Annotated in this window: 59 protein-coding genes (2 of these 59 only partly in view); 33 read left to right on the top strand and 26 right to left on the bottom strand. The window is 73.9% G+C overall.

The genetic code is table 11. From position 1 onward, the window contains the following. The 3 genes in view from CHC11_RS26415 to CHC11_RS26405 are tightly spaced (at most 14 nt apart) and all read left to right on the top strand, a layout consistent with a single transcriptional unit that may run on beyond the window. Positions 1-284, top strand: partial view of a hypothetical protein gene (locus tag CHC11_RS26415; RefSeq protein WP_089314494.1) — the 3' portion only. It extends 136 nt beyond the left edge of the window; only the last 284 of its 420 coding nucleotides appear in the window; its start codon lies beyond the left edge, outside the window; the stop codon is at positions 282-284. Beyond that, a complete protein-coding gene (locus tag CHC11_RS26410) occupies positions 281-709 on the top strand; it encodes an SRPBCC family protein (RefSeq protein ID WP_089314493.1) in 429 nt (142 codons plus the stop codon). Before CHC11_RS26415 ends, CHC11_RS26410 begins: the two co-directional genes overlap by 4 nt. 14 nt (positions 710-723) lie before the next feature. Further along, entirely contained in the window at positions 724-1,323 is a 600-nt protein-coding gene (locus tag CHC11_RS26405) for a DNA-3-methyladenine glycosylase I (RefSeq protein WP_089314492.1), read from the top strand. Positions 1,324-1,485: 162 nt separating this feature from the next. Here the strand turns inward: CHC11_RS26405 and CHC11_RS26400 are convergent, their stop codons facing one another. The 3 genes from CHC11_RS26400 to CHC11_RS26390 all read right to left on the bottom strand — a co-directional run bounded on the left by CHC11_RS26400 (position 1,486) and on the right by CHC11_RS26390 (position 5,710). After that, complete coding sequence (locus CHC11_RS26400) at positions 1,486-4,053, bottom strand: FtsX-like permease family protein (RefSeq protein ID WP_089314491.1); 2,568 nt, start codon at positions 4,051-4,053, stop codon at positions 1,486-1,488. A gap of 5 nt (positions 4,054-4,058) precedes the next feature. Next, positions 4,059-4,823: an ABC transporter ATP-binding protein gene (locus CHC11_RS26395; protein ID WP_089314490.1), complete on the bottom strand. Its 765-nt coding sequence runs from the start codon at positions 4,821-4,823 to the stop codon at positions 4,059-4,061. A gap of 101 nt (positions 4,824-4,924) precedes the next feature. Continuing rightward, positions 4,925-5,710, bottom strand: a complete 786-nt coding sequence (locus tag CHC11_RS26390; protein ID WP_089314489.1) for an enoyl-CoA hydratase-related protein — start codon at positions 5,708-5,710, stop codon at positions 4,925-4,927. A gap of 313 nt (positions 5,711-6,023) precedes the next feature. Between CHC11_RS26390 and CHC11_RS26385 the strand changes: the two genes are divergently transcribed. Both CHC11_RS26385 and CHC11_RS26380 read left to right on the top strand, forming a co-directional pair. Beyond that, a complete protein-coding gene (locus CHC11_RS26385) occupies positions 6,024-6,191 on the top strand; it encodes a DUF3117 domain-containing protein (RefSeq protein ID WP_089314488.1) in 168 nt (55 codons plus the stop codon). Between the two features lie 101 nt (positions 6,192-6,292). Continuing rightward, positions 6,293-7,762: a leucyl aminopeptidase family protein gene (locus CHC11_RS26380; RefSeq protein WP_089314487.1), complete on the top strand. Its 1,470-nt coding sequence runs from the start codon at positions 6,293-6,295 to the stop codon at positions 7,760-7,762. A gap of 25 nt (positions 7,763-7,787) precedes the next feature. On the opposite strand, the gene CHC11_RS26375 is transcribed toward CHC11_RS26380, so the two are convergent. Next, positions 7,788-8,408 carry a hypothetical protein gene (locus CHC11_RS26375; RefSeq protein WP_245919787.1) on the bottom strand — a complete coding sequence of 207 codons (621 nt, stop codon included), beginning with the start codon at positions 8,406-8,408 and terminating at the stop codon, positions 7,788-7,790. After that, entirely contained in the window at positions 8,401-9,060 is a 660-nt protein-coding gene (locus CHC11_RS26370) for an O-methyltransferase (protein ID WP_089314486.1), read from the bottom strand. Before CHC11_RS26370 ends, CHC11_RS26375 begins: the two co-directional genes overlap by 8 nt. A 169-nt stretch (positions 9,061-9,229) precedes the next feature. Here CHC11_RS26370 and sigE point away from each other — a divergent pair, with 169 nt between their 5' ends. From sigE to CHC11_RS26345, 5 genes are all read left to right on the top strand, one after another. After that, positions 9,230-9,964 carry an RNA polymerase sigma factor SigE gene (gene sigE / locus CHC11_RS26365; protein WP_245919785.1) on the top strand — a complete coding sequence of 245 codons (735 nt, stop codon included), beginning with the start codon at positions 9,230-9,232 and terminating at the stop codon, positions 9,962-9,964. Between the two features lie 62 nt (positions 9,965-10,026). Continuing rightward, positions 10,027-10,677, top strand: a complete 651-nt coding sequence (locus CHC11_RS26360) for an anti-sigma factor family protein (RefSeq protein ID WP_143227328.1) — start codon at positions 10,027-10,029, stop codon at positions 10,675-10,677. After that, the gene (locus tag CHC11_RS26355) at positions 10,674-11,792 is read left to right on the top strand and encodes a MucB/RseB C-terminal domain-containing protein (protein ID WP_089314484.1); all 1,119 of its coding nucleotides are present in this window, start codon (positions 10,674-10,676) and stop codon (positions 11,790-11,792) included. Before CHC11_RS26360 ends, CHC11_RS26355 begins: the two co-directional genes overlap by 4 nt. A gap of 102 nt (positions 11,793-11,894) precedes the next feature. Then, positions 11,895-13,700: a trypsin-like peptidase domain-containing protein gene (locus CHC11_RS26350; protein ID WP_089314483.1), complete on the top strand. Its 1,806-nt coding sequence runs from the start codon at positions 11,895-11,897 to the stop codon at positions 13,698-13,700. A 131-nt stretch (positions 13,701-13,831) separates the two neighbouring features. Further along, a complete protein-coding gene (locus CHC11_RS26345) occupies positions 13,832-14,185 on the top strand; it encodes a sec-independent translocase (protein WP_089314482.1) in 354 nt (117 codons plus the stop codon). 102 nt (positions 14,186-14,287) lie between these two features. On the opposite strand, the gene CHC11_RS26340 is transcribed toward CHC11_RS26345, so the two are convergent. After that, positions 14,288-15,427 (bottom strand): Mrp/NBP35 family ATP-binding protein, encoded by a 1,140-nt coding sequence (locus tag CHC11_RS26340; RefSeq protein ID WP_089314481.1) that lies wholly within the window; start codon positions 15,425-15,427, stop codon positions 14,288-14,290. Positions 15,428-15,547: 120 nt separating this feature from the next. On the opposite strand from CHC11_RS26340, the gene CHC11_RS26335 reads away from it, so the two are divergent. Next, positions 15,548-16,000, top strand: a complete 453-nt coding sequence (locus tag CHC11_RS26335; RefSeq protein WP_245919783.1) for a MarR family winged helix-turn-helix transcriptional regulator — start codon at positions 15,548-15,550, stop codon at positions 15,998-16,000. Here CHC11_RS26335 and CHC11_RS26330 read toward each other — a convergent pair. Further along, a complete protein-coding gene (locus CHC11_RS26330) occupies positions 15,997-16,497 on the bottom strand; it encodes a DUF1003 domain-containing protein (protein ID WP_089314480.1) in 501 nt (166 codons plus the stop codon). The genes CHC11_RS26335 and CHC11_RS26330 overlap by 4 nt on opposite strands. Beyond that, on the bottom strand, positions 16,494-17,792 hold the full coding sequence (locus CHC11_RS26325; protein WP_089314479.1) for a magnesium transporter MgtE N-terminal domain-containing protein: 1,299 nt from the start codon (positions 17,790-17,792) through the stop codon (positions 16,494-16,496). Before CHC11_RS26325 ends, CHC11_RS26330 begins: the two co-directional genes overlap by 4 nt. Before the next feature lie 105 nt (positions 17,793-17,897). On the opposite strand from CHC11_RS26325, the gene CHC11_RS26320 reads away from it, so the two are divergent. Then, positions 17,898-18,797: an RNA polymerase sigma-70 factor gene (locus CHC11_RS26320; protein ID WP_089314478.1), complete on the top strand. Its 900-nt coding sequence runs from the start codon at positions 17,898-17,900 to the stop codon at positions 18,795-18,797. A gap of 8 nt (positions 18,798-18,805) precedes the next feature. Here the strand turns inward: CHC11_RS26320 and CHC11_RS26315 are convergent, their stop codons facing one another. Further along, on the bottom strand, positions 18,806-19,306 hold the full coding sequence (locus CHC11_RS26315) for a hypothetical protein (RefSeq protein ID WP_089314477.1): 501 nt from the start codon (positions 19,304-19,306) through the stop codon (positions 18,806-18,808). 39 nt (positions 19,307-19,345) lie between these two features. On the opposite strand from CHC11_RS26315, the gene CHC11_RS26310 reads away from it, so the two are divergent. Both CHC11_RS26310 and CHC11_RS26300 read left to right on the top strand, forming a co-directional pair. Then, positions 19,346-20,284 carry an HpcH/HpaI aldolase/citrate lyase family protein gene (locus tag CHC11_RS26310; RefSeq protein WP_089314476.1) on the top strand — a complete coding sequence of 313 codons (939 nt, stop codon included), beginning with the start codon at positions 19,346-19,348 and terminating at the stop codon, positions 20,282-20,284. A gap of 53 nt (positions 20,285-20,337) precedes the next feature. Further along, positions 20,338-21,759, top strand: coding sequence for a CPBP family intramembrane glutamic endopeptidase (locus tag CHC11_RS26300; RefSeq protein WP_143227327.1), 1,422 nt, complete (start codon positions 20,338-20,340; stop codon positions 21,757-21,759). Here the strand turns inward: CHC11_RS26300 and CHC11_RS26295 are convergent. Further along, the gene (locus CHC11_RS26295; protein ID WP_089314473.1) at positions 21,754-22,143 is read right to left on the bottom strand and encodes an NUDIX hydrolase; all 390 of its coding nucleotides are present in this window, start codon (positions 22,141-22,143) and stop codon (positions 21,754-21,756) included. The genes CHC11_RS26300 and CHC11_RS26295 overlap by 6 nt on opposite strands. 84 nt (positions 22,144-22,227) lie before the next feature. On the opposite strand from CHC11_RS26295, the gene CHC11_RS26290 reads away from it, so the two are divergent. From CHC11_RS26290 to CHC11_RS26275, 4 genes are read left to right on the top strand one after another with little or no spacing between them, the layout of a single operon-like run. Continuing rightward, entirely contained in the window at positions 22,228-22,872 is a 645-nt protein-coding gene (locus CHC11_RS26290; RefSeq protein WP_089314472.1) for a DUF6758 family protein, read from the top strand. Positions 22,873-22,899: 27 nt separating this feature from the next. After that, on the top strand, positions 22,900-23,766 hold the full coding sequence (locus CHC11_RS26285; protein WP_089314471.1) for a PHP domain-containing protein: 867 nt from the start codon (positions 22,900-22,902) through the stop codon (positions 23,764-23,766). Positions 23,767-23,776: 10 nt separating this feature from the next. Then, positions 23,777-24,484 (top strand): MBL fold metallo-hydrolase, encoded by a 708-nt coding sequence (locus CHC11_RS26280; protein ID WP_089314470.1) that lies wholly within the window; start codon positions 23,777-23,779, stop codon positions 24,482-24,484. A 32-nt stretch (positions 24,485-24,516) separates the two neighbouring features. Beyond that, positions 24,517-25,383 (top strand): RecB family exonuclease, encoded by an 867-nt coding sequence (locus CHC11_RS26275; protein ID WP_089314469.1) that lies wholly within the window; start codon positions 24,517-24,519, stop codon positions 25,381-25,383. 6 nt (positions 25,384-25,389) lie between these two features. Here the strand turns inward: CHC11_RS26275 and CHC11_RS26270 are convergent, their stop codons facing one another. From CHC11_RS26270 to CHC11_RS26260, 3 genes are all read right to left on the bottom strand, one after another. Further along, positions 25,390-26,298, bottom strand: coding sequence for an oxygenase MpaB family protein (locus CHC11_RS26270; protein WP_089314542.1), 909 nt, complete (start codon positions 26,296-26,298; stop codon positions 25,390-25,392). A 120-nt stretch (positions 26,299-26,418) separates the two neighbouring features. Next, on the bottom strand, positions 26,419-26,715 hold the full coding sequence (locus CHC11_RS26265) for a hypothetical protein (protein WP_089314468.1): 297 nt from the start codon (positions 26,713-26,715) through the stop codon (positions 26,419-26,421). Positions 26,716-26,720: 5 nt separating this feature from the next. After that, the gene (locus CHC11_RS26260; RefSeq protein WP_089314467.1) at positions 26,721-26,915 is read right to left on the bottom strand and encodes a DUF1059 domain-containing protein; all 195 of its coding nucleotides are present in this window, start codon (positions 26,913-26,915) and stop codon (positions 26,721-26,723) included. A gap of 188 nt (positions 26,916-27,103) precedes the next feature. Here CHC11_RS26260 and CHC11_RS26255 point away from each other — a divergent pair, with 188 nt between their 5' ends. Then, complete coding sequence (locus CHC11_RS26255) at positions 27,104-27,598, top strand: Imm21 family immunity protein (protein ID WP_089314466.1); 495 nt, start codon at positions 27,104-27,106, stop codon at positions 27,596-27,598. Here CHC11_RS26255 and CHC11_RS26250 read toward each other — a convergent pair. Beyond that, complete coding sequence (locus tag CHC11_RS26250) at positions 27,595-28,542, bottom strand: helix-turn-helix transcriptional regulator (RefSeq protein WP_089314541.1); 948 nt, start codon at positions 28,540-28,542, stop codon at positions 27,595-27,597. The two genes, CHC11_RS26255 and CHC11_RS26250, sit on opposite strands and share 4 nt — an antisense overlap. Before the next feature lie 67 nt (positions 28,543-28,609). Between CHC11_RS26250 and CHC11_RS26245 the strand changes: the two genes are divergently transcribed. Then, complete coding sequence (locus CHC11_RS26245) at positions 28,610-29,185, top strand: DinB family protein (protein WP_089314465.1); 576 nt, start codon at positions 28,610-28,612, stop codon at positions 29,183-29,185. A gap of 1 nt (position 29,186) precedes the next feature. Further along, positions 29,187-29,624 (top strand): VOC family protein, encoded by a 438-nt coding sequence (locus CHC11_RS26240; protein WP_089314464.1) that lies wholly within the window; start codon positions 29,187-29,189, stop codon positions 29,622-29,624. A 172-nt stretch (positions 29,625-29,796) separates the two neighbouring features. Here CHC11_RS26240 and CHC11_RS26235 read toward each other — a convergent pair whose 3' ends face one another. After that, entirely contained in the window at positions 29,797-30,672 is an 876-nt protein-coding gene (locus tag CHC11_RS26235) for an alpha/beta fold hydrolase (protein WP_089314463.1), read from the bottom strand. Positions 30,673-30,749: 77 nt separating this feature from the next. Here CHC11_RS26235 and CHC11_RS26230 point away from each other — a divergent pair, with 77 nt between their 5' ends. Continuing rightward, entirely contained in the window at positions 30,750-31,451 is a 702-nt protein-coding gene (locus CHC11_RS26230) for a glycerophosphodiester phosphodiesterase (protein ID WP_245919781.1), read from the top strand. Between the two features lie 33 nt (positions 31,452-31,484). On the opposite strand, the gene CHC11_RS26225 is transcribed toward CHC11_RS26230, so the two are convergent. The 8 genes from CHC11_RS26225 to ligD (CHC11_RS26190) form a co-directional block, all read right to left on the bottom strand. After that, positions 31,485-32,933 carry a DEAD/DEAH box helicase gene (locus CHC11_RS26225; RefSeq protein WP_089314461.1) on the bottom strand — a complete coding sequence of 483 codons (1,449 nt, stop codon included), beginning with the start codon at positions 32,931-32,933 and terminating at the stop codon, positions 31,485-31,487. A 497-nt stretch (positions 32,934-33,430) separates the two neighbouring features. Further along, the gene (locus CHC11_RS26220; RefSeq protein WP_089314540.1) at positions 33,431-33,712 is read right to left on the bottom strand and encodes a GlsB/YeaQ/YmgE family stress response membrane protein; all 282 of its coding nucleotides are present in this window, start codon (positions 33,710-33,712) and stop codon (positions 33,431-33,433) included. 161 nt (positions 33,713-33,873) lie between these two features. Next, the gene (locus CHC11_RS26215; protein WP_089314460.1) at positions 33,874-34,107 is read right to left on the bottom strand and encodes a DUF3107 domain-containing protein; all 234 of its coding nucleotides are present in this window, start codon (positions 34,105-34,107) and stop codon (positions 33,874-33,876) included. A gap of 223 nt (positions 34,108-34,330) precedes the next feature. Next, entirely contained in the window at positions 34,331-34,960 is a 630-nt protein-coding gene (locus CHC11_RS26210; RefSeq protein WP_089314459.1) for a TetR/AcrR family transcriptional regulator, read from the bottom strand. A gap of 230 nt (positions 34,961-35,190) precedes the next feature. After that, positions 35,191-35,379, bottom strand: coding sequence for a hypothetical protein (locus CHC11_RS26205; protein ID WP_089314458.1), 189 nt, complete (start codon positions 35,377-35,379; stop codon positions 35,191-35,193). Between the two features lie 19 nt (positions 35,380-35,398). Beyond that, on the bottom strand, positions 35,399-36,724 hold the full coding sequence (locus CHC11_RS26200) for a dihydrolipoyl dehydrogenase family protein (protein WP_245919779.1): 1,326 nt from the start codon (positions 36,722-36,724) through the stop codon (positions 35,399-35,401). 107 nt (positions 36,725-36,831) lie between these two features. Beyond that, positions 36,832-37,740, bottom strand: coding sequence for a non-homologous end-joining DNA ligase (ligD, locus tag CHC11_RS26195; protein ID WP_089314457.1), 909 nt, complete (start codon positions 37,738-37,740; stop codon positions 36,832-36,834). After that, positions 37,730-38,704 (bottom strand): non-homologous end-joining DNA ligase, encoded by a 975-nt coding sequence (gene ligD, locus CHC11_RS26190; protein ID WP_089314456.1) that lies wholly within the window; start codon positions 38,702-38,704, stop codon positions 37,730-37,732. Before ligD (CHC11_RS26190) ends, ligD (CHC11_RS26195) begins: the two co-directional genes overlap by 11 nt. 113 nt (positions 38,705-38,817) lie before the next feature. On the opposite strand from ligD (CHC11_RS26190), the gene ku reads away from it, so the two are divergent. Then, positions 38,818-39,723: a non-homologous end joining protein Ku gene (ku, locus tag CHC11_RS26185; RefSeq protein WP_089314455.1), complete on the top strand. Its 906-nt coding sequence runs from the start codon at positions 38,818-38,820 to the stop codon at positions 39,721-39,723. Positions 39,724-39,804: 81 nt separating this feature from the next. On the opposite strand, the gene CHC11_RS26180 is transcribed toward ku, so the two are convergent. Together CHC11_RS26180 and CHC11_RS26175 are read right to left on the bottom strand one after the other, a co-directional pair. Next, positions 39,805-40,107, bottom strand: a complete 303-nt coding sequence (locus CHC11_RS26180) for a hypothetical protein (protein ID WP_089314454.1) — start codon at positions 40,105-40,107, stop codon at positions 39,805-39,807. A gap of 188 nt (positions 40,108-40,295) precedes the next feature. Beyond that, a complete protein-coding gene (locus tag CHC11_RS26175) occupies positions 40,296-42,458 on the bottom strand; it encodes an MMPL family transporter (protein ID WP_089314453.1) in 2,163 nt (720 codons plus the stop codon). A 166-nt stretch (positions 42,459-42,624) separates the two neighbouring features. On the opposite strand from CHC11_RS26175, the gene CHC11_RS26170 reads away from it, so the two are divergent. After that, positions 42,625-43,341, top strand: coding sequence for a TetR/AcrR family transcriptional regulator (locus tag CHC11_RS26170; protein ID WP_089314452.1), 717 nt, complete (start codon positions 42,625-42,627; stop codon positions 43,339-43,341). 91 nt (positions 43,342-43,432) lie between these two features. Here the strand turns inward: CHC11_RS26170 and moeZ are convergent, their stop codons facing one another. Next, positions 43,433-44,614, bottom strand: coding sequence for an adenylyltransferase/sulfurtransferase MoeZ (gene moeZ / locus CHC11_RS26165; protein ID WP_089314451.1), 1,182 nt, complete (start codon positions 44,612-44,614; stop codon positions 43,433-43,435). A gap of 228 nt (positions 44,615-44,842) precedes the next feature. Here moeZ and CHC11_RS26160 point away from each other — a divergent pair, with 228 nt between their 5' ends. From CHC11_RS26160 to CHC11_RS42895, 9 genes are all read left to right on the top strand, one after another. Continuing rightward, positions 44,843-45,025, top strand: coding sequence for a hypothetical protein (locus CHC11_RS26160; protein WP_089314538.1), 183 nt, complete (start codon positions 44,843-44,845; stop codon positions 45,023-45,025). Between the two features lie 56 nt (positions 45,026-45,081). Then, the gene (locus CHC11_RS26155; RefSeq protein WP_089314450.1) at positions 45,082-45,273 is read left to right on the top strand and encodes a CsbD family protein; all 192 of its coding nucleotides are present in this window, start codon (positions 45,082-45,084) and stop codon (positions 45,271-45,273) included. 141 nt (positions 45,274-45,414) lie between these two features. After that, positions 45,415-46,338: a hypothetical protein gene (locus CHC11_RS26150; protein WP_143227325.1), complete on the top strand. Its 924-nt coding sequence runs from the start codon at positions 45,415-45,417 to the stop codon at positions 46,336-46,338. 11 nt (positions 46,339-46,349) lie between these two features. Next, complete coding sequence (locus CHC11_RS26145) at positions 46,350-47,570, top strand: S8 family serine peptidase (RefSeq protein WP_245919792.1); 1,221 nt, start codon at positions 46,350-46,352, stop codon at positions 47,568-47,570. Between the two features lie 24 nt (positions 47,571-47,594). Then, a complete protein-coding gene (locus CHC11_RS26140; protein ID WP_143227324.1) occupies positions 47,595-48,347 on the top strand; it encodes a hypothetical protein in 753 nt (250 codons plus the stop codon). Next, positions 48,341-49,606, top strand: a complete 1,266-nt coding sequence (locus CHC11_RS26135; RefSeq protein WP_089314447.1) for a S8 family serine peptidase — start codon at positions 48,341-48,343, stop codon at positions 49,604-49,606. Before CHC11_RS26140 ends, CHC11_RS26135 begins: the two co-directional genes overlap by 7 nt. Positions 49,607-49,610: 4 nt before the next feature. Next, a complete protein-coding gene (locus CHC11_RS26130) occupies positions 49,611-49,913 on the top strand; it encodes an MGMT family protein (RefSeq protein WP_089314446.1) in 303 nt (100 codons plus the stop codon). Between the two features lie 208 nt (positions 49,914-50,121). Further along, positions 50,122-53,235, top strand: coding sequence for an ATP-dependent helicase (locus tag CHC11_RS26125; RefSeq protein ID WP_179278999.1), 3,114 nt, complete (start codon positions 50,122-50,124; stop codon positions 53,233-53,235). A gap of 19 nt (positions 53,236-53,254) precedes the next feature. Next, positions 53,255-54,765, top strand: the 5' portion of a protein-coding gene (locus CHC11_RS42895; protein ID WP_245919777.1) for an ATP-dependent helicase. The gene runs 2,077 nt beyond the window's last position; the window shows 1,511 of its 3,588 coding nt (coding positions 1-1,511); it begins with the start codon at positions 53,255-53,257; its stop codon lies off the right edge, out of view.

Raw genomic sequence — 54,765 nt, 5'->3', positions numbered from 1 at the left:
GGCCCGTCGCCGGCTGGGACGGCTCCCACCTCCGGTTCCCCCGGACTCTGTGGGGGTATCAGCCGCACGTGACGGACGACGCGTTCCACCTCCTCACCGAGGCCCTGTACGAGCGCGACGCCCGCGTGGCGGAACTGGAACGGCAGCTCCACGACGCCCGCAAGCGCGCCGGCGACGCCGAACCGGCCGGCCCGGTCGGGACGCTGCACGGCATTGAGGAGCCCGGCGCCCGGGTGCCGCTCCGCAAGGAGTCCTTCGAGCCGGACGGGGAGGAGAGCCGATGAGCGCGGTCGCGGTCCACGCGGAGGCGGTCTCGGCGGCGCCGCCCGAGCGGCTCTTCGACGTCCTCACCGACTGGCCGCGGCACGCCGAGTGGATGCCGTTCACCCGCGCGGAGGGCGGCGACAAGGTCGGCGACGAGCTGCGGGCGTGGACGGGCGCCGGCCCGGTCGGCTTCCTCGACACCATGGTGATCACCGACTGGCGCGCCGGCCGCCGCGTCGCGGTCCGGCACACCGGCCGGGTGGTGCGCGGCGAGGCGTTCTTCAGCATCGTCCCCGAGGGCTCCGGCAGCCGCATCGTCTGGGCGGAGCGCGTCGACCTGCCGCTCGGCCCCCTCGGCCGCGCCGCCTGGCTGGTCGCGGGGCCGGTCGTGAAGGCGTTCATGACGGTCGGGCTGCGCCGCCTTGCCGTTCTGTCGCACCCATGAGGTAGAACAGGCGCGTGAGCACCGCGATTCTGGGCGAGGACGGGCTGGCGCGCTGCCCGTGGGGGCTGTCGACGCCCGACTACGTCGCCTACCACGATGAGGAATGGGGCCGTCCGGTCCGTGACGACCAGGGCCTTTACGAGCGGCTGTGCCTGGAGGCGTTCCAGTCCGGCCTGTCGTGGCTGACGATCCTGCGCAAGCGCGAGGGCTTCCGCGCCGCGTTCTGCGGCTTCGACCCCGAGAAGGTCGCCGCGTTCGGGCCGGACGACGTCGAGCGCCTGATGGCCGACGCCGCCATCGTCCGCAACCGTGCCAAGATCGAAGCCACGATCGCCAACGCCCGCGCGGCCCTCGACCTGCCCGGCGGCCTCGCCGCCACCGCCTGGCGCCACGCCGACCCCGACTCCCCGTCCTATACCGACATGTCCGACGTTCCCGCCTACACCGACGCCTCGAAGGCCCTCGCCAAGGAGCTGAAGAAGCACGGCTTCCGCTTCGTGGGCCCCACCACCGCCTACGCCCTCATGCAGGCCTGCGGCCTGGTGAACGACCACCTCACCGGCTGCTTTGTTTTTGATGCCGTGTCGGGGTCAGAGGGCCTGCAGGCCCTCTGACCCCGACACGGCCGCCGGCATCGCTCCGGCTCGCCTTGCGGCTCGCTGCGCGATCAGTTCCTCGCAGGCTCGAAACTGGCTTCGCACGCGATCGCGCACCCTGAGGTCGTTGACGGCTGAGGCGATGGCTGAGACGCGTGCGCGCTCGATAGAGCCGAATCCCTAGGTGGGAGACGCAATGGCGACGGCTCTTCTGGCGGGGAGGGCTGAGACCGCGAGGGTGACGGCGGCGGCGCCGATGATGACCGTGGCGAACAGCCACCAGGGGGCGTGCGGGACCAGGAACGAGCTTCCCGTGGCGACGTGCAGCACGGTCACCGTGCCGAGTGCCGTGCCGAGGCCGAGGAGGGTTCCGAGCAGGACGACCGTCGCCGCCTCCCAGCGGACGATCGAGCGGATCTGCGCCGCCGTCGCGCCGACGGCGCCCAGCAGGCCGAACTCGCGGGTCCGCTCGCCGACGTTCATCGACACGGTGGTCGCCATGCCGAACAGGGCGAGGACGAGCGCCATGAGGATGAACCCGTAGATGACGCTCATCCCCTTGGTCATCGCGTCGGACGCCGCCTTCACGTAGCCGGCGCCGTCGACGACCTTGAGGGCCGGCGCGTCCGCGAACGCGCGGGACAGGGCCCGCTCGCCGCCCCCGCGGACGAGCACCACCTGCGCGGCCGCGTCCGGGTCGAGCCGGTCCATCGTCGCGTCGGAGACGAGGGCCTGGTCGGCGAACAGGTGGGACGGGTCGTGGTAGACGGCGGCGACGGTGAGCGCGACCCTGCCGCGGGCGCCGCGCACCACGATCCGCTGCCCCTTCCTGATCTTCTGGCCCTTCATGACCGTGGAGGTGAGGGCGATCTGGCCGTCACCGAGGCGCGGGAGGTGCCCGCCGAGTCTCAGCACCGACGGCATCGCCTCCTGGTCGGCGCCCGTGACGGTGAGGTAGACCGGCTCCGGGGCCTCCTCGGGCGACGGCCGCCGGGGCGGGGGAGAGACGAGCTTGACCTCCGACATCGTGAGCGCCGCCGCGGCGGACACGCCGGGCACGGCGGCGGCCTTGCGGGCCGCGTCGCGGGGGAGGGGCGCCTGCCCGTTCGAGGTCATCCCGGTCCCGGTGATCGCGTGGTCGGCCCGCAGCACCTCCCGCCCCGCCGTGTCGAACCGCGCGTCCACCGACAGGACGATCAGCGCCGTCGAGGCGACCAGCGCCACGCCGAGCATGAGGGAGGACGCCGCCGACGACACCCGGCGCGGGCTGCGGGTGATGGTGGCGCGGGCGAGCCGCCCGGCCTCACCGCTCACGGCCGTCCCGATGCGGCCGACCAGGCCGCCGAGGGGGCCGACGAAGAACGGGGCGAGGACGGCGAGCGCCGCCACCGTCGTCATGGAGCCCAGCAGGACCATCACGCAGGTGCCGACGGTGCGTTCGGGGCCGGGGGGCTCCTCGGAGCGGATCCCGAAGACGGCCCCGAAGAAGATCCAGGCGCAGGCGAACACCGCCAGGGCGCCGAGGAGGCGCGGCCAGCGGCGGCCCGCCGTCTCGGTGCTCGCGGTCCGCAGCGCCTGCATCGGGGAGATCTTCGCGGCGCGCCGCGCGGCGCGCCGGGCCGCGAGCTGGGTGACGAGCACGCCGGCCGCGGCGGGGAAGGTGAGCGCGGCCCAGCCGTACTGGGCGTCGGCGGCGGAGATGTCGAAGCCGTCCTTGGCGAACAGGTGGGTGAGCAGGGCCGACACCGGGAAGCCGACCGCCACGCCGCCCGCGGAGGCGACGAGGCCGAGGGCGAGGGCCTCGAACCGGATCAGCCGCCTGATCTGCCGGGGCGTCGCGCCGATCGCGCTGAGCAGCGCCAGCTGCCGCGTCCGCTGCCGGACGAGCGTGCCGAACGTGTTGGCGACGACGAACAGCCCCACGAACACCGCGACGGACGAGAGCATGCCGATGGCGCCGCCGATCGCCGCCCCGGCGCCCTGCAGGTCGGCCGACTGCGCGTGCCGGACCTCCGCCGCCGTCCGGACGGTGACGCCCTTCCCGAGGTCGCGCGCGAGGGCCGCGCGGAGCCCGGACACCGATCCGCCCGACGCCTTGACCCAGACGCTCTGCCATGTGCCCGCCGGAAGGCCCGCCGCCTGCGCGACGGTGCCGGGGGGCGCCAGCAGCAGATCGCCGCTCGCGACGGCGCCGTGCCCCTGCACGGTGACGATGCCGACGATCTTCATGTCCCGGCCCTGCCTCGGCAGCAGCACCTTCAGGGTGTCGCCGACGTCGAGCCCGCCCGCGCGGGCGACGTGCCGGGTGACGGCGACCTCGCCGTCGGCGGCGGGCGCGCGGCCCGACTCCAGGCGGTAGGGGTTGAGGCGGCCGTCGGGCGTCCACGGCCGCAGCGCCGTCCCCGCCCCGGCGGGCGGCAGGATCGGCTCGCCGTCCGAACCGCTCGCGGTCACCGGGACCGTCGCGTCGCCCGCGACCGCCGCGACGCCGGGACGTCCCGCCACGGCGCCGAGCGCGACCCGGCCCTCCGGCGGGGAGTACGGGTCGTCGGGGTCGGCGGAACCGCCCTGGACGAGCACGTCGGCGGAGGAGTACTCGCTGGCGTCGGTGCCCGACACCGCTTCCTGCGCCCGCAGCGTGAACTGCAGGGCGCCCGCGATCAGTCCGATGGAGAACACCGCCGCCAGCAGCGTGGCGGCCAGCCGCGTCCAGCTTTCGGCGAAGGATCGGCGCGCGATGAGCCACATGGCGGTCAGCCCTCCATCCGGCGCATGACGGCGTGGACGCCGTCGATCGTCGGCGCGGGCAGCTCGTGCACGATCACCCCGTCGGCCAGGAACAGCACCCGGTCGGCGTGCGCGGCGGCCGCCGGATCGTGCGTCACCATGATCACCGTCTGCCGGTAGGCGTCCACCGCGCGGCGCAGGAAGCCCAGCACCTCGGCGCCCGACCGGGAGTCGAGGTTGCCGGTGGGCTCGTCGGCGAACAGCACCTCCGGCCGGGTCAGCAGGGCCCGCGCCACCGCGACCCGCTGCTGCTGCCCGCCCGACAGCTCGCTCGGCCGGTGCGTCAGCCGCTCCCGCAGCCCGAGCGCGTCCACGATCGTGTCGAACCACTCCCGGTCGGCGCGCCGGTTCCCCAGGCGCCCGGTCAGCCGGATGTTCTCCTCCGCCGTCAGCATCGGCAGCAGGTTGAACGACTGGAACACGAACCCGAGCCGGTCGCGGCGCAGCTTCGTCAGCCGGGTCCGCGACAGCCGGGTGATGTCCACGTCGCCGATCATGATCGAGCCGGACGTCACGGTGTCGAGCCCGGCCATGCAGTGCAGGAAGGTCGACTTGCCCGAGCCGGACGGCCCCATGATCGCGGTGAACCGGCCCCGGGGGAAGGCCGCCGAGACGCCGCGCAGCGCGGTCACCTCGTTCTCACCCGCCCCGAAGGACCTGACGATGTCGCGCGCGACGGCGACATGGTCGTGGACCTGCCCGGCGAGTGATGCGGCGGCTGTCTGCGTCATGCCGTCCAGCTAACCGCCGGGCGCCCACCGCCCGCATTGACGCGGGCTCCCCACTTCGTACGGGGGAAGCCCCTACCTCCGCCCCCGGGGGAGCCCGAGGGCTAACCGCCCTGGAAGACGGGCTGCCGCTTGTTCAGGAACGCCTCGGTCGCGTTGCGGTGGTCGCTCGTCTTCTCGCACTCGTCCTGGAGCTCGGCCTCGCGTTCGAGCGCGGACGCCAGGTCGTGCGTCGCCGCGTGGTCGAGCGCCGCCTTCACCGCGCCGTAGGAGACCGTCGGGCCGGACGCGAGGCGGCGTGCCAGCTCCACCGACGCCGGGGCCAGCTCGTCGGTCGGGACGACCCGCGTCACCAGCCCCATCTCCAGAGCCTCCGGGGCCTTCACCGGCTCGCCCAGCAGCAGCAGTTCGGCGGCCTTGGCGCGGCCGACGAGGCGCTGCAGCGTCCAGGACATGCCGCTGTCGGGGGCCAGGCCGATCCCGGTGAACGCGGTCGCGAACCGGGCCTTGTCGGACGCGACGACCAGGTCGCACGCGAACGCCAGCGACGCGCCCGCTCCCGCCGCCACGCCGTTCACCGCCGCCACGACCGGCTTGCGCATGCCCGCGATCGCCAGCACGATCGGGTTGTAGTGCCTGCGGACGGTGCCGTCCAGGCCGCGGCCCGCGGCGAGGTTGTCGGCGTGCTCGCGCAGGTCCTGGCCCGCGCAGAACGCCCGTCCCGCGCCCGTCAGGACGACCGCGCGGACGGCCGGGTCGGCGGCGGCCCGCACCACCGCCGCGCGCAGGGCCTCCTTCATCTCGACGGTCAGCGAGTTCATCCCGTCGGGACGGTTGAGTGTGATTGTCCCCACTGCTTCGGTGACGTCGTAAAGCACGGTCTCAGACATCGTCGTCCTCTCGGTCGTCGGTAGATCTTCCCAGGCAACCTTCGGCGAACACCGCCGCCCCGGGCAAGGGAGGTCCCGCCCGGTGCGGCGGTCCGGGGCCGGGGGACGGGCGTTCCGCCCCGCCGATCCGGCCGCCCGGCGCGGCCCGCGACCTGCGTCCACGGGCCCCGGCTGCCGATCTGGAGGCTGATCGTTACCACTTCGCGCCCGGAAGACGAGATAATGGACCACTACTGATGACGCGGATGCGACACGCGGCCACGCGGCCAGAGGTGTGCGAGGCCGCGGCCCTACTTAGGAAGGGGATGCACGCATGGCGGCGATGAAGCCGCGGACGGGAGACGGTCCGCTCGAAGTGACCAAGGAGGGACGCGGGATCGTCATGCGAGTCCCCCTCGAAGGCGGCGGCCGCCTCGTGGTCGAGCTCTCCGCCGACGAGGCCAAGGAGCTCGGCGAGGCCATCAAGGGCGTCGTGGGCTGACGGCCCCGGCCCTCCCGGGCCTGCTGGTGACGGTCCCGGCGACGACGCCGGGGCCCTTGCCATTTCCGGAACCGCTCAGCCGATCAGGGGGAACCACCGCCATGCCCATCGAGACCCGCATCCACGGCGCCGGCGGCACCGTGTCGCAGACCGCGGTCGACCTCGGGGCCGAGGTGGTGGCGGTGCCCGTCCGGTCCGGTCCCGCCGCCCCGGCGGCGGAGGTGGCGGCATCCCTCCCCTTCACGCTGGACGAGCTGCTCGCTCTGCACCAGGCCAAGGGCGAGCCCGGAGAGATCGTCGCCACGCAGGTCCGCGTCGGCGACCGGGTCCGGGAACTGCTGCTCTACGGCGTGGGCGAGGCGGCCCCGGCCGACCTGCGCAGGGCCGGCGCCGCGCTGGCCCGCCGCAGCAGGGGGCGCACGGCGCTCGTCGCGGGCGTCCCGGACGGCGACCTCGCCGCCTTCGTCGAGGGCGCGCTGCTCGCCTCCTACGCGTTCAGGATCGGCGCCGCCCCGCCGAAGAAGGCGCTCGGCACCCTCGCCGTGCTGACCGAGGCCGGCCCCGAGTCCGACGCCCCCGCGATCGAGCTCGGCACCGCCCGGGCCCGGGCCACCGCGCTCGCCCGCGACCTCGCCAACACCCCGTCCCGCGAGAAGGACCCGTCCTGGCTCGCCGCCCAGGCCGAGCGCGTCGCCGGCGAGTCCGGCCTCACCGTCCGCGTGCGCGGCGAGAAGGAGCTGGTCGACGAGGGGTTCGGCGGCCTGGTGGCCGTCGGGGGCGGCTCGGCCCGCCCGCCCCGGCTGATCGAGCTCTCCTACGACCCCGGAGACGCCGGCGGGTCCTCTCCTCGCCATGTCGTCCTGGTCGGCAAGGGCATCACGTTCGACAGCGGCGGCCTGTCGCTGAAGCCCAACGAGGGCATGAAGACGATGAAGACCGACATGGCGGGCGGCGGCGTCGTCATCGCCGTGATGAGCGCGCTGCGGTCCCTCGGCGTCCGCGCCCGCGTCACCGGTCTGGTCGCCGCGGCGGAGAACATGCCGTCCGGGTCGGCGATGCGCCCCGGCGACGTGATCACCCACTACGGCGGGACGACGTCGGAGGTGCTGAACACCGACGCCGAGGGACGGCTCGTCCTCGCCGACGCGCTCGCCTACGCCGACGCCCGGCTCGCCCCCGACGCGGTGGTGGACCTCGCCACGCTGACCGGCGCCGCCAAGGTCGCGCTCGGCCTCAAGCACGCCGCCCTGTTCGCCAACGACGACGCCCTCGCCGGGGAGCTCACCCGGGCCGGGGCGGCCGCGGGCGAGCCCGTGTGGCGGCTCCCGCTCGTGGAGGACTACCGCGCCGCGATCGACTCCGACGTCGCCGACATCAACAACATCGGCCGCGGCGGCTACGGCGGCGGCTCGATCACGGCGGCGCTGTTCCTGCGCGAGTTCGTCGGCGAGCGGCCCTGGGCGCACCTCGACATCGCCGGACCCGGCCGCTCCACCTCCGAGGACGCCGAGATCACCCGTGGCGCCACCGGCTACGGCGCCCGCCTCCTGCTGGACTGGCTGACGGCCTGACCGGGCCGCCCGGTCCCGCGGCCGGTCACTTGTTCCGGCGGTCGATCACCGGGACGCGGCGGTGCCGCCTGGCCTGCTTGACGATCTCCGGGAGCGTCGCGTCCCAGCCCGGCTCGACCGCGAAGCACCACGGGACGGCCGCCGCCGTGGCGGGCACGTCCCGCATCGTGAGCGCCACCAGCGGCGCCCGCTCGGACGTGCGCGCCATCTCCGCCAGTTCCGGGGTCGGCAGGAAGACCAGGTAGTCCTGTTCGCCGCGGCGGGTGCCGCCGACGCCGCGCCGCAGCGCCGTGATCGCGGCCACCTCGTCCCAGGGCAGCGTCCGCCCGGACCGGCGCGGCAGCGGCCATCGCGCGGGGCGCCGCACCCCGCCGCCGTCGAACTCCAGCACGGGCCGCCGCGACAGCATGGCCCCGGCCGACGCCAGCAGGCCCGCCCCGAACAGGCCGAGCCCCACGACCCCGAGCACCATGACCACGGCGCTGCCGGCGCCCGCGCCGCGCATCACGCCGCCCGCGAGGAACGCCACCGACGCCATCAGGAGGATCACGAACGCGGCCAGCCGCCACACCCCGCGCCACGTGACCCGCACCCGGACCGCGAACGCCTCCGGGGCGGCCCGGTCGCGCTCGACGTCCTCAGTCACGCCTGACGGCGCAGAGCAGGCCGTCGCCCACCGGGATCAGCAGCGGGACGAGCCGGTCGTCCTCGCGGATCATGCGGTGCACCTCGCGGATCGCCTCGGTGTCGGGGTCGCGCCGGTCGGGGTCGGCGACCCGGTCGTGCCAGAGGGCGTTGTCGAACGCGACGACGCCGCCCGGCCGCAGCAGGCGCAGCGCGTCCACCAGGTACTCGGGGTACTCCCGCTTCGCCGCGTCGCAGAACACCATGTCGTAGGCGCCGTCGGTCAGGCGCGGCAGCACCTCCAGCGCCGGGCCGATGATCATCCGGGTGCGGAAGCCGGACAGGCCCGCCTCCCGGTACGCCTGCTTGGCCAGCCGCTGGTGCTCCGGCTCGATGTCGACGCTGGTCAGCACCGCGTCCTTCGGCATGCCGCGCATCAGGTAGACGCCGGACACGCCGCAGCCCGAGCCGACCTCCACGACCGTCCGCGCGCCGATCAGCGTGGTGATGAAGCGCAGCGCCGCGCCCCCGGCCGGGCCGATCGGCACGGCGCCGACCTCCTGGCCGCGACGCCTGGCGTTCTGGAGCGGCTCGTCCTCGGGGAGGAAATCCTCCACATAGGCCCGGGTGGCCTCAATGGCGTCGATGGCTGCCTCCTCGTGGGACCCCCGCATGGCTCATGCTGGGAAGACCATATCGTTGCAGGGGAACCAACTGGCGTTTCAGTGCGTTGTCACCAACACAGGCAAGCACCGAGCCGGTAACAGAACCGCCCCAGCCCAGGCGAGACCGTGCCGTTCCAAGGCGAGACCTTGGCTCACAAGAGAGGAACAGCCCGGCACCATGGGAGTCGCAGCACTCAGTTTCAGAAGCGCTGTTGGGGTCGGCGCCCGGCAGGGTCTGGGAAACGCCGCTCGCACCCGCGAGAACGCACCCGAGGCAGAATGGGCGCCGCCGTCCTGGGACGAGGTCGTCCGCGAGCACTCCGCCCGCGTCTATCGGCTGGCCTACCGCCTGACCGGCAACCAGCACGACGCCGAGGACCTCACGCAGGAGGTCTTCGTCCGCGTGTTCCGCTCGCTGTCGAACTACACGCCGGGCACGTTCGAGGGCTGGCTGCACCGGATCACCACGAACCTGTTCCTCGACATGGCCCGGCGCCGCCAGCGCATCCGCTTCGAGGGACTCGCCGACGACGCCGCGGAACGCCTCCAGGGCCGTGAGCCGACCCCGGCGCAGGCGTTCGACGACAACAACTTCGACGCCGACGTCCAGGCCGCGCTCGACGCGCTGGCCCCCGACTACCGCGCCGCCGTCGTGCTGTGCGACATCGAGGGGCTGTCCTACGAGGAGATCTCCGCGACTCTCGGCGTCAAGCTCGGCACCGTGCGCAGCCGCATCCACCGGGGGCGGGCACAGTTGCGTACGGCGCTGGAGCACCGCGCGCCCACCCGGCGCCGGCCCGGGACCAGGAACGACTACCAGGCCGCCTTCGCGGGCGATGACGCCGCCTTCGCGGGCGAGCCCGGGGGAGCGCACGCGGCGAGCGGTGTCCGACCGCTGCCGGAGGGCGTGTAAAGCTGTGCACCGCGCGCGGGGCGGGACCGCGCGCCTGACCGAACGGAATCGACGGAGGCGGCGTGAGTTGTCTGGGGGAGCGTCTGACCGCGCTGGTCGACGGTGAGCTGGGAGACGAGGAGCGCGAGCGCGCCCACGCCCATCTCGCGGGATGCGCCGGCTGCCGGGAAGAGGCCGACCAGCTGCGCAGACTCAAGGGACGGCTGCGGGGCCTGTCGGAGCTGCCGGCGACCGACGGCACCGGCGACCTTCCGTCTCCCGACTTCCTGAGCCGGCTGCGCACCCTGCCCGGCGTCTCCGGCCTCCCCGACGCGCCCGCGGACCCTGACGCGACATCCGTTCCCGGCGTCTCGCCGAGATCCGCCGTTCCGCACGCGGGCTCGCGTCCCCGGCACACCTCCCGGCCCTTTCGATCATCGGCCCGCCCCGTCAGGCCGCCGCACGCCGCCCGCCCGCGCGACAACCGCCCGGCCGGGCACACCGCCGCGATCCGCGTCCAGCCGCGGCGCCGCTACCTCGTGGTCGGCGCCGCCACCCTCTTCCTCGGCCTCGGTACCGCCTCCTACGTGGCGGGCGGGCGCCAGGACACCCCCGCCGTGACGCCCGCCTTCGACCGGTTCGCGGTCGAGCACGCGCTCACGTCCGGCGACGCGCCGATGACCGACCCGCTCACCGACCCGGTCAACCAGGTCCAGGTCTCCCCGGGGCCGTGAGGCGGGCGGCCCAGACGGGGCGGTGCCGACGCCACGCCGTCCTGGCCGGCGGGCTCGCGGGCGCCCTCGCGCTGGCCGGGGCGCTCACCGGTGATCCCGCGCCCGTACGCCGTGCCCGCACCGACCCGGACGCCCTCGGGCTGCTGCGCGCCGCCGCCGACGCCGCCCGCCGCGTCCCCTACGAGGGCCGGCGGTACCTCACCACGCGCGGCGGCGGCCGGGCCGCCACCTCCCGCGTCGTCGTGTCGCACACGCCGGGCGCGGGCATCCGGTACCGGTCCGGGCCGACCGGTGAGGGGTACCGGTCCGAGTCCTCCGCGGGGGACACCACCGGCTTCACGCCCGCGACGCTGGCGCTGCTGACCCGCAACTACGCGGTGGTGCGCGCCGCGGACGCGTCGATCTGCGGCCGCCCCGCCCGCGTGGTCGAGGCGCGCCGCGCCGACGGCAGCCCCGCCGGGCGCTTCTGGATCGACCGGGACACCGGCCTGATGCTGCACCGCGAGTTGATCGACGCCGTCGGCCGTCCCGTGGTCAGCACCGGCTTCACCGAGATCAGCTTCACCGCCTCGCCCGTCGAGTCCTCGCCCCTCAGCCGCCCGCTCGGCGGCCCGTCGCGCTTCCCTGGGGCGAGCGCGGGCAGCCCCGTGGAGTCCACCGGCGCCCGCGCCGCCGCGGGCGCGTGGGGCGGGAAGCTGGACCGCGCCGACCTCGCCGGCCTGCGCGGCAGCGGCTGGCCCGTCCCCCAGGACCTGCCGGGACGGCTCACCCTCTACGAGGCCCGCCGCGAGCGCGGCGGCGGTGCCCTGCACCTCAGCTACTCCGACGGCCTCGCGGCGGTCTCGGTGTTCGTGCAGCGCGGCGGCCTCGACGAACGCGGCATGGCGGGCTGGCAGAAGACCGTCCGCCGGGGCCGGACGGTGTACCGCCGCGAATCCCTGAGGCGGTGGGCGGTGTCCGGAGGGAACGGCTACGTCTACACCGTCGTGACGGACGCTCCGCAGAGCACGGCCACGGCGGTGGCGCTGAACATGCCGCGCGACTCCGCGCCGGTCTGGACGCGCCTCTCCCGCGGCGCCCGCCGCCTGGCCTCGGCGGCGAATCCGTTCGATTGACCCGAGATGTGGGTATTGGCGGCGAGTCTTATGCTCGCCACATGCCGTGCCGGGCAGCATGAGCACCGATAACGAGGACCATGCTCGGTAGGAGAGATGGGGATGACGGAAGACAACCGCGGCCCGGTCAGGGCGCCGTCGGAGGACGACGACGTCGTCCCCGGTCAGGAGCCTGAGCGGCAGGAGGCGGCGGCTCCTCCCGAGACGGTGACCGACCAGGGGATCCCCGTGGAGCAGCCGGCGGACGAGCCCGAGGACGATCCCGAGCCCGGATCCGCCCGCGCCGAGAACGGCGCCGCACCAGAGCCCGAGGACGGGCGCGACGCCGGCGAGGAGGGCGACCGCCTGGTGGCCGGGGGGTTCGCGCCGCCGGACTCGCTCGGCGGACCGCCCGACACCAGCGAGGACGTGCTCTCCCGGGCCGCCGCGGACATTCCGCAGGAGGTGCCGCTGCAGGACGTCCCGCCGCGCGACATGCCGCAGCCCCCGCCGCCCGTCCCGCTCGACAAGCCGCCCGTGGAGGCGCCCGACGACCGGATGCGGCCCGGGTTCGTCCCGCACCACCAGGACCCGAGGGCCGCGCAGGCAGGCCCGTACGGGGGCTGGCCGCAGCACTCCCACCAGGGCCCGCCGCCGCCCGCCCCCGGCCGCCCGCCGATGGGCCCGCCGCCCGCGCCGCCCGGACCGCCGCCGCCCGGCGGACCGGGGCCGCGCCCGATGGCCGGGTACGGGATGCCGCCCGGCGGCACCGGGCCCAACTGGGCGCCCGTCCCGGCGCCCCCCTCGTCGTCGCGCGGCGGGCCGGGCCTCGGGCTCCTCGCCGTCGTCGCGCTGATCGTCGCGCTGGTGGCCGGGGCCGTCGGCGCCGGGATCGGCGTGATCGCCACCGGCGGCGACGACGACGGCGGCTCGGTGAGCCTCGGCGGCAGCAACAGCAGCGACACCAAGGTGCAGAGCCGCCCGCCGGACTCGGTCGCGGGCGTCGCGCAGCGGGCGCTGCCGAGCGTCGTGATGATCCGCGTGCAGTCCGGGCAGGGCGAGATCGGCGGCACCGGCTTCATCGTCAACGGCGGCTACGTCATCACCAACAACCACGTCGCCTCCGGCGGGGGCGGCGGCGGTGGCGGCCAGATCCAGATCGTCTTCAACGACAAGAAGACGCTGCCCGCCACGATCAAGGGCGCCGACCCGAGCTCGGACGTCGCGGTGCTGAAGCCCGAGGGCCAGCACTCGCTGCCCCCGCTGCCGGTCGGCGACTCCAGCGCCATCGCCGTCGGCGACCCGGTGATCGCGATCGGCTCGCCGCTCGGCCTGCAGGGCTCGGTCACCACCGGCATCGTCAGCTCGCTCAACCGCGCCGTGCCCACGCAGGGCGAGGGCGGCGCCGACGCGTCCTACCTCAACGCCATCCAGACCGACGCCGCGATCAACCCGGGCAACTCGGGCGGGCCGCTGGTGGACGCCAAGGGCCGCGTGATCGGCATCAACACCGCGATCGCGACGCTCGGCGGCCAGTCGCTCGGCGGGGAGCAGCAGAGCGGCAGCATCGGGCTCGGCTTCGCGATCCCGATCAACCAGGGCAAGCGGATCGCCGAAGAGATCATCCGCTCCGGCACCGTCAAGCAGGCCAAGCTCGGCGTGCTGCCCGACCCCCGCTACCAGGAGGGCGGCGCCCGGATCATGCCGCAGCCGGTCAACGGGCAGGACCCGGTGACCAAGGGCGGCCCGGCGGACAAGGCGGGCCTCAAGCCCGGCGACGTGATCACCAAGGTCGACGACAAGCCGATCGAGGACGCCACCGACCTGATCGCGCAGATCCGCAGCCGGGCGCCGGGCGACCGCGTCACCCTCACCTACCAGCGGGGCGGCAAGGAGACCACCGCCCAGGTGACCCTGGGCTCCGACTAGGGCAGTGATGTCCAAGTCCGGTTCATCCGGGCTGGGGATACGCTGGGGGGACCGGCCCGTCTCTGGGCCGGTCCCCTTCGGGTTGCGTGCAGCCGGCCGCGCGAGCGGCCGGCCGTGGTGTGGAGGACGGGTTGTTCGACGTCGGACTCGGTGAGATGGCGGTACTCGTCGTCCTCGCCCTGGTCATCTTCGGCGACAAGCTGCCGCAGGTCGCCGGGCAGGCCGGCCGGATGCTGCGGCAGTTCCGCGAGATGGCCAACAGCGCCAAGGCCGACCTCCAGGAAGGTCTCGGCCCCGAGTTCCAGGACTTCGACCTCAACGACCTCAACCCGAAGACGTTCGTCCGCAAGCACCTGTTCGAGGACGACGACACCTACCTGAAGAACGACGCGGGCCTCTTCGACGACGAGCCCTCGTACGCGACGGCGGGCGCCACCGGCCTCGACCCGAGCGAGAAGCCGCCCTTCGACAGCGAGGCGACCTGAGCCTCCGCCGCGCCGCCCGTCGGGGCCGCGGCGGCCTCGCGGCGCCTCCACCGGCCGCACCGGTCGGAGCGCCCGCCCGGGGAGGCCCCGGGCGGGCGGCGGTCAGCGGCCCTTGGGGCTGATGCCGAGGGACATGCCGGCGAGGCCGCGGCTGCGACCCGCGATCTTGTCGGCGATGGTGCGCAGCTCCTTGGCGGCCCCGGAGTCGGGGTCGGAGAGCACCAGCGGGACGCCGTTGTCGCCGCCCTCGCGCAGGCGCGGGTCGATCTGCACCTGGCCGAGCATGGGGACGCGGGTCCCGAGCGTCTTCGTCAGCGCCTCCGCGACCGTCCGGCCGCCGCCCTCGCCGAAGATGTGCTGCTGCTCACCGCAGTGCGGGCACGACAGGTAGGACATGTTCTCGATCACACCGACGACCTGCTGGTGGGTCTGCGCGGCGATCGCGCCCGCCCGCTCGGCCACCTCGGCGGCGGCCTGCTGCGGGGTGGTGACGACGAGGATCTCCGCGGACGGCAGCAGCTGCGCGACGGAGATCGCGATGTCGCCGGTGCCGGGCGGCAGGTCCATCAGCAGGATGTCGAGGTCGCCCCAGTACACGTCCGCGAGGAACTGCTGCAGGGCGCGGTGCAGCATCGGCCCCCGCCACACCACCGGCTGGTTCCCGGCGGTGAACATGCCGACCGAGATCACCTTCACGTCGTGCGCGGTCGGCGGCATGATCATGTCTTCGACCTTGGTGGGCGGGGTGTCCACGCCCAGCATCCGCGGCACCGAGTGGCCGTAGATGTCGGCGTCCACGACCCCGACCTTGCGGCCCTGGGCGGCCAGCGCGGCCGCGAGGTTCACCGTCACCGACGACTTGCCGACGCCGCCCTTGCCGCTCGCCACCGCGTAGACCTTGGTCAGCGAGTTCGGCTGGGCGAACGGGATCTCCTTGGCGGCCTGCCCGCCGCGCAGCTTGGTCTGCAGGTCCTTGCGCTGCTCCTCGCTCATCACGTCGAGGTCGACGCGCACCGAGGACACCCCGTCGAGCTGGGACACGGCCTCCGTGACGTTCCTGGTGATGGTGTCCTTCATCGGACACCCGGACACGGTCAGGTAGACGCCGACGCGGACGGCGCCGTCCGCGTCGATGTCGATGCTCTTGACCATGTCGAGCTCGGTGATGGGCTTGCGGATCTCGGGATCGAGCACCGTGGCGAGAGCCGCGTTCACCCGCTCGGTCGTCAGAAGGGAGGCCATGCGTCCATGGTATGAACCGACGCGCCAACCTGCTAATCAGGGTGTCGGTCCTCACACGCGCCGTACACGCGGCCTGCCCCGTCCATCGCGCGGGCGGCCCGCCCGTCCTACCATCGGTCCGTGACCACCGACCTCGCCTCGGCCGCCGCCGAGCTGATCGTGTGGCGGACCATGCTGCGCGCCCAGGCGCAGATCTCCCGCCGGCTGCAGGCCGACCTGACGGCCCGCCACGACCTCGCGCTCGGCTCCTACGAGGTGCTCGTGCACCTCGGCGAGGCGCCGGACGGGCGGCTGCGGATGAACGACCTCGCCGACCGCGTGCTGCTGTCGCGCAGCGGCCTGACGCGGCTGGTCGACCGGCTGCAGGGGGACGGGCTGGTGGACAGGCAGTCCTGCGCGAGCGACGCGCGCGGGCTTTTCGCCGTCCTGACCGCCGCGGGCCGGGCCCGGCTCGCCGAGGCCGCCCCCACCTACCGGCAGGGCGTCCGCGACCACATCCTGAGCCGCCTGGACGAGCCGGACCTGCGCACCCTCGGCCACATCCTGAACAAGCTCGCCGACGAGGGGGCCTAGGGGACGGGCTTCTTGGCGTCCATGTCCCTGAGCATCTGCTGGAGCTCCGAGCGCACGAAGTCGCGGGTGGCGACCTCGCTCAGCGCGACCCGCAGCCCCGCGATCTCGCGGGTGAGGTACTCGGTGTCGGCGATGCTGCGGTCGTTGCGCGACCGGTCCTGCTCGTACTGGACGCGGTCCCGGTCGTCCTGCCGGTTCTGAGCGAGCAGGATCAGCGGCGCCGCGTAGGACGCCTGCAGCGACAGCATCAGCGTCAGGAAGATGAACGGGTACGGGTCGAACCGCAGTGATACCGGCGCCGCCACGTTCCACACGAGCCACACCGCGACGAACACGGTCATGTAGACGATGAAGCGGGCCGTCCCCAGGAACCGCGCGATCTGCTCCGACACCCGCCCGAACGACTCGGGGTCGTAGTAGAGGCGGCGCGGCAGCAGCGTCCGGCGCAGCTCCCTCGGCTGGTCGAGGCGCGCGGTGATCTCGCGTGTCGTCGTCATGTGGTCCCCCGCAGAGCCTCTTCCTCGGGATCGGCGGACTCCTCGGAGGCCGCGTCCATCGCGGCCTCCCGCCAGTCCTCGGGCAGCAGATGGTCGAGGACGTCGTCGATCGTCACCGAGCCCAGCAGGTGCCCGTTCTCGTCCACGACGGCGCCCGCGACCAGGTTGTAGGTGGCCAGGAACATCGCGACCGTCTCCAGCGACATGGTGGGGCGCAGCGGGTCCAGCGCCGAGTCGACGATCCCGCTGACCAGCGTCGGCGGCGGCTCGCGCAGCAGCTTCTGGAAGTGCACCGTGCCGAGGTAGCGGCCGGTCGGCGTCATCGCCGGCGGGCGGCACACGTACACCTGCGCGGCCAGCGCCGGGTTCAGGTCGGGGCGGCGGATCAGCGCGAGCGCCTCGGCCACCGTCGCGTCCGGCGGGACGATCACCGGGTCGGTCGTCATCAGCCCGCCCGCCGAGTGGTCGGGATAGGTGAGCAGCCGCCGGACGGGGGCCGCGTCGCGCGGCTCCATCAGCGTCAGCAGCTGCTCGCGCTGCTCGGTCGGCAGGTCGCCGAGCAGGTCCGCGGCGTCGTCGGGGCCCATCGCCTCCAGCACGTCGGCGGCGCGTTCCACGCCGAGCTTGCCGAGGATCTCGATCTGGTCGTCCTCGGGCAGTTCCTCCAGGACGTCGGCGAGCCGCTCGTCGTCCAGCGCGACCGCGACCTCGGTGCGCCGCTTCTCCGACAGCTCGTGCACGATGTTGGCGAGGTCGGCGGCCTTCATCCGCTCGAACGCGGCGATCAGCCCGGCCGCGCCCTGCCCGAGCTCGACGGCGGAGAACCCCTCGACGACGTCCCAGTCCACGATCCTGCTCTCGCCGCGCTTGCGCAGGCCCCGGCCCGTGGTGCGGCGGACGGCGATCTTCGTGACGAGCCAGTCGCGGGTGCGGGTCGGCTCCATCGCGACGTCCACGACGGAGACGGCGTCGCCGGTGTCGCGGAACCGGACGGTCCGGTCCAGCATCTCGGCGATCACCAGCGTCTCGGACCCGCGCTTCTGGAAGCGGCGCACGTTCAGCCGCCCGTCGAAGACGACCGCGTCCGCCTCGATCACTGTGACCCGGGTGATCGGCAGGAACACCGCGCGCCGCGTCGCCACCTCGACCACCAGCCCGAGCACCCGCGGCGCCCGGGGCGCGAGGCGCAGCGCGACCACGACGTCGCGGACCCGGCCGACCTGGTCTCCCACCGGGTCGAACACCGCGACGCCCGCGAGCCGGGCGAGGAACACCCGTGACGGAGCACCGCTCATGGCCTGGACACTACCCGTGATCTCCCGGCTGATCCGGACGGGTACGTCACATCCGGGCGCGACCCGGAGTCCACGGGCGAAAGGGACGTGAAAGGGTGGAGAACCGTGAGCGATGCTTTCGCAGAGCCTTTCGAGCAGCACCGCAACCTGCTGTTCGCGGTGGCCTACCGGATGCTCGGCACGGCGGCCGACGCCGAGGACGCCGTCCAGGACGCCTGGCTGCGCTGGTCGGCGGGCGACCGGTCCGGCGTGGCCGACCCCAGGGCCTACCTCGTCCGGATCACCACCAACGTCGCGCTCGACCGGCTGCGCTCGGCGCAGGCCCGGCGCGAGACCTACGTCGGGCCGTGGCTGCCCGAGCCGATGCTGACCTCCCCGGACGTCGCCGAGGACGCCGAGCTCTCGGAGTCGGTGTCGATGGCGATGCTCGTCGTCCTGGAGACGCTGAGCCCACTCGAACGCGCCGTGTTCGTGCTGAAGGAGGTCTTCGGCTACCCCTTCGCCGAGATCGCCCGGGCGCTGGACCGCTCCGAGGCGTCGGTCCGCCAGCTCGGCACCCGCGCCCGCAAGCACGTGGAGGCGCGGCGCCCCCGCTTCGAGACCGCCGGCGCCGAGCGCCGCGCCGCGACCGAGCGGTTCTTCGAGGCGGTCGTCGGCGGCGACATCAACCGGCTCATGGAGGTCCTCGCGCCCGAGGTCGCGCTGTGGTCCGACGGCGGCGGCAAGGTCCGGGCGCCCCGCCGGGCGATCTTCGGAGCGGAGAAGGTGGCGCGCTTCTTCGCCGGCATCGGCGGGCAGCCCTACCAGGGCATCGACCCGGCCGACATGCGCGTCCTGCGCGTCGAGCTCAACGGCGGGCCGGCCGTCATCGTGGACGGCCCGAACGGGCCGATCAGCGCCATCACCGCCGACGTCGACGCGGACGGCCGGGTCCAGGCCATCCACCTGGTGGCCAACCCGGACAAGCTCCGCGCCCTCGCGGAGGGGCGCCACCTGCCGATGTGAGGGCGGGGCTACCGGTCCGCGCGCCGGCGCCTGCCGCCGTACAGGCGCGGCGGCGGGCCGGCGGTCGTCGCGGGCGTCGGCACCGGCCGGACGGTCGCGTACTCCCCGCCCGCCTCGACGACCACGTCGGCCGGGGTGAGCCGGACGATCCACGACTCCCCGGCCCACGCCTCCACCTGGCCCTCGTGGGACCGGGCGTTCAGCCGCTCCTTGGCGAGGACCGGCGCCACCTCGTCCCACAGCGGCGAGCCCGGCTCGACCTGCTCGGCGTCGGCGACGAAGGTCAGGAGCCGCCCGCCCTTGTCCTTGCTGCGCAAGATCACCGTCACCTGCGCGGCCTCCGGCAGCCCCGGGAGCGGCTGCTCGCCCTCCCCGCCGGTCAGCACGTACGCCGATCCGTCATGCCACACGTGCCAGGCGGCGCGCGGCTGGGGCAGGCCGGGCAGGTCCAGCCACAGCAGCCCCGACTTCTTGGCCGCCTCCTCCAGCAGTGCCCTGTTCAGACCCATGACCCGAGGGTCTCACACCGCTGGATAGCATCCGGGGCCATGCGCTCACGACGTACCACCCTCGCGGTCCCGGGCAGCAACCCCCGCTTCATCGAGAAGGCGCAGGGGCTGCCCGCCGACGAGGTCTTCCTCGACCTGGAGGACGCCGTAGCGCCGTCGGCCAAGGAGGGCGCCCGCGCGACCGTGGTCGCCGCGCTCAACGACGGCGACTGGGCGGGCAGGACGCGGGTGGTGCGCGTCAACGACCTGGACACCCGGTGGGCCTACCGGGACGTGATCGAGGTCGTCGAGGGCGCGGGCGCCAACCTCGACGCGGTCATGCTGCCGAAGGTGGCGGACGCCTCCCACGTCCAGTGGCTCGACCGGCTGCTCACCCAGATCGAGCGGGCGACGGGCCTGCCCGCGGGCCGCATCGGCATCGAGGCGCAGATCGAGGACGCCCGCGGCATGGTCAACGTCGACGCGATCGCCGCGTCCTCGCCCCGGCTGGAGGCCCTCGTCCTCGGGCCCGGCGACCTCATGGCGTCGATCAACATGAAGACCCTCGTCGTCGGCGAGCAGCCGCCCGGCTACACCGAGGGCGACGCCTACCACTACATCCTCATGCGGATCCTGATGGCGGCCCGCGCCCACGGCCTCCAGGCGATCGACGGCCCCTACTTCAACGTCCGCGACGTGGAGGCATTCACCCGCGTCGCCGAGCGCTCCGCCGCCCTCGGCTTCGACGGCAAGTGGGTGCTGCACCCGTCCCAGATCGAGGCGGGCAACGCCGTGTTCTCCCCGTCCCAGGACGACTACGACCGCGCCGAGCTGATCCTGGACGCCTACGAGCACTCGCTCGGCGAGGGCCGCGGCGCCGCCCGCCTCGGCGACGAGATGATCGACGAGGCGTCCCGCAAGATGGCGCTCGTCATCGCCGCCAAGGGCCGCGCCGCGGGGATGACGCGGGAGAAGCGCTTCGATCCGTCCGGGAACTGAAGGCCCCGTACGATTCGTCCCACTACACGAGATCTACCAGGAGGGGTCACCACGTGGCAGGACCAGGGGACGGCGACGGCTGGGCGCCCCTAGACCCCGATCTGGGACGCGAGCCGCAGCGGTCCGGTCCTCAGCCGATGCCGGAGGGCGAGCCGCCGCCGCCCGCCGCCGCCCGCCCGCCGGACCCGCCCCGGCCTCACGACGCCGCGCAGCCGTACGGCCCCGGGCAGCCCCACGGCGCTCAGCAGGCTTACGGCGCTCAGCAGCCCTACGGCGGTCAGCAGCCCTACGGCCCCGGGCAGCCCTATGGCCCCGGGCAGCCGTACGGCCCCGGCGGGCTGCAGGGGCAGGGGTACACGCCCGGGATGCCGCACTGGGGCGGGGCGCCGGGGCAGCCGCCGGGCGCTCACCACCCGGGCCCCTACGGGCCCGGGTACGGGATCCAGGCGGTCAAGCGGCCCTGGACGGTGGAGACGCCCGAGGCGGCCCCGTTCCACCGGCTGGCGCGCAACGAGGTGCACCGGTGGTGGCGCCCGCTGGCGGGGACCTTCGGGATCGCCGCCCTGGGGATGGCCCTGGCCATCGGGCTGATGATCGTGGGCATCATCGTCCGGGTGGTGGCCACGGGCGAGGCCCCCGACACCTCCGGGACGGACACGGACGCGATCTTCGGCGACCAGACGGCCGACCTGGCCTACAACCTCGGGGCGCTGGCGCTGTTCCTGCCGGTCTCGCTGGCCGCGGCGTGGGTCGTCCAGCGGCGGCGGCCGGGCACGCTCTCCTCGGTCGCGGGGCGGCTGCGCTGGCGCTGGCTCCTCGCCTGCTCGGGCCTGGCGATCCTGTTCTGCGCCGTGTCCTACGGGTCGTCGATCGCCGCCTCGGCCACGATCGACGACCAGTCGGGCGGCGATGAGCACTGGGTCGGGTGGGGGCGGTTCCTCGCCCCGGCGATCGTCATCATCCTGCTGGTGCCCCTCCAGTCGGCCGCGGAGGAGTACGCCTTCCGCGGCTGGATGCTCCAGGCCGTGGGCGCGTGCACCCTGGAGAACGCCAGGAACCGCGTCGGGCGCGTCCTCAGCGTCGTGTTCCGCACGCCGTGGCCGGCGATCGTCGTGGGCTCGGCCCTGTTCACGGCCGGGCACGGCTACACGGGCTGGGGGATCCTCGACATCTTCGCGTTCGGCGCGATCGCGGCGTGGCTCGCGGTGCGGACGGGCGGGCTGGAGTCCGGCATCGCCATGCACGTGTTCAACAACCTGATGGCGTTCCTCGGGCCCGCGGCGATCGGACAGCTCGACATCGAGCAGGGGAGCGTCCCCTGGCAGATCGTCGCGGCGGACATCGTCCCGATGCTTCTCTACGCGGCCGCCGTCGCGTGGCTGGCGCGGCGGATGCGGGTCCAGACCGTCACGGCGGGCCCGGGGAACGACGACGTGCCGGTCGCCGCGGAGACGGCGCCGGCGCACGCCTCATAGAAGGCCCCAGCCGGTGAGGGCGTCGCGGAGGCCGGGGGTCGTCGGGAGGCCGTCGAGATCGTCCGGGGGCACCCAGCGCACGTCCGACGCGTCGTCGCCCGCGCGGAGCGTCCCGCCCGCCACGGTGGCCGTGTAGTCGTGGATCTCGTAGACGACGCCGCCGGGGCCGGGGCGCTCCACGGTCCCGGCCAGGGCGCCGACGCGGACGTCCAGACCGGTCTCCTCCTTCAGTTCGCGAGCGACCGCCGTCGAATCGTCCTCGCCGGGTTCGACCCGCCCGCCCGGGATCGACCACAGGCCGGCGCCCGGCGGGCGCCCGCGCCTGACCAGCAGGAACCGCCCCTGGCCGTCCCGCACGATCCCGCCCACGCAGCGCACTCGCATGACCCCATCTTGTCGCCACTTTCCAGAGCGGCGACCCCGGTGCCCCTTGACGGGGCGTGACGTCGCCGCGCAGGGTGGTTACTCATGAGGGCGGAGCCCACATGCCCGCGCTGCGCGGGCCCGCTGAGCGCGCCGGGCCTCTGGTCCAGTGACTGGAGCTGCGGCGTGCACGGTGCCGTACTGCCGAGGCAGCCGTCCAACCGTCCCGGCCCCGAGGGGCTGGCCGTCGTCCTGCGGGACGCGAGGGTCCCCGTCTGGACGCCCTGGCCGCTTCCCTCGGCCTGGCTCGTCACGGGCTTCACCACCGTCGGGGACGACCGCTCGGGCGCCCGCGCGACCGCCGTCGCGGTATCGGGGCCGGGGCTGCTGCACGGCCCCGCCGACATGGTCCTGGTCGCCGAGGAGCCGGGCATCGGCTTCGGCGCCCACTACGCGGGGCTCGCGGGCCCCGATCCCGGCACCGACTTCAACGGCGGCCCGCCGCACGTGAAGCTGGATGTCGGCGGCCCAGCGACCTGCGGGCAGACGGTGCCGATGTGGGCGGTCGGCGACCGCCCCGACCGCGCCGCCTACGTCGGCGAGGCGATGGGGAACTGGCTGTGGGCGGTGCTGTGGCCCGCCGACGCCGGGGTGCTCATGGTGGAGCGCCTCACCCTGCTCGACCTCCGCGAGCCGGGCATGGACCTCGACCTCCCCTACGGCGCGTACAGCCCCCGCCTCGACGGCTGAGCGGCGCCCCGTTGGTATGAAGGGGCCATGCGGATCGATCTGCACTGTCACAGCGACGCGTCCGACGGAACCCGGCCCCCGGCGGAGGTCGTCCGCCGGGCGCGCGAGAACGGCGTGGACGTCGTCGCGCTCACCGACCACGACACCGTCGCCGGCTGGGACGAGGCCGCCGCGTCCCTCCCGGACGGACTGGCGCTCGTCCCCGGCATCGAGCTGTCGTGCAAGGAGGACGACCGGAGCCTGCACCTGCTCGGCTACCTGTTCGACCCGGGCGAGCCGGTGCTGGCCGCCGAGCTGGCCCGGATCCGCGACGACCGGGTGATCAGGGCGCGCGGCATGGTGGAGCGGCTGAACGAGCTCGGCGCCGGCGTCACGTGGGGCATGGTCCGCGCGCTGGCCACGGGCGAGGCGGTCGGGCGTCCGCACATCGCGCGCGCCATGGTGGAGGCGGGCGTGATCGAGACGGCGGACGAGGCGTTCACGCCCCGGTGGATCGCGCAGGACGGCCGCGCCTACGTCGAGCGGTACGCGCTCGATGCGGAGCGGGCGGTCGGACTCGTCCGCGCGGCCGGGGGAGTGTGCGTCCTGGCGCACCCCCGGGCCCGCCGCCGGGGGTACGTGTTCGGCGACGAGGTGATCGAGAGGCTCGCCGCCGCCGGGCTCGCGGGGGTCGAGGCCGACCACCCCGACCACGCCCCCGAGGACCGCGCCCGCCTGCGCGACCTGGCCGCCTCGCTCGGCCTAGCCGCGACCGGCTCCAGCGACGACCACGGCGCGTTCACCGGCGACCGGATCGGCGCCGAGACCACCGCGCCGGACGCCTTCGAGACGCTCCGCGCGGCCGCCACCGGCGGTGATCTCCGTCTGCCCGACCGGCCCGGCGAATCGCGGTAGGGTGCGAAGCGTGGACGTGCGCATCGAACAGGTGGTGACGCCGGGGAAGCTCACCCTGGACGACACCGAGTACGACGTCGAGAACAACACCTACATCGTCGGCGACGACGACGAGGTCATCGTGATCGACCCGGCCAACGACGCCGAGGCCATCCTCAAGGAGGTCGGTGACCGCGAGGTCATGGCCGTCCTGCTGACCGACGGCAACGAGCACCGCCTCAGCGTGGTCCTCGAAGTCGCCGCGGCCGGCGAGGAGGACGAGGACAACTGGGCGCCCATCGCGCTGCACCGCGCCGACCGGCTGCTGTGGCGCGACTACTTCGGCCGCCTCGCCAAGGAGGAGGACGACGAGGACGACGCCAAGGCGCTGCGCTCCCTCGAACCCGACATCTGGCTGGAGGACGGCGGCGTCTTCGAGATCGGCGAGGCCCAGCTGGAGATCGTGCACACCCCGGGCCACACGCCCGGCAGCGTCTGCGTGATCAGCGAGCAGCTCGGCCTGCTGTTCTCCGGCGACACCCTGCACCGCGGCCGTCCCGGCTCGGTCGGCGGCGTCTACGAGGACCTGCGCAAGCAGCTCAACTCGATCGGCGCGCTGCTCACCCCGCTGCCGAAGGACCTGCGGGTCCTTCCCGCGCAGGGCGAGGAGACCACGGTCGGCGACGAGGACGCCCGCTGGGAGAGCTGGGGCTCCATGGCGCGGGAGTCCGACGACTAGCCGTGGGAGCCGAGCAGCTGGGCTTTGAGGGGATGCCTCAGCGGCTTTACACGTGCACGCCTTCGAGGCTGAACACGTGGCTGGACTGCCCGCGCCGGTACCGGATGACGTACCTTGATCGTCCGATGCCGCCGAAGGGGCCGCCGTGGGCGCACAACAGCGTCGGGGCGAGCGTGCACAACGCGCTGGCCGGATGGTGGCGGCTGCCCGTCCACGAGCGCAGCCCCGAGGCGGCCGGGAGGCTGCTGCTCCGGGGCTGGCTGACCGAAGGGTTCCGGGACGAGGCGCAGTCCGCGCAGTGGCGGGAGCGGGCCCGGGAGATGACGGAGCGGTACGTCGCCGGGCTCGACCCGTCCGACGAGCCGCTCGGCGTCGAGCGCACCGTGGCGACCCGCACCGACCGGATCGCGGTGTCGGGGCGCATCGACCGGCTGGACGCGCGCGGCCCCGAGCTGGTCGTCGTGGACTACAAGACCGGGCGGCACGTCCTGACCGCCGACGACGCCCGCGGCTCGCTGGCGCTGGCGATCTACGCGGTGGCGGCCTCGCGCGTCCTGCGCCGCCCCTGCCACCGGGTCGAGCTGCACCACCTGCCGTCCGGAGAGGTCGCGGTGTGGGAGCACACCGACGAGTCGCTGGCCCGGCACATCCGGCGCGCGGAGCAGATCGCCGCCGAGGCCGCGGCCGCCGACGAGGGGTACCGCGCCGGCGCGGGCAGGCGCGCCGGCGTGCCGAGGCCCCGTGAGGGGGAGGTCGACCACGCCCCGCACGACGAGCTGTTCCCGCCGCGTCCGGGGAACCTGTGCGCGTGGTGCGACTTCGCCCGCCATTGCCCGGAGGGCCGGGAGGCCGCCCCGCGCAAGGAGCCGTGGGCGGCGCTCCCCGTCGACGCCGTCTAGGGCCTGCTACGCGGTGGCCAGGGCCTGTCGCCCGGGCCAGCGGCGCGGGTCGCGGAGGCCGTAGAGGCCCTTGCCCAGGTCGTAGCCGTCGGCCGCGAGCCGCTGCCGGGCGCGCTCCAGCATGTCGCGGGTGGGCTTGGCGAAGGCGTGGTCGTGCAGCCGCTCCGGTACCGAGTTCATCGCGAGGCGGAACGAGCGGAGCGCCGCCGACACCGCGGGCTGCGGCACCTCGGGCAGCGCCCCGTACATCTGGCGGGCCCAGTCCGGCAGCGAGTAGTAGCAGAGCGCCCCGAACGGGAAGTAGCCCGGCTTGCCGGGCGCGAGGAATCTGAGGTTCTCCGGCATCGTCGGCCACATGAGGAACCGCACCGTGGCGGCGGCCTCCTCGGTGACGCGCAGGTGGGGCCTCATCTCGGCGAGGTAGCCCTCCATCTCGGCGACGCTGCCGGGGACGTCGTCGGCGTGCAGCCCGACGTAGGTCGCGGTGTGCCGCTGCTCGTCCAGGTACCTGTCGGCCATGGCGCCGGTCAGCGGCAGCCCGGCCCGCCGCGCGACCTCAAGATAGGAGTACACCTCGGCGCAGTGCACCCAGCGCAGCAGTTCGGGCTGGTCGAGGCGCTCCCGCCGGCCGGTGTCGTGGTTGAGGATGCGCAGGCTCCGGTGGATCTCCCGGACGCGGTACGCCAACTCGTCGATCTCCTCGTGCGCCCCGAACGTGGCCACCCCGACGAAGTCGGCGGTGCGCTGGAGCCGCCCGAACGGGTCCTCCTGGAAGTTGGAGTTCTGCCAGACGCCCCACATCGCCATGGGGTGCAGCGCCTGGAGCATGAGGCCGCGCACCCCGCCGATCCACATGGACCGGTCGATGTGGACGCGCCACGTGACGCTCTCGGGTGGCTGGACGGTCGCCGGCATGTGCACCTCCATGAGACAAACTGAAGTAAGTGTGTCATTACCTCAGTTCGCCCGCGACACCGCCCCCTTTCCGGGAGGTGAGGAGTCTTCGGCTGCCCGTGGCCCCGATGGACTGTCGGTTCACAATGCCTCGTCGCGCATGACCTCCAGGTTCAGGAAGCGCGGGCCGTCGGTGCACAGGGCCTCCATCTCCCCGGCGATGCGCCGGGTCTCGGGCAGGTCGCTGTTGTGCATCGCCTCCTCGTAGGAGGGGAACTCGACGATGTCGACGTAGTGGGACGCGTCCTGGCGGTCCTTGGTGTGCAGCTCGTGGGTCGCCGTACGCGTGCCCTCGCTGGCCCTGGCCCACTCGTCGAAAAGGCCCTCCAGCTCGTCCTGGCGGTCGGTGCGGTAGTCGATGATCTGTACGAAGCCCATGCGGCTCAGCCCCCGACCGTCGCGCGCTCGTCCTTGAGGTGGGTGCGGATCTCCTGCCGCAGCTCCGAGGTGTCGTCGTGCCCGTGCACCGACGCGGCGTGCTCGGCGGCGGCGCGGACGACCTCGTCCTCCTCGCCGCTGATGGTGAGCGTGCAGTTCGACTCGCTCGGCATGTCCCTGCAGTCGGCCACCTTGCGCATGTCTCCCCCTCGCCGGCCCGGCGCCCGCGCGCGAGGTGAGATCGTCGGCGGCGCCCCGTCCGGCACTTCTTCCCGCCACACCGTCACATCGTGACTGTTCACTTCAATCGTCGCATATCCCCATGTCAGGGGGAAGGTGTCCGAGGCGCGTTGTACGGTGACGCCTCCACCGAGGAGAGGGTGTGCCGATGGACTGGGTCGAGTCCGCTGGGGGCCCGCTGCTGGCCGCGCCCGCGTCGCAGATGGCCCGGTGGGAGGGCGTCACCGACGACGAGGGCCCCGTGGAGACCTGGGGCGACTACGGGCGCGCCTGCGCGGTCGACGGCTACGTCGGTCTGGTCGGAATCGGGGGCGGGCAGGGCCTCGTCCTCGGGGACGAACCCGCCATGACGACCTACCTTCCGGGCGAGCGCCTCTTCCTGCGCTGGGCGGCGGCCGACTCCGAGACCGAACTCCTCGACGCGGCCAGAAAGGCCGTCCACGGCGTCGAGTGGGAGGAGGAGCTCGACTGGGACGTGGACGGTGACGTCGTCCTCTTCGACTCCGCCTGGCCCGGCGCGACCCCCGAGCCCGGCAACCACCTGAACATCGACCTGGCCCCGGGCCGCTACCGCGTGCGCGCCGCCTGCACGCGGGACGACCGCAACTGGATGATCCTCGTGCACCTCCAGCCGGTGTCCTAGCCGGCCAGCGCCGCCAGGCGGCGGGCGAGCCGGGCGGCGGCCTCCCGCAGCTCGGCGGGCTCCAGCACCTCCACCTCGAAGCCCAGCCGGGCCACGTGCACGGCGAGCGCGTCCAGGTCCGCCCCGCCGACGACGAGCACGCACCAGCCGTCGCGGTCGTCCTCGACCCGTCCCACCTGGGGCGGGACCAGCTCCCGCACGTCGTCGGGCCCGGCGTGCACCCTGATCCGCGCGAGATGCCGGTACGGCGCCTCGGTCACGGCCCGCTGCACGTAGGCGACCGGGTCCGGATGCTCCCTCGGCCGGAACCGCCAGGTCGTCGCCGCCGCCTCGCGCATCCGGTCCAGCCGGAAGGTGCGCCAGCCGTCGCGGTCGGCGTCCCACGCCATCAGGTACCAGCGGCGTCCCGTGGCGACCATCCGCACCGGCTCGACCGTGCGCTCGCGCTCCCCGCCGTCCCGCCCGGGGTAGCGGAACCGGACCCGCACCGCGTCGCGGCAGGCCCGCGCGAGCGTCACCAGCAGCTCCGCGTCGATCTGGACGCCCGGGCCGACGAGGGTGTCGGTGGCGCCGTGCACCGCCCGCACCTCGGCGCGCAGCCGGGGCGGCATCACCTGGTCGAGTTTCGCCAGCGCCCGCAGGGCCGCCTCGCCCGCCCCGGCGACCGTCCCGCCCGACGCCATCCGCAGGGAGACCGCCGTCGCGATCGCCTCCTCGTCGTCCAGGAGCAGCGGCGGCAGCCGGGTCCCCGCGCCCAGCCGGTAGCCGCCGCCCACGCCCGCCGTCGCGTGGACCGGGTACCCGAGGGCGCGCAGCCGCTCCACGTCGCGCCGCACCGAGCGGTCGGTGACGCCCAGTTCGGCGGCGAGGTCGGCGGCGGTCCAGGACGGCCGCCGCTGCAGCAGTCCCAGCACCCGCAGCACCCGCTCGGTCGTCGCCTCCACGCTCACCCGCTCATCTTCCCACGAAACGCGGAACGTACCTGTCCGGTATTGCGGTGACACTGGCGCCATGACCCAGACGTGGAACCCACTGCTCCGGGAACAGATCGCCTGGCATTGGGACAACCAGCTTCGGCCCCGCATCAGCGGACTCGCCGACGACGAGTACTTCTGGGAGCCGGTGCCCGGCTGCTGGAGCGTGCGCCCGCGAGGCCCCGGTTCCGGTCCCGCGTCCGTGCGCGCCGGCTCCGGGGCGATGACCATCGACTTCGCGACGCCGCAGCCCGACCCGGCCCCGTTCACCACGATCGCCTGGCGGCTAGCGCACGTGATCGTCGGCGTGCTCGCGGTGCGCGGCGCCGCGCACTTCGGGCGCGCGCCCACCGACTATCGGGCGTTCGAGTACGCCGCGACCGCGGACGAGGCGCTGGCGCAGCTCGACGCCGAGTACGCGACCTGGCTGGCCGGGGTCGAATCCCTCGGCGAGGCCGGCCTCGCCCGCCCCTGCGGGGAGGCCGAGGGACCGTACGCCGAGCGGCCCCTGGCAGCGCTGGTCCTGCACATCAACCGGGAGCTGGTCCACCACCTGTCCGAGGTGTGCCTGCTCCGCGACCTCTACCTGCACACTCACCGGGAGGCGAGCTGACATGGCCCGCGACGTCCAGATCACCTTCGACTGCGCCGACCCGGCCGCGCTCGCGGCCTTCTGGGGTGAGGCCCTCGGCTACCGGTTGCAGGACCCGCCCGGCGGCTTCGCGTCGTGGGACGAGGCCCTGGAGGCGATGGGCGTCCCGCCGGAGAAACGCAACGACGCCTCGGCGGTGGTCGACCCCGGCGGATCGGGCCCCCGGCTGTTCTTCCAGCGCGTCCCGGAGGGCAAGCAGGCCAAGAACCGCGTGCACCTCGACGTGCGGGCCGCCCCCGGCCTCGACGGCGAGGCGAGGATGGCGGCCCTGGAGGCCGAGGCCGAGCGCCTCGTCTCCCGAGGTGCCACCCGCCTCCGGCGCCACGACCCGACGCCCCCGCTGGGCGCCGGCCACATCCTGATGGCCGACCCCGAAGGCAACGAGTTCTGCCTCGACTGACCTCGGACGACGTGTCGCCGGCCGCACACGCGGTTCCCCGGCGGGGTCGCCGCCTGGCTCACCGGCTTCGCGCCCTCGACGGCGATCTCGGCTGAGGCGGGGACCACAGGTGGCCTGGCGCGGCTCCTCGCCCGCCGAGCTCGGATGACGGAGCGCCCTGCCGGGCCCGTTGCTACTTGAGGGTGCGCTCGGTGTCGGTCCAGAGGGCGAGGAGGGCGGCGGCGGTGGTCTCGGGGGCGTCCCACGCGGGGGAGTGGGCGGCGCCGGGGATGACGACCTTGGGCGCGTTGAGGCGTTCGGCCATGGCGGACTGGGCGCGGGGGTCCCAGGCGTCGTCGTCCTCGCCGTAGATGACGAGGACGCGCAGGGCGGTGTCGGCGCAGTGCTTGGCCAGCTCGTCGACGCGGTCGGGGGCGGTGAGGATCCCGTCTGCCATGCACGCCAGCCCCTTCTCGGAGTTGCCGAGCGTGCGGGCCTTGAGGAAGGCGACGATCTCGCGCTGGAGGCCCCGCCCGAGGTAGTCCGGTTCGAGGCTGAGCTCCCAGATCTGCGCCATGCCGAGTTCGGGGATGGCGTCGCGCAGGGCGCGGGCCCGGGCGGCGGCCGGACCGGAGACGGCGCCCGGACCCGAGCTCATCAACGTGAAGGACGCGGGGCGGGCCCCGGCGAGGACGGCCTCGCGGCACACCAGGCCGCCGAACGAGTGGCCGACCAGGTGGACGGGGCCGGGGTCCAGTGCCGGCAGGAGGGCCGCGATGTCGGCGCCGAGGGCCGCGCGGGTGTAGGCGCTCTCGTCGTCCGGGCCGAGGGACTCGTACTGCCCGCGCATGTCGATCGCGACGACGCGGCGCCCGGACGCGGCCAGGGTCTCCAGGACGGCGAGGAAGTCCTCCTTGCTGCCGGTGAGGCCGGGGACGAGGAGGGCGGGCCGGCGGTCGGGCACGCCCGATCCCGGGAGGGCCTCCAGCGCGGCGAACGGGCCGCGGGAGGTCTCGACGGTCGTCCGGCGAACACCGGGGGGCAGACTCACGAACCGGGGCGTACTCACGGTGGAAACCTTAGTCAATGGGGCCCTGCGGGCTTCGGTAAGAAATCTTCGGTGGTAGCGTCGCCACCGTGGTCGCCATGCCTGCCATCTCCGCCCACCGCCGTGACGAAGCGGGCCTCACGGGCCTCGGCGACGCCGTCGCGTCCGGCGCCGAGTACGTGGAGATCGACATCAGGCGGACCGGGGACGGCCGGCTGGTCGTCCACCACGACCCCGAGATCGCCGGGCTCCGGCTGAACCGGCTCCCCTACGAGCGGATCCAGGAGCTCGCGGTCCGGCCCGTCCCGCTGGCCGGCGACGCCATGAAGGTGATCGCGGGCCGGGCGCAGGGGCATCTGGACCTCAAGGAGCGCGGCTGTGAGCACGAGTCCGTGGCGCTGGCGGTGGAGGCGTTCGGCACCGGGAACTTCGTGGTGACGACCCGCGAGATCACGTCCCTCACGGAGATCAAGAAGAGCTTCCCGGGGGTGCGGACGGCCCTGTCGGTCGGCCGCAACCTGTGGGAGCGGGGCGCCGCGCACGACTTCGCGCCGCTGCGGCTGGTCCGGCGGGCGGGCGCCGACATGGTCGCCCTCAACCACCGGCTCGCCCGCGTCGGCGTGCTGCGCCAGTGCGGGCGCGCCGGGATCCCCGCCATGATCTGGACGGTCAACGCCGAGCCCGTCATGCGCCGCTTCCTGCGCGACCCGCGCGTCGCCGTCCTCGTCACCGACCATCCGGGCCTCGCCCTCAGGCTGCGCGAGGGGGGAGGCCCGGACGGAACACGACCGCGGGACTGAGACGAGTCTCGCGGTCGGGTGCTCCGTCGCCGCTCAGGCGGTCTGCGGCGCCTCCGCGGTGCCGCCCCCGGTCGCGGCCGGCTTGCCGGCGCGGGTGCGGCGGCGGTTCCGGCTGCGCTTGCGCTCGGTGGCGACCGCGTCGACGACGTTGTCGTCCGCGGCCGTCTCGGCCTCCGTCGCGGTCGCCTCGACCGGCTGGCCCGCCCGCGTGCGGGTCCGGTCGCGCTTGCGGCGGCGCGGCCGGGGACGTTCCCGCTCCTGCTCCCGGTCGTGGTCGCGGCCGCGGTCGTGGCTGCGGACCTTGCCCGTCTCGCCGATGTCCTCCAGCTTCTCGGCGTCCAGCCCGGCACGGCCGTTCCGCTTGTCGGCGGGCAGCGTCCCCTTCGTGCCCGCGGGGATGCCGAGGGCCTCGAAGAAGTGCGGGGACGTCGAGTAGGTCTCCGGCGGATCGGCGAACGGCAGGTCGAGCGTGCCGTTGATCAGCTTCCACCGGGTGCGGTCGGACCAGTCGATGAACGTGACGGCGATGCCCTCCTTGCCCGCGCGGCCCGTCCGGCCGATGCGGTGCACGTAGGTGTCGGCGCTGTCGGGGCACTCGTAGTTCACGACGTGGGTGACGTCGTCGACGTCGAGGCCGCGAGCCGCCACGTCCGTGGCCACCAGCACACCGATCTTGCCGCTGCGGAACGCCCGCAGCGCCCGCTCGCGCTGGCTCTGCCCGAGGTCGCCGTGCACGGCGGCGGCGTCGAAGCCGCGCTGCGCGAGGTCGGCGGCCACCCGGTCGCAGGCCCGCTTGGTCTGGCAGAAGATCATGGTCAGCCCGCGGCTCTCGGCCTGCAGCAAACGGGCGATCATCTCCGGCTTGTCCATCTGGTGGGCCTGGAAGACGTGCTGGACGACCTGCGGTGTCGCGTCCGACTCCGTGTGCGACTCGGCCCGCACGTTGGTGGGACGGGTCAGGTACCTGCGGGACAGGGTGACGATCTCGCCCGGCATGGTCGCCGAGAACATCATCGTCTGCCGCTGCGCCGGGATCCGCTGGACGATGCGCTCGATGTCCGGCAGGAAGCCGAGGTCGAGCATGCGGTCGGCCTCGTCCAGCACAAGAATCTCGACCTTGGACAGGTCGAGGTGCTTCTGCTTCACGAGGTCCAGGAGCCGGCCGGGAGTGCCGACGACGACGTCGACGCCCTCGCGCAGCGCCTCGATCTGCGGCTCGTAGGCGCGCCCGCCGTACACCGACAGGACGCGGCTGCCGAGCTTGCCGCCGGCGACGAGCAGGTCGTCGGTGACCTGGAGGGCCAGCTCGCGGGTCGGCGCGACGACGAGCGCGCGCGGCTCGCGGCCGCCGTGCTCGATGCGCTGCAGCAGTGCGGCGCCGAACGCGAGGGTCTTGCCGGTGCCCGTGCGGGCCTGGCCGATGATGTCGTGGCCGCCCAGCGCGATCGGCAGGGCGAGCTCTTGGATGGGGAACGCCTCCACGATGCCTTCGGCTTCGAGGGCGTCTGCTATCTCGGGTACGACCCCGAGTTCACGAAAGGTAGTCAGGGCTTTCAGCCTCCAATATGCGGGGTCTCCGCTCCCGGGTGCGGCGCGGCTCGCCGGCGGAACACCGCCGAACCGGCGTGTCCGCCGTTCCTGTGGCCGCGCGCTCGCGCGGGAGGGACCAGCCGTTGCTCAAATCTTTCGGCGACCGCAGTCAGGGGTTGAGAGCAGTCACTCACTGTGGCTGCGTGCGGTCACACTCCGCGACGCAGTGTACCGACCGTTGATTGCCTACACCAATAGCCGGTCACTCGACCCAACGTTTCCATGGTTTCATCTATTCCGTCCCCGGCCCGCCAGGCGTTACGCGCCCGGCGCGGCGGGGCCTCCTGACCGGCCGGGGGCGGGGCGGGAACGGCCACATCCGGACACTTCGCGACGACGCAGGCCCCCGCCTCGAGAGGCGGGGGCCTGCGTCGGGGTGGTGCCGGGGGTCAGAAGCTCCGGCGGCGGGTCCGCGAGCCGTGGCCGCGGCCGCGGGTGTGCATCATGGTGAGCGCCGCCACGCCCAGCGCGGCGATCACCACCGCGAAGACGAAGGCGACGAGCATCCCCGCCCCGAGGGCGTCCGCGACGACGCCGCCGAGGATCGCGCCGGCGATACCGACGAGGACCGTGAGCAGGATGCCGATCGGGTTGCGGCCCGGCACGACCAGCCGCGCGAGTGCACCGATGACGGCACCGACGACGATGAACCAAAGGATCGTGGTGAGCATGTCGATCAACCATTCCTTTCCGTGGGCCGTTCGCCCGAAGTCGGTGATCGATATGCCCCACCTGCCGGGTTGAAACAAAAACCTGGTCAAGGCACGCGGGGAGAGGGTAAAACCGCGGGTGCACGGCGTGGGGTGGGTGGACCGCGCCGCTCAGGCGCGGCTCAGGTGTACTGCGTGCCGAAGCCGACGCTGCGCTGCTCGTCCTCGGCGATCTCCAGGTAGCCGACGCGGAGCGCGGGGATGACGACCCGGCCGGCGCGGCGGTCCTTCAGCACCAGCACGCCCTGCGGCTCGGCGAGCGCCGCCCCGAGCGCGTCCTGTACCTCGTCGGCCGTCTGGTCGGTGTCGACCACCAGTTCCTTGGCCACGTTCTGGACCCCGATGCGAACCTGCACGCGATGCCTCCCGTCGTCGGGCGCGTCCCGCCGACCGCCGGCGGGCCCGCTCCGATGGTCGCACGGAGATCGCCGGGACGCGCCGCCGCCCGGTTGTGCCGAGGGTGAACGTTCCCCGGCCGCGGGGTGGACGGCGCAGCCCGCTCCCGCCCGCGAAGCCGGTCCGGCAGCGCCTGCGGCGGAGATCCGGCAGCGCCTGCGGGGTCGGGGGGCGCCTGCGGCGTCAGGTCTGGTCGGTGGTGCGGGGGAAGCCGGAGATGCCGCGCCAGGCCAGCCGGGCGATGATCTTCTCCGCGGTGTCCTTGGGGATCGCCCGGTGCTGGGAGAGCCAGAAGCGGGCGCTGACCTCGGCCATGCCGACCAGGCCCATGCCGAGCAGGTGCGCCTCCTCGGCGGGGGCGTTGGTGTCCTCGGCGATCACCTGCGCGATCATCTCGGCGCACTGCTGGTTGGCGCGGTCGACGCGGGCCCGGACGGGCGCGACGTTGCGCAGGTCGGACTCGAAGACCAGCCGGTAGGCCTCGCCGTCGCCCGCCACGAAGTCGTAGAAGGCCTGCATGCTCGCCTGCACGCGCAGCTTGTTGTCCGTGGTGGACTCCAGCGCCTCACGGACGATCTTCACCAGGGCCTCGGCGTGCTCGTCCAGCAGCGCCAGGTACAGCTCCAGCTTGCCCGGGAAGTGCTGGTAGAGCACGGGCTTGCTGACGCCCGCGCGCTCGGCGATCTCGTCCATCGCCGCAGCGTGGTACCCCTGCGCGACGAACACCTCCTGGGCCGCGCCGAGCAACTGCTTGCGGCGCGCCAGTCGCGGCAGCCTCGTGCCACGGGGGCGGGCGTCCGGGGTCGCGGTCACCACACTCTCCGATCACCGAATCGTGGGGACGGATGGGGGTCGTCCGTCACCGGGAAACAATCTCATCATCCTACGCGCGGGTAACTCCGTTGGTCACGGGCACCGCCCGCCGTCGTTCCTTCGCGCAGGTCAGTGTATTCCCGCCGGAACCGGAACCGGTCCCGTTCGATCTCTCTGTCGACCTTCCTTCCTGTGCCCGCCGCCAACGATCCGGACCACCGGAACGCAGCTCACCGGTAGTCGTCCTCGTCCAGCCGGACCTCCCGCCGCTGCTCGGCCGCGTCGGCCTCGTTCGCGTCCTCCGGGATGGGGCCCGCCTCGACGCGCTCCTCCTCGTCGAGGGCGGCCCGCTGCTCGGCCGCGTCGGCCTCGTTGGCGTCGTCGGGCGCGGGCTGTTCCAGGTCGTCGGTCTCGCTCATCAGGGATCCTCCTCCAGGGTCACAGCCGTCCGGCCAGCTCCCGCAGCGGCGCCTCGACGGACTCGCCGTGGGTCGGGAACGCGTGGACGACGTCGGCGAGCAGGCTCAGCGGCGTCTCCGCGCGGATGGCCAGCGCGATCTCGCTCATCCACTCCTCGGCGTGGAGTCCGGCGGCGGCGGCGCCGACCAGCACTCCGCGGGTGGGGTCGGCGTACAGCTCCACCCGGCCGCGCTCGTCGGCCTCGACCGCCGCCCGGGCCGTCGCGGCGAGGTCGTACCCGGCGGTGAGCAGGTCTATGCCGAGTTCCTCCGCCTGCCTGGGCGAGATCCCCACCGAGTAGACGGTGGGCGTCGTGTAGACGACGCGGGGGATGGCGCGGTAGTCGGCCACGCGCCGGTGCCCGAGCAGGTTCGACAGCGCGACCTGCGCCTGGTAGCGGGCGGCGTGCGTGGTGCGGGCGACGCCGGTGACGTCGCCGGCCGCCCACACGCCGCCCGCGCCGCACGGCACCCGGCACGTCTCGTCCACGGGGATCCCCTGGCCGGGGGCGACGTCGATGCCGAGGTTCTCCAGCCCGAGACCCTCCACGCGGGGGCGGCGCCCGGCGGCGACGAGGACGCGGTCGGCGTCGAGGGTCCCGCCGTCGGTCAGCCACAGCCGCAGCCCGACGTCCTTGCGCTCGGCGTCGGCGACGGCGGCGCCGAGCCGCAGGTCGACGCCCATCCGGCGCAGGGCGTCCGCGAGCACCTCCCCGGCGAACGGGGCCTCCGCGGTCAGCAGCCCCCCGGACGCCTCGACGACCGCGACCTGCGAGCCGAACGCCGCGTACACCTGCGCCAGCTCGCAGCCCACCGGGCCGCCGCCGAGGATCACCAGCCGGCGCGGCAGGTCGGGGACCGACAGGGCCTCGGCGCTCGTCCACAGCGGCACGTCGGCCAGCCCTTCGGCGGGCGGCATGACCGGCTCGCTGCCGGTGCAGACGACGAGGTCGCCGAAGCCGTGCACGGCGCCGTCCACCTCGATCCGGCCGTGGTCGAGCACGCGCCCCCGGCCGCGTAGGACGGTCACGCCGTCCTCGGCCATCCGCGCGACCGCGGGGTCGTCGCCCCGGTGACGGGCCAGCCGGTCGCGGCGGGCGAGGGCCATCTCCCAGGTCTCGCCGCGGCGCGCCGACAGCAGCAGCGACTTGGACGGGACGCACGCGAAGTACGGCGACTCACCGCCGACGAGGCGGTTCTCGACGAGCGCGACGTCCCTTCCCGCGCGGGCGAGGCCGGTCGCGACCAGCTCCCCCGCGGTCCCCCCGCCCAGCACCACGGCGTCGTAGTGATGGTTGTGCGGCAACGGTTTCTTCCTTCCACCCGTGGTGTCCCCACGCACCATGGTGGCGGAACGCGGTCCCGGAGAGTGCCTATTCGAACACATAGGGCACCCGGGATCGCCGAGGTCGCTCAGGGCAGCGGCCGGTGGTCCTTCAGAAGCGGTTCCAGGAGGTCGCCGTGCTCGTCAACCCGGGCGAGGACGTCCTCGGGCCCGAAGACGAGATCGGCGGCGTCCCCGCACGACTCCAGCTCGTCCCAGGTGATCGGCGTCGACACCGACGGCCGGCTCGCGGCGCGCAGCGAGTAGGGCGCGACGGTCGTCTTGGCCGGGTTGTTCTGGCTCCAGTCGACGAAGACCTTGCCCCCGCGCAGCCGCCGCTCCATCTTCGCGACGACCAGCTTGGAATTCTCGTCGGCCAGGCGCTGCGCGGCCGCCTTGGCGTATTCGGACGTCCGCTCGGCGTCCTTCGGCTCCTCGATCGGGACGTAGAGGTGCAGGCCCTTCTTGCCGCTCGTCTTCGGGCAGGACTCCAGGCCGTCCTCGGCGAGCACGTCGCGCAGCAGGACGGCGACCTCGCACGCCTCCACGATCGTGGCCGGCGGGCCCGGGTCCAGGTCGAAGACGACCAGGTCGGGAGCGTGCACCTTGCCGCGCGGTCCGACCTTCCACTGCGGGACGTGCAGTTCCAGCGCGGCGAGGTTCGCGCACCACACGAGCGTGGGCAGGTCGTCGACGACGACGAAGTCGAGGGTGTCGCGGCCCTTGGAGCTGCCGGGGGTGGGGATCGTCGCCGTGCGGATCCAGTCCGGGGTGTGGGAGGGGGCGTTCTTCTCGAAGAACTTGCCGCCGTCGACGCCGTCCGGCCAGCGGATGCGGGTCGCGGCGCGGTCCTGCAGGTGGGGGAGCATGACCGGGGCGATGCGGGCGTAGTAGTCGATGACCTCGCCCTTGGTGAACTCCGGGTACATGCTCTTGTCGAGGTTGGAGAGGGAGAGCTGACGGCCGTCCACGTCGACGGTGGTCCTCTTACTGCTCACTCGTGACCTCCAGGGGGTCCTTGTCGTCACGCAGGCCCCGCCAGGACGGGAAGCGGAGGCGGCCGTCCCTGGTCCGGGCGCTGTAGGCGACCTCCCCGACGAGCCGGGGCTCAACCCACTGGGCGTCGCGGGCGAACTCGCGCGGGACGGGCTCGTCGTAGGGGCTCGTCGGACGGCGCAGCGGCCACAGCGTCTCGTACAGCTCGTCCAGTACGCGGTCGCTGAAGCCCGTGCCGACGTGCCCCACGAAACCGAGCAGGCCCTTCCCGTCGTACTCGCCGAGCAGCAGCGAGCCCACGCCGCCTTCGCGCCGGCCCTTTCCGGGCTTCCAGCCGCAGACGACGACCTCGCGCGTCATGAAGTTCTTCACCTTGCGCCAGAAGTCGACGCGGCGCCCCGGGCGGTACGGAGAGTCGAGGCGCTTGGCGAGCAGGCCCTCCAACTGCTGCTCGCGGGTGAAGGCGAGCAGCTCCTGCACCTGGAGCCGGTCGCCGCCGTGCAGGTACGGGGGCACCTCCACGGGGCCGGTGCCGGCGAGGTCCAGCTCCGCCAGCACCGAGCGGCGGTCGGCGTAGGGGACGTCGTACAGCGCGTGCCCGTCCAGGAAGAGGACGTCGAAGACCACGTAGCGGACGGGCACCTCGCGGATCAGTCGGGGGTCGGGGCGCTGGACGTGCATCCGGCGCTGGAGGCGTTCGAAGCTGGGGCGTCCCTCCTGGAAGGCGACGACCTCGCCGTCCAGCACGACGTCGTGGTCGGGCAGCAGGTCGGCGAGGGCGGACAGCTCGGGGTAGCGGCTCGTCACCTCGCCGCCGCGCCGGCCGACGGCGCGGACGCCGTCGGCGGAGACGTGCGACAGGACGCGCACGCCGTCCCATTTCAGCTCCAGGCCCCACTTCCCGCCGTCGGAGGGGAGGTCCCCGGTGGAGGCCATCATCGGCTCGACGGGCCACGGCATGGTCATACCGCCGTCTTACCCCGTCCCGCCGCACGGGGAAAGGATCACGACGCCGTTCTGGCGCAAATCGAACGACGTTGCGACGCTAGGGGCAGGAACGCGCTGGGTAAGGACGGATCATGCGCAGTATCTGGAAGGGCGCTATCTCCTTCGGTCTGGTGACCATACCGGTGAAGCTCTACTCGGCGACGGAGCAGCGGGACGTCGCCTTCCACCAGGTGCACCGGGAGGACGGCGGGCGCATCAAGTACAAGCGGGTGTGCACGGTCGACGGCGAGGAGGTGGCCTACTCCGACATCGCCAAGGGCTACGAGCTGCCGAGCGGCGAGATGGTCATCCTCACCGACGAGGACTTCGCCGACCTGCCGCTGTCGTCCAGCCGCCGGATCGACGTCCTGCAGTTCGTGGAGCGCGAGGAGGTCGACCCGATCTACTTCGCGAAGTCCTACTACCTGGAGCCCGACGCGCAGGGCGCCAAGCCGTACGTGCTGCTGCGGGACGCGCTGGAGAGCTCCGGCCAGGTCGCGATCGTCAAGGTGGCGCTGCGCCAGCGCGAGTCGCTCGCGACGCTGCGGGTCAGCGAGGGCGTGTTCGTCCTGGAGACCATGCTGTGGCCGGACGAGGTCCGCGCGCCCGACTTCCCCTTCCTGGAAGAGGACATCGAGGTCCGCAAGCAGGAGCTGACGATGGCGACGTCGCTGATCGAGTCGATGGAGGGCGACTTCGACCCGGGCGAGTACAAGGACGCCTACCGGGAGGCCCTCCAGGCGGTGATCGACGCCAAGGTCGAGGGGCGGGAGGTGGCGCGGCCCGCCGAGGAGGGCGAGCAGGAGCCCGCCGCGGACCTGCTCAGCGCGCTGCGCGCCAGCGTCGAGGCGGCGAAGAAGAGCCGCGGCGAGAAGGCGGGGAAGGCGGCGTCCGGCAAGGGGACGCCGGCGAAGAAGCCCGCCGCGGGCAAGGCGGCGTCGTCCAAGTCCGGCGCGAAGAAGGAGCCGGCCAAGAGCCGCAGCCGCAAGTCGGCCTGACCCCGCCGCGAGCATGCCCGCAGGGACGGAGGGCGGCGTCCCCCCGGATCGGTGGGAGGACGGCCGCGTGCGCCGGGCGGTTCAGTTGTCGCGGCGGGCGGCGAGCACCCGTCCGACGGCGGCGGCAGCGGCGGACGGGTCGGCGCACGGCGCGATCCGCTCGCCCCAGCCGTGGCAGTAGGACCAGCCGTCGCCGGAACGATCCCGCACCGCGATGACGCTCTCGTTGACCCGCGGCAGGCGCGGGTCGGCGATGTGCGCGGTCGGGCGGCGGTCGGCGGGCGCGGCGACCTCGACCGCCCAGCCGGCGGCGCGCAGGACCTCGGTGAGCCGCTCCAGGTGCGCGAGCGCCGTCTCGGCCTCGGTGATCATCAGCACGGACATGGTGCCTCCAAGGGAACATCCCGGCACGGGAAGGGTTCGGGGATCCGCCGGGCAGGCCGTCACGGAACGCCTCACGCGAGGGTGCAGCCGGTGGAATGGCGTTCAGTCTTGCGCCGGGTGGAGGAGACCACAAGCGGTTCGGGGGGATTGGTGGCCGGCACTTCGGCGTGCCGGCCACCGGGGCGGGCTCAGCCCACGGGCTCCAGCCGCGACGGGGGAGCGGCCGGGGCGTCGCTCTCCCGGATCCCGTACCGGCCGTAGAACCGGGCCAGCGGGCCGGGCGCCCACCAGTTCGCGCGGCCGAGCAGCCGCATCGTGGCGGGCACGAGCAGCGCCCGGACGACCGTCGCGTCCAGCAGGATCGCCACGGCCATCCCGACGCCGGTCATCTTGATGAACGTGATGCCGGACGTCGCGAACGCGCCGATCACGACGATGAACAGCAGCGCCGCGCTGGTGATGATGCCGCCGGTGCGCTGCACGCCGGAGGCGACGGCCGCGGTGTTGGAGCCGGTCAGGTCGTACTGCTCGCGGACCCGCGACAGCAGGAACACCTCGTAGTCCATCGAGATCCCGAACAGCATCGCCAGCATGAGGATCGGCATCGCGGGGGAGATCGCGCCGGTCGCGGTGAAGCCGAGCGGGCCGGACAGGTGGCCGTCCTGGAACACCAGCACGACCGCGCCGAAGGTGGCCGACAGCGACAGCATGTTCATGACGATCGCCTTCAGCGGCAGCAGCACCGACCCGAACGCCAGGAACAGCAGGAGGAACGTTGCGCCGCCGACGAGCACGCCCAGCCAGGGCAGGGTCGCGCCGATGCTGGCGAGCTGGTCGACCACGTCGGCCGTCTCGCCGCCGACGTAGGCGCGCGCGCCGGGCGGCGGCGGGACGTCCCGGACCCGCTGGACGAGGTCGCGTGCGGCGCCGGAGTTCGGGTCGGCCTCGTAGCGCAGCGCGAGCCGGGTCGTCGTCCCGCCGGCGCCGGTCACCGTCGCGTCCGTGACGCCGGGCAGCGCGTCCAGGCGGGCCCCGTACGCCTGGACGGCGGCCCGGTCGGACGTCCCGGTCACGACGGCCTCGATCGGGCTGGTGGCGTTGCGGGGGAAGCGGGTCTCCAGGGTCTCGGAGACGACCCGCGCTTCGGCGCCGGCCGGCAGCGCCTTCGCGTCCACGCCGCCCCAGTTGATGCGCAGGAGCGGCGCGCCGAGCGCGAGGAGCAGCGCCACGGTCGCGACCATGTAGACGACCGGGCGGCGCATCACGCTGCGCGCGACCCGTCCCCACCAGCCGTCGAACCGGCCGCCGGACGCCGCCCTGCGCCGCCGGACCGGCAGCGCGTTCACCTTCGGGCCGAGGACGGCCATCAGCGCGGGCAGGACGGTCAGCGCCCCGGCCATGCACACCAGCACGGTGGCGATGCCGCCGTACCCCATGGAGACCAGGAAGTTCTGGTCGAACAGCAGCAGCCCGGACAGCGACACGGCGACCGTGACGCCGGAGACCGCGACGGTGCGCCCGGCCGTGGCCATCGTGGCGGCCAGCGCGTCCTCGGTGGAGGCGCCGTCCCGGCCGATCTCCTCGCGGAACCGGCTGACCATGAACAGCCCGTAGTCGATCGCGAGGCCGAGCCCGAGGAACGTGGTGATGTTGACCGCGAAGATCGACACGTCGGTGACGTAGGTCAGCGCGTGCAGCGCGGTGAACGAGCCGAGGATGGCCACGCCGCCGACCAGCAGCGGCAGGCTCGCCGACACCAGCCCGCCGAAGATCAGCACCAGCAGCACCAGGAGCACCGGCATGGCCATGCCCTCGGCGCGGCCGATGTCGGACGAGACGCGCTCGTTGATCGCGACCTCGGTGCCGACCGCCCCGCCGACCTTCGCGGTGAGACCGCCGCCGACCTCGGTGAGGTCGTCCTGGACCGCCTTGTAGGCGTCCTCCCTGGCGGCCCCGTCGGAGCCGGCGAGCTGGAGGACGGCGTAGGTCGCCTTGCGGTCGTCGCTGACGAACTGCGGCGCGCGGGTCGTCCAGTAGGTGCTGGCCTTGGCGACCTTGTCCGGTGGCAGCGCGGCCAGCGCGCGTTCCACCGACGCCCGGTAGGACGGGTCGTCGACCGTCGTCCCGCCCTGGTAGAGGACCACGACGTCGGCACCGCCCCTGCCGAGGTCGCGCTCGGCGATCCGCTCCGCCGTCGCGCTCGGGCTGCCCGGCGTGTCGAAGCCGCCGGAGGAGGTCAGCGCGCCGAAGACGCCTGTGCCCCACACCGCGGCGAACACCAGCGCCGCCCCGGCGGCGGCGAGGACCCACCGCCTGCGCCGGTGGACCCACCTGCCCCATCGATCGAACATGACGCTTCTCCCCAACTTCGTTACCTTGAGTAATTTCAGTGAACGGCGTAAACTGAGAACAGCGTTAACTTCGCATACGGTGTTAGCTGTCGTCAAGGGTGTTTTTGAGGAATCATGCGGGGGCGGCCGGAGAGGCGGCCGGGCACCCGGCGGAGAGGGGGGCGAGGTGGCAACGCGTCGTGATCGTGTGCGGGCGGCGACGGTCAGGGAGATCACCGACACCGCCCGGCGGATCCTCGTGGAGCAGGGCCCCGACGCGGTGACGCTGCGCGCCATCGCCCGCGAGATGGGCATGACCGCCCCCGCGCTCTACCGCTACTTCGGCAGCCACGGCGAACTGCTGCGGCACCTGGTCGGCGACCTGTTCACCGAGCTGACCCGCGACCTGCACGCCGCCATGGACCAGGTGCCGAGCGGCGACATGAGCGGCAAGTTCATGACGGTGGCCCGCCAGTTCCGCCTCTGGGCGCTGGCGCATCCCCGCGAGTACTCGCTGCTCTTCGGCGCGCCGGTGCGCGGCGCCGCGCACCGGGAGGAGGTCGACTTCGCCGAGGAGTGCGCCCGCCGGCTCGGCTGGACGTTCATGTCCCTGTTCCTGGAGCTGTGGAGGAAGAAGCCGTTCCCGGTGATGGCCGAGGAGGAGATCCACCCCGGCATGCGCGAGGAGCTGCGCCGCTACCGCGACGACGTGCTCGGCGTCGGCCTCCCGCTCGGGGTGGTCCAGCAGTTCCTCAAGTGCTGGATCAGGCTCCAGGGCGGCGTCAGCCTGGAGGTCTTCGGCCACCTGGAGTTCGCCCTGAGCGACGCGGCGCCCATGTTCGAGCTGATGCTCCGCGAGGTGACCGTCGAGCTCGGCCTGACCTACGCGCCCCCGAAGGGCTGAGCCGGAGTCCTGCCGGCGGTGCCGCGCGGCGGTCGCGGACGGCGAAAGGCCCCCGGGCCCTTGGCGGGTCCGGGGGCCTTCCTGCGGGCGGTCAGTAGGACGGGAGGCTGGGGTCGATCTGGTTGACCCAGGCCAGGACGCCGCCGCCGACGTGGACGGCGTCGCCGAAGCCGGCGTTCTTCACGACGGCGAGGGCCTCGGCGGAGCGGACGCCCGACTTGCAGTGCAGGACGATCTTCTTGTCCTGCGGCAGGCGCTCCAGGGCGGAGCCGTTCAGGAACTCGCCCTTGGGGATGAGCGTGGCGCCCGGGATCGCGACGATCTCGTACTCGTTGGGCTCGCGGACGTCGACGAGGAAGATGTCGTCGTCCCGGTCCTGCATGGCCTTCAGGTCCTGCACGGAGATCGTGGAGTCCCTGACGGCCTCGGCGGCCTCGTCGGACACCGCCCCGCAGAACGCCTCGTAGTCCTCCAGCAGCTCGGTCTGCGTCGGGTTCTTGCCGCACAGCGGGCACTCGGGGTCCTTGCGGACCTTGACCGAGCGGTAGGTCATCTCCAGGGCGTCGTAGACCATCAGCCGGCCGACGAGCGGCTCGCCGATGCCGGTCAGCAGCTTGATGGCCTCGTTCACCTGGATGGAGCCGATGGACGCGCACAGCACGCCGAGCACCCCGCCCTCGGCGCAGGACGGCACCATGCCGGGCGGCGGCGGCTCGGGGTAGAGGCAGCGGTAGCAGGGGCCGTGCTCGGCCCAGAACACCGACGCCTGGCCGTCGAACCGGTAGATCGAGCCCCACACGTACGGCTTGCCGAGCAGGACGGCGGCGTCGTTCACCATGTAGCGGGTGGCGAAGTTGTCGGTGCCGTCCACGATCAGGTCGTAGCCGGAGAAGATGTCCATGATGTTGTCGCGGTCGAGCGCGGTGTCGTGCACCAGCACGTCGATCAGCGGGTTGATCTCACGGACGGTCTCGGCGGCCGACTCGACCTTCGGCCTGCCGAGCGAGGACTGCCGGTGGATGATCTGCCGCTGCAGGTTGGACTCGTCCACGACGTCGAAGTCGATCACGCCGAGGGTGCCCACCCCGGCGGCGGCCAGGTAGAGCAGGGCGGGGGAGCCGAGGCCGCCCGCGCCGACGACCAGGACCTTGGCGTTCTTGAGGCGCTTCTGCCCGGCCATGCCCACATCGGGAATGATCAGGTGCCGCGAGTAGCGGTTGACCTCGTCGCGGGTGAGCTCCGGGGCGGGCTCGACCAGAGGTGGCAACGACACGGTGAATGCTCCTGTGCTGGCGCTCGGCGTTCGGGGACGGCGGGACGTCTTCGTCCTCCCACGGCACAACCTTGCCATGTGCTGCGGCATTCCCCGCAGCCGCCTGCCGGACGGTTGCCTGTGTCTCCCCCGGTACCGGAATGGATCGCCTTAAAAGGGGCACCGTACGGGCGCGGAGCCGGCGAACGGGCCGGCCGCGGGTGAGGAGAGGTGACGGGCGTGGGGTTCATGAAGAAGCTCAAGGGTGAACGGGCCGGCCGCCGGACGGCGGGGAGGCGGCGCAAGCCGAGCGCACGCGAGCGGCGGGCGGCGATGCGCACGGAGCAGGCCGAGGCGAAGCTCCTGGAGACCGAAGCCCTCATCCACGAGGAGGCGGAGCGGCTGCGCCGCGGCACCCGGACGTCCGCATAATCCGGGCCATCGGGGGCATAGCCGGTTGTACAACGCTCCGTACAGGAGGAGGAGCCATGGGTTTCCTCGACAAGCTGAAGAACAAGGCGCAGCAGGCCAAGGGCCGGGGCAAGGAGGAGGCCGGACGGCAGTCCGGCGACCCGAACCTGGAGGCCGAGGGCAAGAGCGACCGCGCGTCCGGCGGCGTCAAGCAGGTCGGCGAGAAGGCCAAGGACGCCGCCAGGGAGGCGAAGCGGACCGTGGAGTGATCCGCGGACCTCTGGCCGCGGCGCCGCGTGGACCGGGGCCCCTCTGAGGAGGGGCCTCATCCGTCTCTCCGCCGGGGAATGAGGGCGGCCTTCGCGGGATGACAGGCGGAATGTCATGAAGCGCCGTTAATCTTGACTGTTGTGGCATTCCTGCCCCCCTCCCAGCAGCCGCCCCCGCCGCGGTCCCCGCGCCGGCACGGCATGCCCGGCGGCTTCCGCCCGCCCGGCCCGCCGGCTCCGCCAGGACCCGCGAACCCCTACGCCGGGCCGGCGCGCCCGCCCGGGGTGCCGCCGCGACCGCTGGGCGCCGGCGGCCCGCCGACGGTGCTGGGGCTGACCGGCCGCCAGTGGACGATCACGGCGCTGGTCGTCGGCTGCTGCTACCTCGTCACCACGGGCATCTCGTTCTTCGGCGCGTGGACGACCCTCAAGCGCGAGCCCACCAACGCCGAACTCCAGATCGCAGCGAACAGGGAGGTCGCGCGCCGCTGGGAGGCATGGCCCGCGCGGCGGGTCTTCCCCGATCGGCTCGGCTACCGGCCGCCGGGCAACCGCACCGAGTACGCGTCCCGGACGGGGATCGTCCCGGACGCCGGCTGCGTCCAGGGCGTGGACGAGGAGATCGCGACGACGATCGCCCGGCACGGCTGCCTGGCCGTCCTGCGCGCGACCTACGTCGACCAGTTGCAGGGCGTCGTCGTCACCGTCGGCGTGGTGGCGTTCCCCGACCCGTGGAAGGCCGACCGGGCCTACAAGGAGTTGCCCGGCTCGCACGGCCCGGACGGGACGGGCTCCGTCCGCCCCGCGCTGCACGCCGCCGCGTTCCCGGGCACGGCGTCCGCCCGCTTCACCGACGAGGCCAGGCAGGACCGGACGGTCGACCGCGGCGGCCCGTACGTCGTGCTGACGACCTCCGGCCAGGCCGACGGCCGCCCCGCCACCGCGATCAAGAAGGAGCGCCCCGGCGAGCCGTTCGCAGTGTCCCCGCAGATCGCCCGCACGATCGCGCGGACGCTGTCGGCCAAGCCGCTGCCCGACTGCGACCTGCCCGAGTGGCGATGCTGAGGGGGGCGCGGGTGAGGCGTCGCGGCGCGCCGGCGGCGGTGGGAGCGGCGGTGCTGGCCGGGAGCTGGCTGATGCCCGTGCACGCGCACGCGGACGTGGTCCGGGACGGGCAGCGTCCCATCCTCTCCCTGCTCGGCATGGAGACCGCCTGGAAGGTGACCAAGGGCGCCGGCGTGACGGTCGGGGTCGTCGACTCGGGCGTCGACCCCACCCAGCCGGACTTGCGCGGCAAGGTCACCGTCGGCCCCAACATGCTCGCCGAGATCGACGCCGGGACGACGCCCGCGCGGCTGCACGGCACCGGGATGTCGACGCTGATCGCCGGGCAGGGCCACGGGCCGGGCGGCGGCTCGGGGGTCATCGGCATGGCCCCGCAGGCGCGCATCCTCGCCGTCCGGACGATCGGCGAGCCGGAGGACGCCAGCTACCGCCGCTTCCGGGCGGCGGGCAGCGCGAAGAACGCGGTCGCGCGCGGCATCCGCTACGCCGCCGACCACGGCGCCGAGGTCATCAACCTGTCGCTCGGCAGCCGGGACGACAACCCCGCCGAGCGCGCGGCCGTCGGCTACGCCATCGGCAAGGGCATCGTGGTGGTCTCCGCCGTCGGCAACGACGGCGACGAGGACCGGCTGCTGGACGGCGACGGCTTCGCCCCCTACTCCTACCCGGCGTCCTACCCCGGCGTGATCGCGGTCGCGGCGACCGAGCCCGGCCACGCCCGCGCGCCGTTCTCCAACCGCAACTACTCGGTGCTGCTGTCGGCGCCGGGCGCGGGCCTGCCCGTGGGGGCGCCGGGCGGACGGTACTTCACGAGCGACGGCACCAGCGACGCCAGCGCCATCGTCGCCGGGATCGCGGCGCTGGTCCGCGCGAAGCATCCCCGGATGGCGCCCGGGCTGGTCGCGCAGGCGCTGATCCAGAGCACCCGGCACGGCCCGTCCGGCGGCTACGACCCCGAGGTCGGGTTCGGGGAGGTGCACGCGGCCCGCGCCCTGTCGGCCGCGGACTCGCTGGCCTCGACGTCGCCCGGCCCGGCGCAGGCCAAGCCCGCCGGGCAGCGGTTCGGGAAGCAGGACCCCGGCCCGGTGGAGGTCATCGCCCGGCCCTTCTGGGTCCGCCCGCTGATCATCGCGATCGTGCTCCTCGGGCTCGGCGGGACGGCCGGGGGGCTCGCGCTCGCGGTCGCGTTCCGGCGCCGCCACCCCGGGCGGCCTCCCGTCGCCCCGTCCTGAGCCGCCTTGGGCTACGCTCCGCTGGTGTCGCGCGCCGAGATCTCCGCCCCGGACGGCGACCCGGGACCGGGCGCCGGGCGGCGGGTCTCCCGCAGGACGGTCGCGCTGGTGGCCGCGCCGGTGTGCGCGACCGTCCTCGTCGTCGCAGGGGTGCGGCTGACCGCCGAGCTGACCCGCCCCCCCACCCCGGCCGAGCGCGCGGGGGCCGCGACGGCGGAGCTGTCCGGCCGCTACCGGACGTGGACCGCCGGGCGGATCTTCCCCGCGGGCCTCTCCTACCGGCTCGGCCAGGCGTCCGCCGAGACGGCCCGCCGGGTGGGGATCGGCCCCGACACCCGCTGCGAGACGGCCGTGGACGACGCGTTCGCCCGGACCCTGACGGCCCGCCGCTGCCGCGCCGCGCTGCGCGCCACCTACCTGGACCAGGCGCAGGGCCTCGCGGTCACGGTCGGCGTGGTCGTCTTCCCGGACGAGCGGGCCGCGCGGGAGGCCGTCGCCTGGTTCCCGTCCCGCAGGCCGGGTCCGGGACTGCGCGCGCTGCCCCTCGCGGGATCGGTGGCCGCCCGGTTCGGGGACGCGGCCCGGCAGGCGTCCACCGCCGCGCAGCGCGGCCCGTACGTGGTCGCGGCGACGGCCGGTTACGCCGACGGGCGTCCCGCGATGCGCGGCTCCCTGGCCGACGCGGCCGAGCTGGCCCCGCAGCTCGTCCAGGGCGTCCTGCGGCCGCTGGCCGCCCCGGCGGCGGTCCGCTGCGGCACCCGGGAGTGGCGGTGCTGAGGCGCGCCGCCGCCGGGGCCGCCGCGCTGGCGCTGGCCCTGGCCCCCGCCGCGCCGGCGGCCCGCGCCGCCGGACCCCGCGGCGCCGCCCTCGCCTCCGACCCGGTGCGGGACGCGGTCACGCCCGTCCTGGAGACGCTGAACGTGCCGCGCGCCTGGGAGACGTCCAAGGGCGGCGGCACGACCGTCGCCGTCCTCGACTCGGGCGTGGACGCCGGCCAGGCCGACCTCGCCGGCTCGGTCACCGCCGGGCCCGACTACACGCGCGGCGCGAACCCGCCCGGCGTCGCGCCGAAGCGGCTGCACGGCACCAACATGGCGTCGATCATCGCCGGGCACGGGCACGGCCCCGGCGGCGCCGAGGGGGTCGTCGGCGTCGCGCCCGGGGCGCGGCTGCTGTCCCTGCGGGTGATCCTGGAACGCGACGAGCCGGGTTTCGCGGAGTTCACCGGCGGCGGGCGCTACACCGGGACGATCGCCCAGGGCATCCGGTACGCCGTCGACCACGGCGCCGACGTGGTCAACCTGTCGCTCGGCCGCTCCTACCCCACGCCGCGCGAGCGCGACGCCGTCGCCTACGCGATCAGCAGGAACGTCGTGGTGGTCGCGGCCGCGGGCAACAGCGGAGCCGAGGACGATCCGCGCGGAGTGGGAGGCCGGTCCGCCCCGGCGCGCGGCGCCCGCCGGCCCGGCAGCGGCGGGTCCGCCAGGTACTTCTACCCCGCGTCGTTCCCCGGCGTCGTCTCCGTGGCCGCCGTGGACGCGCGGGGCCGGCACGCCGGGTTCTCCAACCGCAACTCCGGCGTCGTCGTGTCCGCGCCCGGCGTGCAGATCATCGGCGCGGGCCCGGACGGTCGGTACTGGATCGGGGACGGCACGAGCCCGGCGACCGCGTTCGTCTCCGGCGTCGCCGCGCTCATCCGCTCACGCCACCGCGGCCTCGCCCCCGCGCTGGTCACGCAGGCGATCGTGGCGAGCACCGGGAACCGTCCGGCGCGCGGCTACGACCGGGGCGTCGGGTTCGGGCGGGTCGACGCCGCCGCCGCGCTCGCCGCGTCCGACACCCTGGCGGGGGCGCGGACGGGCGGCGCGGGCCTGCCGGCCGGGAAGCGGTTCGCGACCGGTCCGGTCCGCCCCGTCCAGGTCGTGCACCGCTCGGGCGGGCTCGTCCTCACCTACCTGCTGATCTGCGCGCTGTCCCTGCTCGGCCTGGCGGGCGCCGCCGTCCTGGTGCGCGGCGAGCGCGATCCGGGAGAATGAGCGGATGTGGTCCGAACCTGACGAGTACGCCGAGGCGGTGCTGGACGCGGTGGAGCGCATCCCGCCGGGCCGCGTCCTGTCCTACGGCGACGTCGCCGAGCTGGTCGGGCGGGGCGGGCCGCGGCAGGTCGGGCGCGTGATGTCGCTGTACGGGGGCGCCGTCCCCTGGTGGCGGGTGATCCGCGCGGACGGGAACCCGCCGAGCGGCCACGAGATCCAGGCCCACGAGAACTACCGGGCCGAGGGGACGCCCCTGCGCCCGGACGGGCGCCGCGTCGACATGGCCCGCGCCAGATGGCTGTGTTGATTGCCTGCCTTCGGACGCGATCGCGGGCATGGAGGTTGTCGCGGGGGTCGGGGTGGGGCCGAGGTCGTCGCGTTCGTGGGTTTTCTCTCGTGCACCATGAGTGCGTTGTGGTCAGATCCGGCCTCTTGATCTGTTCCAATGAACTGTTGTGCCGTCAGCTTCCTACCGTCTCGTGCGCCGCGCGGGTCCCGCGCGGAGCGTCCCGCCTGTGCTCGACGAGCAGCAGCGGCGGGTGGTCGAGCACGCCGGCGGGCCGATGCTGGTGCTGGCGGGGCCGGGCACCGGGAAGACGACGACGATCGTGGAGGCGGTCGTCGACCGTATCGAGAACCGCGGCGCCGACCCCGAGCGGGTGCTCGTCCTGACGTTCAGCCGCAAGGCGGCGGGGGAGCTGCGGGAGCGCATCACCGGCCGCCTTCAGCGGACCACGCGCACGCCCCTCGCGCTCACCTTCCACAGCTACGCGTACGCGCTGATCCGGCGGGACGCCGTGCTGAACGAGGAACCGGCCCCCCGGCTGCTGTCCGGGCCGGAGCAGCTGCTGGAGGTGCGGCGGCTGCTGGAGGGAGAGCTCGCGGACGGCGCCCGCGACTGGCCGGAGCGGCTGAGGGCCGCCCTGGCGACACGGGGGTTCGCCGAGGAGCTGCGCGACTTCGCCCTGCGCGCCGTCGAGCGGCAGTACGCCGCGGAGGACCTCGCCGCTCTCGGACGCGTGAGGGGCCGCGACGACTGGGCCGCCATCGGCGGGTTCATGGAGCGGTACGTGGACCGTTTCCTGCTCGATCCCGTCCCCACCTACGACTACGGCGAGCTGATCCACCTGGCCGCGGGCATGCTCGCGGACGAGGAGGTGCGGATCCGGGAGCGCGACGCCTACGACGCCGTGTTCGTGGACGAGTACCAGGACACCGACCCCGCGCAGGAGGCCCTCCTGCACCACCTCGCCGGCGAGGGGCGCGACCTGGTCGTGGTCGGCGACCCGGACCAGTCGATCTACGGGTTCCGGGGCGCCGACGTGCGCGGCATCCAGGAGTTCCCCGACCGCTTCCCCACCCTGGACGGCGACCCGGCGCCCGTGGTGGCGCTGCGGACGTGCCGCCGGATGGGACCCGAGATCCTCACCGCCTCGCGCCGCATCGCGCGGCGGCTGCCCGCCGGGTCGGCCGCCGCGGCCGAGCACCGCGCGCTGCGGCCGGTGGAGGAGCTGGACGAGGGTGAGGTGCGCGCGGTCATCGCCGACTCCGAGAGCCAGGAGTCCGCGCTGGTGGCCGACGAGCTGCGCCGCGCCCACCTGCTCGACGGCGTGCCGTGGTCGCGCATGGCGGTCCTGGTGCGCAGCGCGGTCCGCCAGGTCCCGGTGCTGCGGCGGGCGCTGGCCCAGGCCGGCGTGCCGGTGGTCGTCGCCGGTGACGAGGTGCCGCTGGTGGGGGAGCCCGCCGTCCGCCCGTTCCTGGTCCTGCTGCGGGCGGCGTTGAAGAAGGGCTTCCTGGACGAGGTCGTGGCCGAAGACCTCCTGACCGGGCCGCTCGGCGGCGCCGACGCGCTCGCGATGCGCCGCCTGAAGCGTGCTCTGCGCGACCTGGAGGAGCTGTCGGGCGGGCAGCGCCCGCTGGGCGAGCTCCTGGTCGCGGCGGTGAACGATCCCCGCGAGCTGGTGCTCGTCCACGAGAGGGTCCGCGCGCCGGCGGAGCGGATCGCGAACCTGATCGAGGTGGCGCGGCGCAGCGTGCACGACGGCGGCACCGCCGAGGACGTGCTGTGGGCCGTGTGGCAGGAGAGCGGCCAGGCCGACGCGCTGCTGGAGCAGAGCGTCAAGGGCGGGACGCGCGGCGCGGCGGCCGACCGCGACCTCGACGCCGTGGTGGCGCTGTTCGACCATGCCGCGCGGTTCGTGGACCGGCTTCCCCAGGCGGGGCCCGAGCTGTTCGTCGACAACATCGCGTCCCAGGAGATCGCCGGTGACACGCTGGCCGAGCAGGCGCCCGAGGGCGAGGCGGTCCGGATCCTCACCGCGCACCGCGCCAAGGGCCTGGAGTGGGACGTGGTCGTCGTCGCCGGCGTCCAGGAGGGCGTCTGGCCCGACGTCCGGCTGCGCGGGTCGCTGCTCGGCGTCGAGGAGCTGATCGAGCACGCGGCCGGGGCCGAGCCCGACGGGGAGGCCGCCGCCGGCGCCTCGATGGCCGCCAAGATGCTCGACGAGGAACGGCGCCTGTTCTACGTGGCGGTCACGCGCGCCCGCAGGCGGCTCGTGGTGACGGCCGTCGGCGGCGACGACACCGAGGAGAGGCCGTCCCGCTTCCTGAACGAGCTGCTCCCCGGCGCGATCGAGCAGTCCCAGCTGGACGAGAAGACCCGCTGGCTGTCGCTGTCGGCGCTGGTGGCCGACCTGCGCTCCGTCGTCGGCGACCCGTCCCGCCCGGAACCGCTGCGGCGCGCGGCGGCCGGGCACCTGGCCCGGCTGGCGCGGGCGGGCGTGCGCGGCGCGAGGCCGGGGAACTGGTACGCGATCACCGCCCTGTCCGACGGCGGCCCCGCGTTCGCCGAGGACGAGCCCATCACGATCTCGCCGTCCCAGGTCGAGGCGTTCACCACGTGCGGGCTGCGCTGGCTGCTCGCCTCGGCGGTCGGCGCCCAGGAGGGCGGGCCCAACGAGTACAGCACGATGGGCAAGGTCGTCCACGCCGTCGCCGAGATGGCGGGCGCGGACGACGGCGTCGACGAGGTGCACGTGGCGCAGCGGCTCGACGAGATCTGGAAGGACCTGGAGTTCCGCAGCTCGTGGTATTCGGAGAAGCAGCGCGAGCAGGCCGCGAAGATGGTCGACAGGTTCCTCGCCTGGCACCGCGACAACCCCAACGAGGTCGTCGCGCTGGAGGAGTCGTTCAAGGTCGACCTCGGCCGCGTCGTCATCAAGGGCCGCATCGACCGCGCCGAGCGCGACGAGCAGGGCCGGGCCGTCATCATCGACATCAAGACCTCCTCGACCGCCGTCCCGAAGGACGACCTGGCCCGGCACCCGCAGCTCGGCGTGTACCAGTACGCGGTGATGCTCGGCGCGTTCGAGCGGCACGGGCTGATCGAGCCGGGCGGCGCGAAGCTGATCCAGGTCGGCAAGGCCGCGTTCACGGCGAAGGCGCGCGAGCAGGAGCAGCCCCCGCCCGCCGAGGACGCCGACCCCGAGTGGCCGAAGCGGCTCGTCGAGATCGTCGCTACGGGGATGGCCGGCGACGTCTTCCAGGCCAGGGCGAACGACAAGTGTCGCACCTGTCCCGTACGCTCCTGCTGCCCCGTCCATGACGAGGGCGGGCAGGTGAGCGACTGACTGGCTCGGGGGGAGCGAGGTGATCACGCCGGGAGAGCTGGCCCGGCTGCTGGAGATCCCGGCGCCGACGGAGGAGCAGGCCCGGGTGGTCGAGGCGCCGATGGCGCCGATGGCGGTGATCGCCGGCGCCGGGTCGGGCAAGAGCGAGACGATGGCCGCGCGGGTGGTGTGGCTGGTCGCGAACGGCTTCGTCCGGCCGGAGCGCGTCCTCGGGCTCACCTTCACCCGCAAGGCCGCCGCCGAGCTCGGCGTGCGCGTGCGCAAGCGGCTCGACAGGCTCCGCGAGGTCCTGCCGGGCGACGAGCTCGATCGGCTGGGCGGGGAGGCCCTGTTCGACGGCGAGCCGATGGTGTCCACGTACCACTCGTACGCGGCGCGGCTCTTCGGCGACCACGCCTTGCGCGAGGCGCTCGAACCCACGATGCGGCTGATCTCGCCGGCCGTCGCCTGGCAGATCTGCTCGCGGGTGGTCGACGCCTACCACGGCCCCATGGACCGCATCGACTGGCAGCCCGACACCGTCACCAAGGCCGTCATGGAGCTGTCCGGCGACCTGTCGGAGCATCTGCGCACGGCCGAGGACGTCCGCAAGGTGGGCGCCTGGCTCGACGAGCGGCTCGCCGCGGTGAAGAAGCCGCTGAAGGCGCAGCGCGACATCCTCGCCAAGCACGCCGTCCGCGAGCAGCTCATGCCGCTCATCGGGGCGTACGGGCGCGCCAAGGCCGACCGCGAGGTCATCGACCACGGCGACCAGATGGCCCTCGCCGCCCGCATCGCCCACAAGCACCCCGAGGTCGGGATGATCGAGCGGTCGCGGTTCTCGGTCGTCCTGCTGGACGAGTACCAGGACACCAGCCAGGCGCAGCTCGTCCTGCTCAGGTCGCTGTTCGCGGGCGGGCATCCCGTGACGGCCGTCGGCGACCCCTGCCAGTCCATCTACGGGTGGCGCGGCGCGAGCGCCGGGAACCTGCTGCGGTTCGCCTACGACTTCCCCTCGCAGCCCGCGGCGGCCCCCGGGGGGCGCCCCGTGGCGGCGCCGGTCGTCCAGCTCAGCAGGTCGTTCCGCAACGGCGAGCAGATCCTGGAGGCGGCGGCCAGGGTGCAGGAGGAGCTGCGCGCCGAGACGAAGGCCGTGCCCCGCCTCATCCCGGGCGCCGGACGCGAGGGGCGCGGACGCGTCGAATGCGCCCTCTTCCCCACCGTCGAGGACGAGGCCGACCGCATCGCCGCGCGCATCGCCGGGCTCATGGCCGCCGACCCCGAGACCGCCCCGGACGGCGGCCCCCAGGCCGAACCGCTCCGCTACTCGGGCGTCGCCGTCCTCGCCCGGAAGCGGTCGCAGTTCCCGCTGATCAGGCGGGCGCTGGAGGCGCGCGGCATCCCGGTCGAGGTGGTCGGCCTCGGCGGGCTCCTCACCGTCCCCGAGGTACAGGACGTCGTCGCCACGCTGCGCGTCATGCACGACCCGACCGCCGGCGCGTCCCTCGCCCGGCTGCTCACCGGACCGCGCTGGCGCCTCGGCCCCCGCGA

It is taken from the genome of Actinomadura mexicana, from assembly GCF_900188105.1.
GTDB lineage: Bacteria > Actinomycetota > Actinomycetes > Streptosporangiales > Streptosporangiaceae > Spirillospora > Spirillospora mexicana.
Note: the sequence above shows the minus strand (reverse complement) of the source record. Positions and strands in the feature narration are given on the sequence as shown.

Coding starts and splice junctions, on each gene's coding strand:
- CHC11_RS26410 (WP_089314493.1), top strand. CDS start 281: ATGAGCGCGGTCGCGGTCCACGCGGAGGCGGTCTCGGCGGCGCCGCCC.
- CHC11_RS26400 (WP_089314491.1), bottom strand. CDS start 4,053: ATGTGGCTCATCGCGCGCCGATCCTTCGCCGAAAGCTGGACGCGGCTG.
- CHC11_RS26395 (WP_089314490.1), bottom strand. CDS start 4,823: ATGACGCAGACAGCCGCCGCATCACTCGCCGGGCAGGTCCACGACCAT.
- CHC11_RS26390 (WP_089314489.1), bottom strand. CDS start 5,710: ATGTCTGAGACCGTGCTTTACGACGTCACCGAAGCAGTGGGGACAATC.
- CHC11_RS26385 (WP_089314488.1), top strand. CDS start 6,024: ATGGCGGCGATGAAGCCGCGGACGGGAGACGGTCCGCTCGAAGTGACC.
- CHC11_RS26380 (WP_089314487.1), top strand. CDS start 6,293: ATGCCCATCGAGACCCGCATCCACGGCGCCGGCGGCACCGTGTCGCAG.
- CHC11_RS26370 (WP_089314486.1), bottom strand. CDS start 9,060: ATGCGGGGGTCCCACGAGGAGGCAGCCATCGACGCCATTGAGGCCACC.
- sigE (WP_245919785.1), top strand. CDS start 9,230: ATGGGAGTCGCAGCACTCAGTTTCAGAAGCGCTGTTGGGGTCGGCGCC.
- CHC11_RS26350 (WP_089314483.1), top strand. CDS start 11,895: ATGACGGAAGACAACCGCGGCCCGGTCAGGGCGCCGTCGGAGGACGAC.
- CHC11_RS26340 (WP_089314481.1), bottom strand. CDS start 15,427: ATGGCCTCCCTTCTGACGACCGAGCGGGTGAACGCGGCTCTCGCCACG.
- CHC11_RS26330 (WP_089314480.1), bottom strand. CDS start 16,497: ATGACGACGACACGCGAGATCACCGCGCGCCTCGACCAGCCGAGGGAG.
- CHC11_RS26325 (WP_089314479.1), bottom strand. CDS start 17,792: ATGAGCGGTGCTCCGTCACGGGTGTTCCTCGCCCGGCTCGCGGGCGTC.
- CHC11_RS26315 (WP_089314477.1), bottom strand. CDS start 19,306: ATGGGTCTGAACAGGGCACTGCTGGAGGAGGCGGCCAAGAAGTCGGGG.
- CHC11_RS26310 (WP_089314476.1), top strand. CDS start 19,346: ATGCGCTCACGACGTACCACCCTCGCGGTCCCGGGCAGCAACCCCCGC.
- CHC11_RS26295 (WP_089314473.1), bottom strand. CDS start 22,143: ATGCGAGTGCGCTGCGTGGGCGGGATCGTGCGGGACGGCCAGGGGCGG.
- CHC11_RS26290 (WP_089314472.1), top strand. CDS start 22,228: ATGAGGGCGGAGCCCACATGCCCGCGCTGCGCGGGCCCGCTGAGCGCG.
- CHC11_RS26285 (WP_089314471.1), top strand. CDS start 22,900: ATGCGGATCGATCTGCACTGTCACAGCGACGCGTCCGACGGAACCCGG.
- CHC11_RS26275 (WP_089314469.1), top strand. CDS start 24,517: ATGCCTCAGCGGCTTTACACGTGCACGCCTTCGAGGCTGAACACGTGG.
- CHC11_RS26270 (WP_089314542.1), bottom strand. CDS start 26,298: ATGCCGGCGACCGTCCAGCCACCCGAGAGCGTCACGTGGCGCGTCCAC.
- CHC11_RS26265 (WP_089314468.1), bottom strand. CDS start 26,715: ATGGGCTTCGTACAGATCATCGACTACCGCACCGACCGCCAGGACGAG.
- CHC11_RS26260 (WP_089314467.1), bottom strand. CDS start 26,915: ATGCGCAAGGTGGCCGACTGCAGGGACATGCCGAGCGAGTCGAACTGC.
- CHC11_RS26255 (WP_089314466.1), top strand. CDS start 27,104: ATGGACTGGGTCGAGTCCGCTGGGGGCCCGCTGCTGGCCGCGCCCGCG.
- CHC11_RS26245 (WP_089314465.1), top strand. CDS start 28,610: ATGACCCAGACGTGGAACCCACTGCTCCGGGAACAGATCGCCTGGCAT.
- CHC11_RS26240 (WP_089314464.1), top strand. CDS start 29,187: ATGGCCCGCGACGTCCAGATCACCTTCGACTGCGCCGACCCGGCCGCG.
- CHC11_RS26230 (WP_245919781.1), top strand. CDS start 30,750: ATGCCTGCCATCTCCGCCCACCGCCGTGACGAAGCGGGCCTCACGGGC.
- CHC11_RS26220 (WP_089314540.1), bottom strand. CDS start 33,712: ATGCTCACCACGATCCTTTGGTTCATCGTCGTCGGTGCCGTCATCGGT.
- CHC11_RS26205 (WP_089314458.1), bottom strand. CDS start 35,379: ATGAGCGAGACCGACGACCTGGAACAGCCCGCGCCCGACGACGCCAAC.
- ligD (WP_089314456.1), bottom strand. CDS start 38,704: ATGACCATGCCGTGGCCCGTCGAGCCGATGATGGCCTCCACCGGGGAC.
- ku (WP_089314455.1), top strand. CDS start 38,818: ATGCGCAGTATCTGGAAGGGCGCTATCTCCTTCGGTCTGGTGACCATA.
- CHC11_RS26180 (WP_089314454.1), bottom strand. CDS start 40,107: ATGTCCGTGCTGATGATCACCGAGGCCGAGACGGCGCTCGCGCACCTG.
- CHC11_RS26175 (WP_089314453.1), bottom strand. CDS start 42,458: ATGTTCGATCGATGGGGCAGGTGGGTCCACCGGCGCAGGCGGTGGGTC.
- CHC11_RS26160 (WP_089314538.1), top strand. CDS start 44,843: ATGAAGAAGCTCAAGGGTGAACGGGCCGGCCGCCGGACGGCGGGGAGG.
- CHC11_RS26155 (WP_089314450.1), top strand. CDS start 45,082: ATGGGTTTCCTCGACAAGCTGAAGAACAAGGCGCAGCAGGCCAAGGGC.
- CHC11_RS26130 (WP_089314446.1), top strand. CDS start 49,611: ATGTGGTCCGAACCTGACGAGTACGCCGAGGCGGTGCTGGACGCGGTG.